This window comes from Candidatus Hydrogenedentota bacterium (genome assembly GCA_019695095.1).
GTDB lineage: Bacteria > Hydrogenedentota > Hydrogenedentia > Hydrogenedentales > SLHB01 > JAIBAQ01.
This window is the reverse complement of record JAIBAQ010000027.1, coordinates 1-45281: the sequence shown is the minus strand read 5'-3', so window position 1 is coordinate 45281 and position 45281 is coordinate 1. Positions and strand designations below refer to the sequence as shown.

32 protein-coding genes and 1 tRNA gene are annotated in these 45281 nt (G+C 56.7%); 12 read left to right on the top strand and 21 right to left on the bottom strand.

Annotation, left to right across the window (positions count from 1 at the left end; all coding sequences use genetic code 11):
- Positions 1-436: 436 nt before the first annotated feature.
- Both K1Y02_07000 and K1Y02_06995 read left to right on the top strand, forming a co-directional pair.
- Positions 437-1351, top strand: a complete 915-nt coding sequence (locus K1Y02_07000) for a hypothetical protein (GenBank protein ID MBX7256093.1) — start codon at positions 437-439, stop codon at positions 1349-1351.
- A 79-nt stretch (positions 1352-1430) separates the two neighbouring features.
- Positions 1431-2291, top strand: coding sequence for a prepilin-type N-terminal cleavage/methylation domain-containing protein (locus tag K1Y02_06995; protein ID MBX7256092.1), 861 nt, complete (start codon positions 1431-1433; stop codon positions 2289-2291).
- Between the two features lie 33 nt (positions 2292-2324).
- Here the strand turns inward: K1Y02_06995 and K1Y02_06990 are convergent, their stop codons facing one another.
- Complete coding sequence (locus tag K1Y02_06990) at positions 2325-3341, bottom strand: serine/threonine protein kinase (protein MBX7256091.1); 1017 nt, start codon at positions 3339-3341, stop codon at positions 2325-2327.
- Positions 3342-3565: 224 nt separating this feature from the next.
- On the opposite strand from K1Y02_06990, the gene K1Y02_06985 reads away from it, so the two are divergent.
- From K1Y02_06985 to K1Y02_06950, 8 genes are all read left to right on the top strand, one after another.
- A complete protein-coding gene (locus tag K1Y02_06985) occupies positions 3566-7321 on the top strand; it encodes a tetratricopeptide repeat protein (protein ID MBX7256090.1) in 3756 nt (1251 codons plus the stop codon).
- 10 nt (positions 7322-7331) lie between these two features.
- A complete protein-coding gene (locus K1Y02_06980; protein MBX7256089.1) occupies positions 7332-7766 on the top strand; it encodes a hypothetical protein in 435 nt (144 codons plus the stop codon).
- 209 nt (positions 7767-7975) lie between these two features.
- On the top strand, positions 7976-9124 hold the full coding sequence (locus K1Y02_06975; protein MBX7256088.1) for a PAS domain S-box protein: 1149 nt from the start codon (positions 7976-7978) through the stop codon (positions 9122-9124).
- Between the two features lie 68 nt (positions 9125-9192).
- Positions 9193-10542, top strand: a complete 1350-nt coding sequence (locus tag K1Y02_06970) for a sigma-54 dependent transcriptional regulator (GenBank protein ID MBX7256087.1) — start codon at positions 9193-9195, stop codon at positions 10540-10542.
- 27 nt (positions 10543-10569) lie between these two features.
- The gene (locus K1Y02_06965) at positions 10570-12885 is read left to right on the top strand and encodes a glycosyltransferase family 2 protein (protein MBX7256086.1); all 2316 of its coding nucleotides are present in this window, start codon (positions 10570-10572) and stop codon (positions 12883-12885) included.
- Positions 12885-13553, top strand: coding sequence for an isochorismatase family protein (locus K1Y02_06960; GenBank protein ID MBX7256085.1), 669 nt, complete (start codon positions 12885-12887; stop codon positions 13551-13553). The genes K1Y02_06965 and K1Y02_06960 overlap by 1 nt, the downstream gene beginning before the upstream one ends.
- A 38-nt stretch (positions 13554-13591) precedes the next feature.
- Positions 13592-14956, top strand: coding sequence for a pectate lyase (locus tag K1Y02_06955; GenBank protein ID MBX7256084.1), 1365 nt, complete (start codon positions 13592-13594; stop codon positions 14954-14956).
- A 341-nt stretch (positions 14957-15297) separates the two neighbouring features.
- Positions 15298-18207: a hypothetical protein gene (locus K1Y02_06950; protein ID MBX7256083.1), complete on the top strand. Its 2910-nt coding sequence runs from the start codon at positions 15298-15300 to the stop codon at positions 18205-18207.
- Positions 18208-18284: 77 nt separating this feature from the next.
- Here K1Y02_06950 and K1Y02_06945 read toward each other — a convergent pair whose 3' ends face one another.
- The 9 genes from K1Y02_06945 to K1Y02_06905 form a co-directional block, all read right to left on the bottom strand.
- On the bottom strand, positions 18285-19244 hold the full coding sequence (locus K1Y02_06945) for a TerC family protein (protein ID MBX7256082.1): 960 nt from the start codon (positions 19242-19244) through the stop codon (positions 18285-18287).
- A gap of 281 nt (positions 19245-19525) precedes the next feature.
- Complete coding sequence (locus tag K1Y02_06940) at positions 19526-20047, bottom strand: class IV adenylate cyclase (GenBank protein ID MBX7256081.1); 522 nt, start codon at positions 20045-20047, stop codon at positions 19526-19528.
- Between the two features lie 12 nt (positions 20048-20059).
- A complete protein-coding gene (gene rpe / locus K1Y02_06935) occupies positions 20060-20749 on the bottom strand; it encodes a ribulose-phosphate 3-epimerase (GenBank protein ID MBX7256080.1) in 690 nt (229 codons plus the stop codon).
- Between the two features lies 1 nt (position 20750).
- Positions 20751-21686, bottom strand: coding sequence for a ribokinase (rbsK, locus tag K1Y02_06930; GenBank protein MBX7256079.1), 936 nt, complete (start codon positions 21684-21686; stop codon positions 20751-20753).
- 22 nt (positions 21687-21708) lie between these two features.
- Positions 21709-22191: a four helix bundle protein gene (locus K1Y02_06925; protein MBX7256078.1), complete on the bottom strand. Its 483-nt coding sequence runs from the start codon at positions 22189-22191 to the stop codon at positions 21709-21711.
- Between the two features lie 177 nt (positions 22192-22368).
- On the bottom strand, positions 22369-23604 hold the full coding sequence (locus K1Y02_06920; protein MBX7256077.1) for a radical SAM protein: 1236 nt from the start codon (positions 23602-23604) through the stop codon (positions 22369-22371).
- 193 nt (positions 23605-23797) lie between these two features.
- A complete protein-coding gene (locus K1Y02_06915) occupies positions 23798-24550 on the bottom strand; it encodes an endonuclease III domain-containing protein (GenBank protein ID MBX7256076.1) in 753 nt (250 codons plus the stop codon).
- Positions 24469-25365, bottom strand: a complete 897-nt coding sequence (locus K1Y02_06910) for an SAM-dependent chlorinase/fluorinase (protein MBX7256075.1) — start codon at positions 25363-25365, stop codon at positions 24469-24471. The genes K1Y02_06915 and K1Y02_06910 overlap by 82 nt, the downstream gene beginning before the upstream one ends.
- A 353-nt stretch (positions 25366-25718) precedes the next feature.
- Positions 25719-27122, bottom strand: a complete 1404-nt coding sequence (locus K1Y02_06905) for a cytochrome B6 (GenBank protein MBX7256074.1) — start codon at positions 27120-27122, stop codon at positions 25719-25721.
- Between the two features lie 262 nt (positions 27123-27384).
- Between K1Y02_06905 and K1Y02_06900 the strand changes: the two genes are divergently transcribed.
- Positions 27385-27831 (top strand): transcriptional repressor, encoded by a 447-nt coding sequence (locus K1Y02_06900; GenBank protein ID MBX7256073.1) that lies wholly within the window; start codon positions 27385-27387, stop codon positions 27829-27831.
- A 298-nt stretch (positions 27832-28129) separates the two neighbouring features.
- Here K1Y02_06900 and acs read toward each other — a convergent pair whose 3' ends face one another.
- Complete coding sequence (acs, locus tag K1Y02_06895) at positions 28130-30172, bottom strand: acetate--CoA ligase (protein ID MBX7256072.1); 2043 nt, start codon at positions 30170-30172, stop codon at positions 28130-28132.
- Positions 30173-30331: 159 nt separating this feature from the next.
- Between acs and K1Y02_06890 the strand changes: the two genes are divergently transcribed.
- Positions 30332-30408, top strand: a tRNA-Met gene (locus K1Y02_06890).
- 839 nt (positions 30409-31247) lie between these two features.
- Here K1Y02_06890 and K1Y02_06885 read toward each other — a convergent pair.
- The 10 genes from K1Y02_06885 to K1Y02_06840 form a co-directional block, all read right to left on the bottom strand.
- Positions 31248-33428 carry a hypothetical protein gene (locus K1Y02_06885; GenBank protein ID MBX7256071.1) on the bottom strand — a complete coding sequence of 727 codons (2181 nt, stop codon included), beginning with the start codon at positions 33426-33428 and terminating at the stop codon, positions 31248-31250.
- A gap of 165 nt (positions 33429-33593) precedes the next feature.
- Positions 33594-35051 carry an alpha-L-fucosidase gene (locus K1Y02_06880; GenBank protein ID MBX7256070.1) on the bottom strand — a complete coding sequence of 486 codons (1458 nt, stop codon included), beginning with the start codon at positions 35049-35051 and terminating at the stop codon, positions 33594-33596.
- Between the two features lie 62 nt (positions 35052-35113).
- Entirely contained in the window at positions 35114-36403 is a 1290-nt protein-coding gene (locus tag K1Y02_06875; GenBank protein ID MBX7256069.1) for a right-handed parallel beta-helix repeat-containing protein, read from the bottom strand.
- A gap of 134 nt (positions 36404-36537) precedes the next feature.
- Positions 36538-37941: a glycosyl hydrolase gene (locus K1Y02_06870; protein ID MBX7256068.1), complete on the bottom strand. Its 1404-nt coding sequence runs from the start codon at positions 37939-37941 to the stop codon at positions 36538-36540.
- Positions 37942-37952: 11 nt separating this feature from the next.
- Positions 37953-39992 carry a hypothetical protein gene (locus K1Y02_06865; GenBank protein ID MBX7256067.1) on the bottom strand — a complete coding sequence of 680 codons (2040 nt, stop codon included), beginning with the start codon at positions 39990-39992 and terminating at the stop codon, positions 37953-37955.
- 322 nt (positions 39993-40314) lie between these two features.
- A complete protein-coding gene (locus tag K1Y02_06860; protein ID MBX7256066.1) occupies positions 40315-41706 on the bottom strand; it encodes an MFS transporter in 1392 nt (463 codons plus the stop codon).
- A 32-nt stretch (positions 41707-41738) separates the two neighbouring features.
- Entirely contained in the window at positions 41739-43070 is a 1332-nt protein-coding gene (locus K1Y02_06855; protein MBX7256065.1) for a DUF2070 family protein, read from the bottom strand.
- A 67-nt stretch (positions 43071-43137) separates the two neighbouring features.
- On the bottom strand, positions 43138-43362 hold the full coding sequence (locus tag K1Y02_06850) for a hypothetical protein (protein ID MBX7256064.1): 225 nt from the start codon (positions 43360-43362) through the stop codon (positions 43138-43140).
- Between the two features lie 85 nt (positions 43363-43447).
- A complete protein-coding gene (locus tag K1Y02_06845; GenBank protein ID MBX7256063.1) occupies positions 43448-44272 on the bottom strand; it encodes a DeoR/GlpR family DNA-binding transcription regulator in 825 nt (274 codons plus the stop codon).
- Between the two features lie 767 nt (positions 44273-45039).
- The coding region (locus K1Y02_06840) for a hypothetical protein (GenBank protein ID MBX7256062.1) at positions 45040-45281 on the bottom strand (242 nt) is incomplete at its 5' end.

The window sequence follows — 45281 nt, the reverse complement described above, 5'->3', positions numbered from 1 at the left end:
CCGGCGATTACGCCGGTTGCGTCGCTCGGACGGCTTGCGCGATAGCGCAAACGTCCGGAAAGACGAGTTCCCCCCCTTGCCCCGTCAAATTGCACGGGGACACCCCCCCAGACGACTGACGACCCAGGCAAGCGACCCTTGAATCGTCAAATTGCATGGACGGTGCACCCCCTCTCGGCGCAGTGCCTGGCACGGGACGCAGGCAAGATGCCTGCGACACAGCATTGTCGTAGCCGATGGCGGCCGCGCAACTTTTCCCGAACCCGGCTTGCATGACGGGCAGCCGCCCTCGGCTGTTGCTCGCCCCCCTTGAACCGTCATAATGGCAGGGGCGCCCCCCGTAAGTTGCGCGCAGGGTGTCACTCTACGTGTCGTAGTATTTGCATTCCTGTAAATACGGCTCTAGGATCGGGGGTCGTACACGGAGGGGACTGACTTGAAGATGGTGGTGAAGATTTTCGTGGGACTGTTGGTAGTGGTCCTGCTGGCAGTGGTGGTGGCGCTGGTCGTCGTGGAGACGAAGTATCACGCGTTGATTGCGTCGCCGGTGATCGCCGTGGAGTCGGTCGCGGACCCGAATGCGTCGATTCGGGTATCGGTGCGGCCACCAATGGCGTTGGAGTTGATCCGGCCGAGATTGGAGGCGCAGGGGGTGCCGCCTTGGGCGGTCGCGAAGGTGTTGCCGTATGAGGCAGGCATATTCCTGACGCCGCGATTCGAGACGGGGCAGTTTGGCGTGAGGATCTCTGTCAACGAACAACGGTTGGGACCGGTCATCGCCACGGCGCCGAGTCAGATAAACTTGCCGAGTCTGTACCCTTTTGTACAGTGGCAGTCGGATGTAATGACAAGTAATCAACGAGGCGAGTTATCTCTGGACGCAACCACGGAAGTGCCTGCGCTGGGGGCTCAAGCGGTACAGAAGTATTGGGGGCAAGTATTTGATCTGAAGCGCCCGGCGTTCGAGGGAGGGCACCTCCTGGAGGCGACTATCGACAACCGGGACGGGTCACTGTTTGCGTTGCTGGCCACCCTGGACGCGAACAAAGCGCCGCGCATTGGACTGCCCCTGGACGACTTGGCAAAAACGCTGTTACCCATTGCAACCATTCGAGTTAACGGAGATCTGGAGTCGGCGGATTCGCTCCGGATTTCGTTTGTTCTGGACTGTACGCCGGAGTCGGAGGACAAGCAAGTCTCGACCACGGATTTTCAATTGGGCATGGCGCTGGGTGCGGTAGCAAAGCAGCTCCAGGACAAGCAGGGGGTCATACTGAAGGGAACCCGCCGCATCGCTGGAGTGAGCATCGCGGGGGAATACACCCTGTCAGGAATTCAAAAACTGCTTTAACAAAATTTTAGCACCATTTGACAATAATTTATGGTATGCTCTCTTCGTGCCCGCTGGGTCGAAAGGGAGCATTCATCCAATGAGAAAGAGAAACGGCTTCACCCTCATCGAATTGTTGGTTGTCATTGCCATTATTGGAATACTTGCCGCCATCTTGTTACCTGCTTTGGCTCGCGCCCGGGAAGCCGCTCGCCGGGCAAGTTGTCAGAACAATCTCAAGCAAGCCGGTCTTGCGTTCAAGATGTACGCAGCCGAGTCGCGCGGAGAGAAGTTCCCCCAGGTCAGACACTTGACCGGTGACCTGTGCGATCAGCCCAGTTTTCACTTCTTCCCGCAGGGCAACTCGCTGTATCCCGAGTACGTGACGGATCCGAACATTTTTGTATGTCCTTCGGGATCGAATGATCGCAGCGAAATCGACCGAGGCTATTGGAGCGTTGGCGAAAACCCTGCAAATGGCTGGGCGCCGTGCCGGTTCGATTCGATATCGTACGTGTATGTTTCGTGGCTCGTAGACAATGATGTCTTAACGAGCGCAGGCGCCAATCCCAATGATATTGAACCGAGCAATGCACTCGACATTGTGTTTCTGACAACGTTGGCAAACACGTTTGTTGCCGTGAACGGCGGCGACTTCAGCATGCTTGACGATGACATCGATCTTGCCGGCCACAGCCGCGGCGACTTGACGGCCTACCGATTGAAGGAAGGTATCGAGCGCTTCTTGATCAGCGACATCAACAATCCTGCCGCGTCGAGCCGGGCGCAGAGCGAGATTGCGCTCATGTGGGACAGCCCGAGCACGGATGCGGCGGAGTTCAACCACGTTCCAGGCGGCGGCAATACGTTGTATCTGGATGGTCATGTCACCTTCGTGAAATTCCCCGGAGATTTCCCGATCACGACGACGATGGCCTACGTGAACGGCGAGTTGGCCTAACCCGAAATCTGCACCGGCTCAAACGTGCGCCGGTTACTGGGAATCGTCCGAAACGTGGTTTGTGCCGGCTGAACCGCGTCGGAACAGCCTGCGTATAGACTCGTAGAGCCGCGCCCACACACTTGGCTTCGGCAGGGGCGGAGCGTCCATCACCGGAACGGGAGTCGCCGCGTTCTGAAGAGGCTCGCCGGTGCTAACCTGATAGATGTACGCGAGGGCATGTCTGAATTCGCGCGCGTCCTGGAAGCGGTCGTCGGGCTTTTCCGCAAGCGCCTTCTTCACGAACGCGTTGCACTCCAACGGAAGATCCGAACGGAAATCGGTGATGCGCAGGTTGGTCTTTGGCAGCTCCCCGGCCAACATCTCGAAGAACATGACGCCCAACGAATAGATGTCGGCCCGCTTGTCCACTTCCGCGGCGCTGATGCGTTGTTCGGGCGCCATGTACTGCTGTTTGCCCAAGCTCACGCCGATCATGGTGAAGGCCGATTCGACATTGAGCAGCTTCGCCAATCCAAAGTCGAGCAGTTTCACCGAACCGTCCTGCAGGACCATCACGTTGTCGGGTGAAATGTCGCGGTGAATTGTGAATTGATGCGCATGCTCAAGCGCGTGGCACAACAGACTCAAGACCCGCACCACGGAGCCGAGACCCATCTTCCCACGCTTCTTCATCCATTTGAAGAGGCTGATGCCGTCGACATACTCCATGGTATAGAAGATCAGTGAGCCAAGCTGGCGCGCATCGTAGACCTTCACGATGCAAGGATGGTTGAGCTGACGCGCCGCGCGCACTTCGCGCACAAACCGGTTCACGGCGTGCGAATGCGTAACGTAGTGAGGAAGCAGAGACTTCAATGCGAGACGCTGTTGTGTCTCCCGGTCGTTGACCAGATAGACGATGCCCATGCCGCCACGCCCCAGGACTTCGATTACCTCATACCGATCGGCGATCACGTCGCCGGGATCGAACCCTGCGGTGACCTTACGGATATCGGGGCCGTCGGGCGAGAAGGCCCCTGCGCTATGATCGGTATCAGAACTGCCCATCTGCCCTCCTGCCTTGGCCGGACGGTATGCAAACCTCTTGATATCCTACCACAGAAGGAGGCAGGGAAAAACTTGCCGATTTGCGATTGTCAGAGCGGATCGGGCGTGATAGAATACCCAGGATAGGATTGCGATTCTGACTTCATACAAGATGTTGGGGCGTTGAGTTCACATCACCGAGACGAGCCGGTCAGTGAAAGAACCCCAGTAAGGCCGAAAAGCACGTGTCACCTGGAGCCATAGACGAGCCCGGTAAGGACAAGGAAGGGACCGACGCATCGGCCCCTGCGCCGAACCCTGATTCGGAAGCTTCGCAGACGCTGCTGGACCAATCGGAGTTGGACGCTGTAATGGCGCTCGTCGCTAAGCAGCGCGCCGAGGCCAAAGCAAAAAAGAAGGCGTTGGAGTCGCAGTTGGCAACTCCCCCACCGCCCCCTCCGCCGGTTCAAGTCGAGAAGGCCAATTTGGGGCCGGTGAAGCAAGCGGAGCTGGACAATGTCCTGGCTCAGCGCGATGAGCCGCCCAAGGAAGCTGCGGCGGAGATGCCCGCAAAGGTCGTAGCGCAGGAGACGCCGGTTAAACCTGCACAAGAGCCGGCCCCGCCGCCGCCACCCCAACCGGCAAAGCCTCAACCCACTGCAGTTACGCCCGCGCGTCCTGTAGGGCAGAATGAAATCGACGCGTTGATGCGCGGGGAAATCGATCGCTTGCTGGCGACAGTAACTCCCCCTGTGCAAGATGCCAAACCCGCAGACAACCAGCAGGATGCAATCGTCGATCAGGATGAAGTTGACCGCCTGCTTGCGGCAATGAGCGCTCCGGCACCGCCTAAGCAAGAACCTCCCGTGACGCCTCCTCCCGCGAAAGAGCCCGAAGCGCAATTGAGCACAACGCTGGATCAGGACGAGATCGATCGGATGCTCGCGTCCGCGAAGAACCTGGAGCGTCGTGATTCCGAAGTCGTCCAGAAGGCGCACGAACGGGCCGAAACAGCAGCTTCCCACGCTGCCGCACCGATGCCGACTGGGGGTACGCTTTCGCAGGAGGAAATTGACAACCTTCTGCACGCCGATGCAACGGATGTTCCGCTCGACAATTCCGATATGGATGCACCGATCGTGCCGTCGGGGGTGGAATCGCCCGTTTCGATGGATGCCGTAATCGGCCCAACGCAAGACGATGCTGTCCTTGCTCAAGAGGACGTAGATAGCCTCCTGTCTCAGATCGGCGCGACGTCGATGACCCAGCCAGACGAGGACGATGCGATCCTTGTGGATCCCGTGGATCGTGCAATTCGGGCCAATGCCATGGAAAGCGTGAGCCTGGAAAACCTGGCAGCGGCTGTTCCCAGCAAGGACACCGACGACAGCATCTTGTCGCAAGACCTCATTGACTCATTGCTTGCTCAGGCCAGCCAGACCGCACCCAAGCCGCCCGCTGAGCCGGTTTCAGCGTCCGCGCCTTCCGAGAAAGAGGTATCTGCGCTAGATGAAATTAGTATTCCGTCGTCAGAAGAACTGACGTCTCATCCTCCTGCAGGGGCAGGCGTTGTAGAGACGAGCGGCGCAGTTCATCTGAGCGATTCAGACATGGCAGACATGGGCTTTGCACCGGTGGCAACGCCATCGGAAGCCCCGTCTCGCAGAGCGGAAGACTCGGAGGAGAAGCCCAAAGAAACGGGAGTTGTGGCACGCCTCCGCATCACCCGTACGCCGTGGCCGCGCCCGGGCCTCAAAGAGTGGACGGCAATCGCCGCAGGGTTAGCGCTCGCCGTGGCTTCGTTCTTCTTTTTCTCATCGAAGATGGAACCCAGTGTGCCGGTTGCCGAGTCCACAGAGCAGCACGTCGAGACGCAGCAGCCCATACAAGAAGCGGAGGCGACCCCACAAGAGCCGACACAGGAGGTGACTCCTGAGGCTCATCCCGAAGAGTCTCAGACGCACGCCGAACTTCCGCCGGAACACACTACTCCCGTGGCCGAGACTCCGGAGACTCCCGAGACGCATGCGTCGGCTCCAAGCGCAGAGGATGCCAGATACCGCGAGATAGAGACTGCGTACCGTGAGCTACCTAAGAGTCCGAAGGAATCGGAAGTAGACAAGCTTCAGGAAGATATCGATACCTTCTTGGCATCGTCACCCAATTTCCCCAACGCTCCCGAAATGCTTCGGTGGAAAGCCGAACTCTACGAGCGCACCAACTTGCCGATGGCCGCGTTGGACGTGTACAAGCAGATTCTCGATCAGTACAGCGCGGCATCGGGACAAGACGCGACGCTCCTCGCCATGGGCAAGGTGTATATGTCGATTAAGCGTCCGGAACAGGCCGCTGGGGTATTGCAGGAATTGCAGGATAAGTATCCCGGATCCCCGCTTTTGCAGGATGCGCGCCTCCTTATGGGCGATTCACAGCTTGCCTTGGGGAAGAGAGATGAAGCGCGCCGCCTCTATACGCAAGTGGCGATGGGAGAACCCAATACCTACCAAGGCTCGGTGGCCTACGGGAAACTGGGCGACATGGAAGTGGAAGATGGACGGTTTGGCGAAGCGATCAAGCTGCTGGAAGCACGGCTGGAAGTCGCCACGTCCACCGAAGGACACGAGCATATCTACATGACGCTCGCGAATGCGTATAAGCATTCGGGCAGACTGCCGGAAGCAGAGAAGACGCTACGGGAACTGATTGACTTCTTTCCCGAGTCCGAGCTTGCGCCGAAAGCATACGTAGAGCTTAGCCGCGTACTGGATCAGGCGGGCAGGAGGCCCGAGGCGCTTCGTGTGGCGACGTATGCGAAAAACCGCTTTCCGGAGGACGGCGAACTTCTGCGCAACTACTCCGCGATGCAATCATTGGTCGGTGACGAGAAAGCCGCCGCGCAAGGTTTGGTTGAAGGAATCCGTTCGGGAGATCGGACCCCCGGGATACTGCTGTCGGCTGCGAAGAGCCTGGGAAAGATCGGCGATTTCGAGGAAGCAAGGTTCAACCTGGATCAACTCATGTCGCTTTATCCGACATCGCCGGAAGCGTTCGACGGGCAGATCTTACTTGCTCAATTGCTTTACAAGAATGGAGACGCAATCAAGGCGCTGGAAAACCTTGATGAGATGGAACAGTTGTACGCCCGGAAGCCGCAGCGGTTGCCGATTTATACTGCGCGGGGCGGTATATACAAAGACTTGGGGCTTGCGGAGAAAGCCGCTGGGGACTTCGAGAAAGCAGCGGAGCTTACGACGGAGTCGTCGGTTTTGGCGGAATGCGCCGAAGCCCTTTTTGAAGCGGGTATCTATGGCAGCGGCTTTGCTGCGGCCAGCCGGGTAGATCCGGAGAAGTTGCCCGACCAAGACGCTTACAACTTTCTTGTGAGCTACGGCAAAGCACTCTTCAACGGAAGGACCGATACTGCCGTGGCGAAACTCGAGGATGCAGCGAACAACTATCCCGATCTACGCACCAAAGAAGGCGATCAGGCATTGCTTCGCGCATACATGGAGACGGGCAAAGAAGCAGCGGCTCGGGTTTTGGTCGCCAACATCGAATCTCGGTCGCGCAGAGACTTGACGAAATTGGCCGATCTTCAGGAAGCGGCGCTCATGTTGGGTGAGCATTTCTTTCAACGGGGCGATTACCGCGCAGCGGCAGACACGTATGAACTGGCCGCGGATCCGCGTGTGCCGGATAGTGCCGACGACGTTGCATGGGCGAAGTATCAACGAGCCAACGCACTGTTGTTAGCAGACAACCCCAAGCAAAGCCTGGCGCTGTTCAAGGAAGTGGGCGCGTCGGAATCGCGCTGGAGTGAAGACGCCAAGCTGAAGGCGCAGTTCATTGAATTGGCACTCAAGCTGCGCTTGCCGATCTCGTTGGCAAGCGCCGCGCATGCGTTACCTGAACCGACACCTCCCCGCGCTGAGACACAGGCCGGCCAAACGTCACAAGCGCCTCCGAACACACAGGAGCCGGCCACTGAAACGGGTGGTTAAGGACGCGACCGTGGGACCCGACATCTATAGCCGCATCAAGGATTGTCTTGAACGTCAAATTGCCGCGTATGAACTTATGCTGAACGAGTATCCAAGCTCGGATGAAGCCGATCTGGATTCCGATTTGGAGGGCATTCTTGCGCGGCAAACGGAATGGACTGCGTTGTCCCAGGATCTTCAACGTGAAATGAAAGTCCTATTTGAGGAATGGCAGCGCAACAGCACCGCGAGCGCTGAACAGCACTCTGCGATTGATGCGCTCAGTTCGCGAGTTGAAGAGATCGCAGCACAACTCATTTCGCGTAACGACGCCGCCGTGGCGCGCATTGATCAACGTTTGAAGGAGGTCGGCGAAGAGTTGGGCCGGGTGCGCCAGAACCGAATCACAATGGGCCGGTATCGCCCAGGCAAGGACGAGCCCGGTTTTATGGACAAACAGATCTAGTCTGTAATTTGCCAAGGCGCAACAGAGGATTGAAGCTCATTGCTTGCGCGCATGACATGGAGAAAGGCCATGAGAGCTTTTTGCAGACACGTTTTGTTGGCGGGTAACCGCTGTATGGTTTCCTGCGCAGTCCGCAGACGTACGAGTTGTGACCTATGCGTTTGTGTGTTCGCGGGAAATGCAGGGTAGGACCGAGTCACAAATTCAACATGCCCAATGCCGAAATGGACATAAAGGCGCTGGCGGAGGCCTTCGAGCTCTTCACGCGTACGACGCAGTCGATGGAAGAATCGTATCGTCTGCTCGAAGCGCGGATGCAGGAATTGGATCGTGAACTGGCGGTCAAGAATCGCGAACTGGCATTTACCAGCGATTACCTTCATTCGATTCTTGAAGGGATGTCCGATGGCGTGATTGCGGTGAACACGGACGGAATTGTCACGACGTTTAATCAGGCCGCCACACGCGTACTTGGATACCGCGCCGATGAAACCATTGGATTGGCTTTTTCCGATGTATTTGGACGTGAATTTCCTGCCCCGCCGGGGCGAAATGCCATGGAATGGCGTACGAAAAGCGGTGAGCCGGTGTTGGTCAGTGAATGCGATTCTCCGCTGTCGGATCGTGACGGCAAGCGAATCGGCAGCGTAAAGGTATTTCAGGATCTCACCGAAATCGAAGCGCTGCGTACGCGCGTGCGGCAAAAGGACCGGCTGGCCGCGCTGGGCGAGATGGCGGCAACGGTTGCGCACGAAATCCGCAACCCGCTGGGAGGCATTCGGGGATTTGCCGCTTTGCTGGCGCGGGACATCGAAGAGGACGATCCGCGCGCGCGGCTCGTGGACCGGATTCAGGTCGGCGCGAAGGAGTTGGAGCGAGTGGTCAACGAGTTGCTTGAATACACTCGCCCCATTCAGCTTCAGTTGCAGACCGTATCGTGCAAGGAGGCCGTAGAGGCTTCCCTGTCGTACTTGACCATTGACTCGTCGATGATCACGGTCAGAAACGAGGTAAGTCCGGACCTGAGAGTGATGGCCGATGCACATCGCTTACGGCAAACCCTAATGAATATCCTGCTCAATGCCGCTCAAAGCATCGAATCCCGTGGCGAAATCCGCGTATGGGCGGAAAAGGACTCTGGGCTTGTACGGTTAGCCGTTTCCGACACGGGATGCGGCATGTCGGCCGACCAACTGGAAAAGGTCTTTTCGCCGTTCTTTACGACGAAGGAAAAAGGAACCGGACTTGGCCTTGCGATAGCTTCGAAGATTGTAGAGAGTCATGGAGGCGCCATTCGCGTCGAAAGCGAACCTGGCAATGGATCGACGTTCTACATCGCTTTGCCAAGTACGGAGTAGAAACGCCAACTGAGCATGAGAGCCTTTTACAGATTCCCGGACGCTTTCAGGAAGGATTAGTTGTACAGATGGCAAAAGCACAGATACTCGTCATCGACGACGAAACGCTGATGCGCGAGTATGTTCAAGAAGCACTTCAGCGCGCAGGACATTCCGTTCGTTCGGTATCGAATGGCAAAGACGGAATAGAAGCGTTTCGCAAGCACGGTTTTGACGTCATCCTAACCGACCTCAAGATGGCGCCAGTGGATGGACTGGAAGTACTCAAGACCATCCGCGACGAGAGCCCGGTAACGCCTGTCATCATGATGACGGCCTATGCCACCGTGGAAACCGCCGTGGCGGCATTGAAAGCGGGTGCGTTCGACTACATTCTAAAGCCGTTTACCCCCGACGAACTCGAAATGGCGGTCATCCGTGCCATTGAACGCGAGCGCATGGCTCAAGAGAACAAGTATCTGCGTTCGGAATTAAACCAGCACTACGACTTTGCCGCCATGGTGGGCGAAAGCCCGGCCATGCGTGCCGTGTACGAACAAATTAAGAAGGTGGCGGACAGCCGCGCGACGATTCTCATTCGCGGCGAAAGCGGCACAGGGAAAGAACTGGTCGCGCGCGCGATTCACCATTCGGGTATTCGGCGCGAGAAGCCGTTCATCAAGGTAAACTGCGCCGCACTGTCGGCCGGTTTGCTGGAGAGCGAGTTGTTTGGCCACGAGAAGGGAGCCTTCACCGGCGCACACGAGCGCAAGATCGGCCGGTTCCAACTGGCGGATACGGGTACGTTGTTGCTCGACGAGATTACGGAGATAAGCATCGAGTTGCAGCCGAAACTTCTGCGCGCCCTGCAGGAACGTGAATTCGAGCGCGTGGGTGGAACCGTGCCGATTCAGGTCGACACCCGGATTATCTGCACTTCAAATCGCAACCTGGAAGAGGCCGTCGATAAAGGACAGCTTCGGGAAGACTTGTTCTACCGTCTAAACGTCATTCCAATCGTCTTGCCGCCGTTGCGCGAGCGAAAGGACGATATACCGGCGCTCATGGATTTCTTCCTCAAGAGATTTGCACAAGAGAACGCGCGTCGTATCACGGGATATTCTGATGAAGCTCGGACGCTCTTCATGGAATACGATTGGCCGGGGAATGTGCGCGAGTTGCAGAACACGATTGAGCGAGCGGTGGTGTTGTCGACGGAGCCCTTGCTCAAGCCGGAGCATTTCAGCTTGAACCACGCGAGGTTCGGCGCAAATGATACGCGCAGTGCATTGACGGTGGGTGCGACGGTCGCGGACATGGAGCGACAGCTCATCTTCAAAACTCTGGAGCAGTGTGGTCAGAACCGCACGCACGCGGCAAAGATACTGGGGATCAGCGTACGTACACTTCGAAATAAACTTAAGGAATATGCAGAGTAGCCTCGCGGGGATAGAACAGGAATTGTCTTGAGTAGACTTGTCGTTCATGAAGATCACATCGAACCTGTTCGAGGTCTAGTCTTTGCGCGGTCGTCCAAAGGCCATGCGCTAAAGGCTTCGGACCTCGAACGCTGGTTGCGTCTCAACCGCATGGTCTTCAAGACCTCCAAGGTCGACATCCTCATGAATGACCTGGACCTGCCGCTGCTCCGTACCCTGATTGAAACTGGTACTGAGTTGGACACGCGCGTGTCTTTGCGCACCGACTGTTCGTCTCCCGCTCCGCGCGCAGCGGATTTGCAGACCCTGGGCTTGCTGGACGTGTGCTTGTGTCCAGGCAAGGCAGGCGCAGACGTGACTGGATGGCTTGCGGCATGCAAGGAAGCCGGTATTCTCGCGCGCGTCCAGATTCCCTTGTCGTTGCTTGTTGGAACCGTGCCCGCGTGGATCGAGGAAGGTCTCACGTCCGAATGCGTCAGTTCCGTGAATATCGCCGCCTGGGATCCGTTTTCGGGCGTAGCAGTCCCTGACACTCAAGCGGGAGGTTCGGCCCTCCAGAAGATGAACGAGCTCGCGCGCGAATTATCGGGACGAGAATTGGAAGTGAATTTACTTCACGTGCCTTTCTGCTATATCGACGAGGCGAATCGACCGTTGGGAGTTGGTACGCGTCAATTCTATCTGGAACATACGCATTACCAGCGAGATGCCTACGAACTTGCCCGAAAACTCTACACGTGCGGCCCAATCCGCATCCGCCAGATTATCTTGACGCTCCTGGGGATTCACACGTCGACGGACAACCCAATCGATCGTATCTTGCTGCCGTGGATCTGGAGTACGCCGTGGGTGCGCGCACGCGCATGGGCGGCACATAAGATTCTACGTCACGTTGGCTGGCGCAAATGGGAGTCCGAGGGTGATGATATTAGAAGCATTCCCGAGGCAGCACCGGCGTCAACGATCGAAGCATGTGCGGGTTGCAGGTTACGCGCGATTTGCGATGGCATGGTGGAGTCGCTTGCGGGACTAGCGCCCAGACCGGCGAACGGCGAGCCCATCACCGACCCATTCCATTACTCGACAAAGAGGCCGATGTTTTTCGATGCGCCTGATAGCGCACGGCTGGCAGAGAACACCCGATGGGCAGAGTTGGCGGAATGCGCCAATGCGACGATTCGAAACAGGCCTCCCGATCGCGAAATCGATTCATTCTCGTACTCGGTTGAAGGAAACTGGAGTTTCGCCGCGCCGGGCAGTCTGCGCTGGTACTCGTTTGCGCGCTCAGAAAAGCTTTCGACGCCGATCGCGCGGCTGGATCCGCCGTTCACCTTGTCGGTGACAGTTGGTGGTGGAATTGCGGAGTATGTAGGCTTCGCATTGGGACGCGCGAGCCGCATCATGTGCCCGATGACGGCGTATACGCACCGCATCGTACTGCACGTCGAGGCGAGTGGACACTACGTGTTGCTTCGCGACGGACGCCCGGTTCGCCCGGTAGAGTTCTCGGGCAACTTCTATGTGCCCACCCAACTGGGCGCGGCGCTAGAGCCACGTATTTGCGTGCGCAACATCGACGGCACCATTGCCACGCAGGCCGTACAACTCTGGCAAGGCCGGTCTGAGTCGCAGACGGACTCTTCGAGGAAGTCGGTGTCGATCGTAACCGTATGCACGCGGTATGCGCGGCGGCTGCAAGCGTGTTTGCTGAGCGTAGCTCATCAGCGAGAAATAGACCTTTCGCAGGTGGAAGTGCTTGTTGCTCATGTCCCTGGACTGGACGCGACAGGTGACGTGATAGACAGTGTAAGGGCAGCCTATTCCGACCTGGATATTGTCACCCTGACGTTCTCAGAGTCGCTCGGCAATGCCAAAGGCCTGATGCTTAACGAGGCCTTCGACAAGGCCCGCGGCGAATGGGTCATGGTGCTGGACGCGGATGTGATACTTCCCCCGACGATGCTTTCGCGAATCGTCGCTCTATCCGCAGACTGCAAATTCGTTGTGCCGGATGGACGCAAAATGTTGGATCGTGCTACTACCGCGCGCCTGCTGTTGGGTGAGGTTGCCCCATGGGAGACCTGGGAAGAACTGCTCTCCGGGCCGGGAGAGTACCGGCGACGAGAAGTCGATGGAGTACCCATCGGCTATTGTCAATGTGTGCGACGCGAATGCCTTGAGAAGGTGCGCTACGAAGAAGCGAATCACTTTGAAGGGGCTGACTGGCGTTTTGGGAAGGACATGCGCGACATCTTTGGCGAAGAGACGCGCTTGAGCGGTATGCCCGTTCTTCATTTGGACCACGGAAGTAGCAACTGGTACGGAGCTACGAGACATTACTAATGGATATTGAATTGCTGTTTCGCGACTGTGCACTCATTAGCGTGGATATACAAGAAGGCGACAGGCCTGAACCCATCACGGACGAGGCGCTGCCACTCGACTGGCGCAAGATGGGTTTTACCGCGGACGATGTGAACGCGGCCAACGCGTTCGGATGGGACGTATGCTTGGCTAACGCCGTACGAGTCGTGGAGTCGTGCAGGGCCGCGAACGTTCCCCGTGTGTTTCTACACTGGGGGTATCAGTTCAAGGACGGCATGGATCTGGACCCCGTTGTGCGCGCGACCATGATCCGAAACCACGGGACTGACAGCGCCAACTGGTCGGGATACATTGGAGACAAAGGATCGCAGCCTGCGGGTTGCCTGGGTATTCAGCCTGGCGAATATGTCCTTGCGAAGACGGCTCAAGACGCGTTTATCTCTTCGAACATCGGCTTCGTGTTGGCCAATTTGGGTGCGCGGACGCTACTATTCATTGGCGGTCACACGGAAGCGTGCTTGGGCAAGACGGCTACCTCGGCAAAACGGCTTGGGTATCGAACTGTCTGCATCGAAGACGCGACCAGCAACGCGCGTGAATCGACGCGTCTACGGGGAATCGCGGAAAGTCAATTCGACGCCGTGATGAAGACGGATGAGTTTGTGACGAAGATACGGCAGCGGTAGACTGCTTGGCGGCTGTCCAACCAAATAGAGCGACACTGATGCTTCAACACGGGTTATCGCAGTCTGTTTCTTGCGTGCTATATGCCATTGCGCTTGTCACGTGCGGACTACTCGTGGCAGATGCGCAAACGACAACCCTGCCTGCATTTCCCGGAGCGGAAGGCGCGGGATCGACAACTCCAGGCGGGCGCGGCGGCACCGTTCTCTCTGTAACGAACCTTGATGACGCAGGTCCTGGAAGTCTGCGCGCGGCGTGCGAAGCAAAAGGCCCGCGAATCGTCGTGTTTCGCACGGGGGGCCTGATCGAACTCAAATCCCCGCTTAGAATCGAAGAGCCTTTCATCACGATCGCGGGGCAGTCCGCGCCAGGAGGCGGCATCTGCTTCAAAGGTTACGGTTGTGTGATTGCGACGCACGACGTTGTGATACGGCACGTGCGATTTCGACCTGGCGACATTTCAGGGAAAGAACAAGACGCACTGGGGATCGTGAATTCACGCAACGTTGTCATCGATCACTGTTCAGCGAGCTGGGGCACGGACGAGACGTTGAGCGTAACGGGAGATTCGCGCGACGTTACCGTTCAATGGTGTGTGATTTCGGAAAGCCTGAATCATTCGATCCATCACAAGGGGGCACACGGATATGGCTCCTTGTTAAGGGCACATGATGGCACGTTCACGTTTCACCACAATCTGTACGCACATCACAACAGCAGAAATCCGCGCCCAGGGGGGTATCCGGATAAGCCGGGACTGTTGCTGGATTTTCGGAACAACGCCATCTATGACTGGGGTGGTAAGGCGGGCTACAACGCAGACGACGTGATGCGCATGAATTACGTCGCCAACTATCTGAAACCCGGAGTCTCCACCAAAGACAACGAACGGAGCGTTGCGTTCTCAATCGGGGGCACGGGCACAAAGATCTATGCATCGAAAAATGTCATTGAGGGATATCCGACAGTCACCGGCTACAACCTGTATCTTCTTCGTTTCCCGGAGAATATCGAGAGGCAGGCGCTTCGCGAGATGATGCTGTCTACGCCATTCGACACACCCACAATCCGTGAAGAAACGGCGGAGGCCGCGTACAAGCGTATTGTGACGGAAGCGGGCGCGACCCTTCCCGTTCGCGATGGCGTCGATGCTCGCGTGCTGGAAGATGTGCGCTTGGGGCGCGGCACGATAATCGATTCGCAGACAGCCGTTGGCGCATGGCCGGAGTATGAGCGCGGTTCGCAGCAAACCGACACCGAAGAAGATGGGATTCCCGACGTTTGGGAACAGGACCATGGGCTGGACAGCAAAAATCCCAATGACGCTCAGAAAGATACGGACAAGGACGGCTACACGAACATTGAGGAATTTCTGAACAATTCCGACCCGGCCTCTGGAAACTGACCTCATAAAGTGTGCCATAGTCCGCAATTTAATCGGCGCGATTGAGCGCCGACGCAAATTGCTCACGTGCAAGACTTTGAGTCTTTGCCAAGAGGATTTCTCGCAAACACACTGGTTACGAGAGGGATTCAAATATGTTCGTGAGAAATCCGAGATAGCCCCCCCTATTCCCCACTCCTTCATGGCGATTCCTGGCTCGAAAAGTCTTGCCTTCCGGGCGCACTTACTGTACTTTAGCTTCCGGTCAACTCTTGGCGTGACGGCGTCGAGGGAGTCTCTGCAAGGCACCCATTTGGGGTAAATGCGTGGGGAGTAGTGTCCCTGTGCAGGAGGACTTTAGCGTGTCCTGGCTAAACCGTGTCTACTTGTGCCTTTTCGTGTCCACTTCAGTAATGAGCGCATCTGCGCTTGCGCAGAACGGCTTCGTCAACTTCGAGACATCGCAAGTTCATCCCATCGACCTCAGCCCGGATCGCACCACATTGGCGGTATGCAACACGGCGGATGCGCGAATTGAGTTGTTCGATGTAAGCACTGGAACGCCCAATTCGATTGGGTCCGTTTCTGTCGGCGTGGATCCGGTAACGGTCCGGTTCCGGTCCAATTCGGAGGCTTGGGTTGTCAATCATATCTCCGATAGCGTGAGTATTGTCGATATCACGGCGAAGCACGTGACGAAGACGCTGCAAACCAAAGACGAACCTTGCGATGTTGTGTTTGCGGGTTCGCCGGAAATGGCGTTCGTATCCTGCTCGCAAGTGAACACCATTCAGCGTTTCGATCCCGCGAATCTCGCGACTCCGCCCACGGACATCGCCATTCAGGCAGAGGACCCGCGAGCTCTTGCCGTTAGTCCCGACAAGACTAAGGTCTATGCGGCGATATTTGAGTCGGGCAATGGATCGACGATTATCGCGGGAGGCGCGGCAGGCATAGGCACATTGGGGTTTCCACGCAACGACGCGCTCGATGATGTTACAAATCCCTACGCGGGCGTGAACCCTCCGCCGAACGACCCCAACGATACCAAGCTTCCCGACGGTCAGGTTTGGTTCCCTCCCAAGGCTGCCAACGGCACTCCCCCGCGTGTGGGTCTCATTGTGAAAAAGGACGCAGGCGGAGTCTGGCGCGATGACAATGGCGAGGATTGGAGTCCTTGGGTTAGCGGTGCGAGCGCAACGCTTTCGGGGCGCTATACCGGATGGGATTTGGTGGACCGGGATGTAGCCATCATTTCCAATCTAAATGCTGTGTCGCCCAGTGTTGCGTACGCGGATCGATTGATGAACCTCTGCATGGCAATTGCCGTGAACCCTGCATCCGGAGAAATCACTGTGGTGGGCACGGACGCGACAAACGAAATTCGTTTTGAGCCCGTCATCGGTGGGCGATTCTTGCGCGTCGAAATCGGGATTGTGGATGCTTCGAATGCCACGAACATCAGCGTAGTTGACTTGAATCACGCCCACCTCGCCGCCGCACAACCCGGTGGTGTGGACCCGTATGAGACGTCCACGGTGCCGCAGTCTGAACGGAACAAATCGATTGGCGATCCGCGTGGAATCGTTTGGAATGATGCAGGCACGCGCGGATACATCTCAGGCATGGGCTCCAACAACGTCGTCGTTGTTCAGTCGGATGGCGAACGCGTAGTCGCAGGCCAAACCATTGAAGTTCGCGAAGGCCCCACTGGGCTGGCGTTGGATGATGTCAACGGGCGCTTGTATGTTCTGAACAAGTTTGACGCTTCGGTTTCTGTCGTTTCGACTGCTAGCGACACCGAGGTCGCGAACGTTCCCTTCTATGATCCGACGCCGCCACCGATCAAGATTGGACGCAAGCACCTCTACGACACGCACAAAAACTCTGGGCTGGGGCACACGGCGTGCGGGTCGTGCCACATCGATGGGCGTATGGATCGCCTCGCGTGGGATCTTGGCGATCCAAGCGGCGCCGTGAAGGTGTTGAATGGTGACGCGCCTGGACAACACAACCTAGGCGCAGGCATTCCGGGGCTAACCGGCGGATTCAACAATTTCCATCCGATGAAGGGTCCAATGACCACGCAGACTCTGCAGGACATCATCGGGAAGGAACCGCTGCATTGGCGAGGAGACCGAGACGGTTTGGAGCAGTTCAATCCGGCGTTTATGGGACTTCAGGGGGACGATGTAATGTTGTCGCCCGTTGAAATGCAGCAGTTCGAAGACTTCCTCGCTTCGATCCATTTCCCACCGAATCCTTACCGCAATTTTGATAACTCGCTTCCGACGAATCTTCCCTTGCCCGGGGAATTCGCCTCGGGCACCAAGGATCTGCCCTTGGGCACTCAGTTGCCCAATGGCAATGCCGTCAACGGGCTGGCAATTTATCGTAATCAGGGCAGCCCAGCAGACAGTCCGTTCACGTGTATCGTGTGTCACACCTTGCCCATTGGGGATGGCACGGACACCGTTTTGCAGGCAGGGGTTTTCCAGCCGATTCCGCCGGGGCCGATGGGACAACACCACGTGGCACTGGTTTCAGTGGATGGATCGACCAATAAGGCGATCAAGATTCCCCAGCTGCGCAATCAATTCGACAAGGCGGGATTTCAGCTCAATTCGGGAGCGCCCAGTCTGTCGGGGTTTGGGGTACTGCATGATGGCAGCATCGATACGTTGGCTCGATTCTTCTCCGAGCCGGCTTTCCCCAACGTGAACACTGACCAGAAAGTGGCCGATCTTGTGGCACTGGTTCGCAGCTTCTCAGGAGGATTCAGTTTTGTCACTCCGTTGCCGGGCGAGCCACCAGGAGGCATGAGCAAAGACGCGCCCGCGTCCGTTGGTAAGCAGACCACCCTGGACAGTGCCGCGAAGGATTTGTCAGAACTGACTGCGATGCTCGCGCTTGCCGACGCGGGTCAGGTAGATGTCATTGGCAAAGGTGTTGTCGCGGGAATTCCGCGCGGCTGGGTCTATGTTGGAAGCGGGATGTGGCAATCGGATGTTGCGGCAGAAGGCGCGATATCCACGGCAACGCTGTTAGCATTGGCTGCACCTGGCACAGAGATAACGTTCTCCGTAGTTCCTGACGGCACGGGAATCCGTGCAGGCATTGATCGGAATGCCAATGGACTCCGAGACGTTGACGAGTTGGGCCCAGGACCCGGTGTCCCTGCCGCGACCTATTGGGGCCTCGTACTGTTGGGGCTTGCCATGATGCTGGTGATGGCATTATCCATGAGGAAGCTGGCACCGCGCGCGGCCTAAGCAACATACACAGAACCTGACTATCGAGGGCGCCGTAGATGCGGCGCCCTCTTGCTTTTGACGCTGCAAGTTGCTTGTCAGGTCTGAGGTTTCTGGGCAGGCTTGACAGTCAGCGAGAGCACCATCGTGATCACTAGTATCGAAACGGTTACCGAAAGCGACCACAAGACGGGGATCTTATAGATATCCATCAGCAACATCTTCGCTCCTACAAACACGAGGACAATGGCCAAACCGTAGGACAGTAAATGGAATCGCTCGTGCATTCCCGCGAGGAGAAAGTACATTGCGCGAAGGCCGAGAATGGCGAAAACGTTTGAGGTGAGCACGATGAAGGGGTCCGTTGTGATAGCGAATATCGCGGGAATGGAGTCGACGGCGAAGATGATATCGACAATTCCGACGAGCATGACCACAACCAAAAGGGGCGTGGCAACTTTGACACCGTCTACGATGGTGAAGAAGTTGTCGCCGACGTAGTTGGAGGAGATGCGGATATGCTTGCGTATCCATTTCAAGGCGATGTTTGACTCAATATCCGGCTCCTGTCCGGCGGCCCACCACATCTTGATGCCGGTAATGACGAGAAACGCGCCGAACACGTAGAGCAGCCAGTGAAACTGCGAAACCAGCCATGTCCCCGTGAAGATGAAGATGGCGCGCAAAATGAGAGCGCCGAGGATACCGATCATCAGGACGCGTTTCTGCGATTCCGCGCAGATCGCGAAGTAATTGAAGATCATGAGAAAGACGAAGATATTGTCGACAGCCAAGGCCTTTTCGATAAGGTAACCTGTCACAAACTCGGTTGCTTTTATGTTAGCGATGGGTTCTCCCCGGGTGCCGCCCAGATACCACCACAACCAACCGACGAATACGAATGAGACCGCCACCCAAATCGCGGACCAAATGGCGGCTTCCTTCATGCTCACTTTGTGGGCGCCTTGCTTGTGCATGGCAAAGAAGTCGAGCGCGAGCGCAATAAGGATGAATGCGGAAAAGAGTAACCACATAGTCGAAGTGCCGACGGTCACCATGAGAGGACCTTTCTGTCTGGGTGCAGCGTGGCGAACGCGAGCAACGTTTACTCAAGTTCACCTTTGCTGGTCTCGCTGCCGCGCGGGTGCGCGGCCTGCGGCGCCGGGCCCGGTTCATCCTCGCCAGGTGAACCCGAGTCCGTGCTGACGACGCCGTAACAATACGGGCGACAAGAAACGCCCGCGAGCTACTCCCCATCAGAGGCAGCGGATTTTAGACAGGTAGCGCGGGATCAGTCAAGTCGCCTCGTGGCTCGATGCGTCCGTGGAACAGGCAAGATTTATCGGAGAGACAAAGCAGTCTGGACTTGAAGGAGGTCGATGTACGAACTCGGAAGCAAGTCCGACTCACGAATGCCGAATTGTTCGCTCAACCAAGCGACTTTCTGGCTGCCATCGGCATCATCGAACTCGTCGGAGAGAACGGCTTCAAATTCGATGAAGTTTCCGAGGTACTCGACAGAATCGAGATGAATACGAACGTTCTTCCAAAGCCAGAGCTTGCGCGTCTTCACCACTACGCCAACCACACCAAAGGCTTCCGCGAGAAGTTCTTTGAGTCCCTGCTGCGCGGGAGTGATGAGGTAGTCGCAGGCTTTCGCGTGGAGGTCGTCCGGTCTGCGGTAGAACACGAGGTGATCGGCGTCGGGCGAGCATTCCCTGAGTTTAAGACGGCCCTTGTCTACGCCGAAATAGGTATCGACCTGATGGAGTTCGCCTTGGGGTTCGGCGTGGATAGACTCACAGACACGGAGCGCTTGTGCTTGGCTCCCGCAGCGGGCCTTCAACTCGATGTTTCTCATAGTTGGCTATACCTACACTTGCTGACGACGGAGATCGACTGCAGACCGAAATTCAGGGAGACTCTTCTCCAGACTTCCATTGCCTTTGAAGATGCTGGAAGAACCCAGCACAAACACGCGCGCGCCGAGATTTGCGAGTATGGCGGCGTTTTGAATATCAATGTTGCCGTCGACCTCGATGTCGACCTTAAGCTTCCGGTATTCAATGTTCTCGCGAAGAATCTTGACGCGCTCGTAGGCCCCATTGATGATGCGCTGTCCGGCAAACCCCGGGTCTACGGTCATGACGAGCACACGGTCGGCTTTGTCGAGCAGGAATTCCAGCTTGGTCAGAGGCGTGGCGGGATTGATCGCAATGCACGGAGATGCGCCAGCCGCGCGAATTTGATCGAGCACGCGATGCGCATGGATACATGCTTCAACATGAATACTTACAATCGTACACCCGGCATCGACAAACCGGTTCACGTAGCGTTCCGGATGCTGGATCATGAGATGGCCGTGGAATGGCAACTTGGTTGCGCGCCGAACGGCTCGCACGAAGTCTTCGCCCAAGGTGATATTGGGGACGAACGAGCCGTCCATGATGTCGAAGTGCAGTTCGTCGCAGCCGCCGGCCTCCAACGCTTTGATGTCATCTTCCAAGCGAAGGAAGTTGGCGCACATAAGGGACGGGGCATATTTCAGTTCGTTGGGTTTCAAGCTAAGACGTCCTTTCGCGAAGAAATGCTTCGACAGCGGCCAAGGTCGGCATGGAAGGTTGCGCACCGGGCGTAAGTGTTGCCAACGCGCCGGCCGCGTTGGCAAAGCGAATAGCATCCCTACGGTGCATCTTCCGCCAAGCCACGGCCAGCGCGGCAGTGAACGCATCGCCGGCGGCAACCGTGTCAATGGCGTTGACCTCGAAGGCCGGCACGTGAAACCACTCGTCGATGGACATGTACAGGGCGCCCTTCGCGCCCAGCTTCAGGACGACCTCTCTCGCCCCGGTCTCAATAAGCCGGCCCGCGCACTTGCGAGCCTCCTCCAATGTGTTTGCTTTCAAACCCGTGATGGCCTCGGCCTCGGTTTCATTGGGTGAGACTATATCGGCCAGTTCCAGGATTTGTTGAGGCACCTTCTGGGCGGGGCCCGCATCGAGCACGGACAATACACTTGCTTTCCTGGCGGCCTTCAGGGTCGCCTCCACAGTTTCCATGCGGGACTCCAACTGCATGACGACAGCATCGAGCTTTGTAAACAGACCTGCCATTGCTTCGATGTCCGCAGGAAGCAACCCGAAATTGGCCGCAGGCACGACGACAATCACGTTCTCGCCTTCTTCGGCAACAAAGATGATGGCGGTACCCGTGGGATCGGTGTCATGGGTCTTGAGGTACGTCAGATCGATGCCTTCTGCACTTAAGGAATTGCGCTGCAATTCGCCGAAAGAATCGGCTCCGACGCATCCGCCAAGCCACGTTTTCGCACCGAGCCGTGCCGCAGTGACGGCCTGATTCGCGCCTTTGCCGCCGGGGATAGTCTCGAAGGATCTCCCAATGACGGTTTCGCCGGGTTTGGGACACCGTGTCACGCGTGTGACGAGATCGATGTTCACCCCCCCCACTACAAGTACAGATGGCGATCCTGTATTGCTCATGACGCCCATTTCCCCCATTGAATCAGATGGCGTGTTCGCTGTCTTCAGGCAGGGATCCGTGGTAAATGACTTCAACCTCTTCTTCCTCTTGTCCCAGAGGAATCTCGGAGGCTTGGGCATTTTCGATCATGTCTTTGAGGTGCGACACGATTCGCGTAAGAATCTGCTTTCCCCCCATGATTTGTTCGGGCACGCACCCGCCCGCCGCTACGAGCACATCCAGAGACGCAGCGCATTCCAATGCATACCCGTGTGCCATTTCGTAGCACTTGATGGATTCGGCAATGGTTTTGCGGCCGAGTCCTTCCGCGATGGTTGGCGGGATAGCTTGGCTCGAGCGCAGTATGCGGTACCACGCATCAGGAATTCCCGCGCCGAGACTATTACCCAGCCCTGAGACCCAGCGGACGAATCCTAGAGCAGCCTGATAAGCGGGAAGGGATTCGTGTTCGAAACTGACCGTTTCGATTTCAAACGTGCGTGACTTACGTGTTGTATCCAGCATTGGACTTTCTAACCTGATGTCCTCGCAAGTACTTCCTGCGCTTCAGAACAGTCTGCTTTCCGCAGCATTCAGTGTCCGGGCGTCGCCTGGCTTAGCGCGCAGGCTTGCGAGGCATCTCTTCTCGACTACCTAAAATACTTCTATTGAACGCTCAACACAATCGTTGCTCACCACCGCCTACTTGGTCACCAAAGTCTCGGATTCACGGCCCTGACCAGAATTCGAGCCCGTTCCGTCATCTTCCGCAGCCGATGGAGGCGGAACGGGAAGCGGCGTCACGTGAGACTCGGTTACTTTACCGGTGTATTCGATTTCGCAGCAACCTCGGCAAACGGCAAATCCACCCGTTTTGCGGCGGAGCCGGAAATCGCGAATCGCGGGATTGTTATTAATCTCTTTCAACGAGTTCGTGCGCACATTTCCGACTTTGAGAATCCAGCACGGGTACACGCCACCTTTTGAACCGATCGTAAGAGACGACCAGATTGCGCGGCAGCCGAACTCTCGTAGATTGTAGCCCTGATCATAGTGGTTGAGCACTTCGTTGTACGGCATACGCGGCATGCGAACTTCAATTCCGGCCCTTTCGGCCTCGCGGAGAGTCGCGCGCAGTACCGTGTCGAGCCGTTTGCGGTCAATCACCGGTTGCTGGAAATCGCCGCGCCCAATAGTCGACGGATCCACATATCCCAGGTTGGGGATGTCGTGGATTCTCGTTTCTGTAAGCAGATTGAGGATTCCCGCGCCCAGATCCTTCACAATCTTCGGCATCTCCGGAAGGCAGTCGAGATTTGCCTCCTGGATAACCGTGTTAATGTGAATCTTCGGGCAGGTCTTCCGCATCTCGTCCCGGTACCGTGACAGGGCGCGCACCCCGGTCGTGCTTCGGTCGAAAGCGCCTTTCTGAGCACGAATGGAATCGTGAATATCGCGTGTGCCATCCAGGGAAATGCCCGCGAAGAAGAATCCACGTCCGCCTAAACGGCGCGCAGCCAGTTCCACGCAACGCTTCGCTCGCTCTTCGGTGAGCATCGTCGCATTGGAAATGAAATGGACGCGCCGCTTGGAGCACGCGTGCTCGAAGATTTGCATGAAATCTTTGCGAACAAACACTTCGCCGCCCGTAAACGTGATGATGCTGAAGCGGCTCGTTTGATCGATGACGTTGAGCCACTCTTCGGTCGTCAACTCGCCGTCGGCCTGGACCTTGGTGGGGACATTCTCCAGCCAGTCGATGTACTGGCACATCTTGCAGCGGAGATTACAGCGCCGCGTAACTTCCATGTAGTAATGAAGCGGAGGAAGCGACCTGCCTTCCCGGAAAAGCCGGAACGGTATCTCCGTATACAGACGAGTGAGTCCCTGATAGAGGCGGGTTATCGTCCCTCTCTTGATGGGGTCATCAGACGTCATGTGAACTCCTTGGTATGTCCGTGTATCACCAAGTTTTTGCGGCGATGCAGACTCAAAAAGGCCCCGACCGTCGCGTAGGGGCAACAATCCGCGATGAAGTGGTATTTCCCCCGGCAAACGGGAGACTTCACATAGGCGAAGCGTTGCGCTTATCTTACTCGAATTGGAGGTCAAGACCCAAACACGTCAAGACTTAGCGATGGGGATGGACCAGGATAGGCTGGCCAGGCTTCAAGGTTGGAGACAATGGACAGTTTTCGCATTTCGGGTTCCGGCGGCAGAAGTCTTTGCCCGTAAATACGATGAGGCCGTGGTATTCGCCATAGACGTGAACATCCGCCCGGACGTTCTGATGAAAGACCCGCTGTAAATCGTGGTAATCGCCCTTGGCGGGCACCAACCCGTGACGGCTAAGGATACGTCGGGTATAGGCATCGACGACGAAAATGGGTTTGTTGCACGCGTACAGGAGAATGTCGTCGGCGGTTTCGGGACCGATACCGTCGACCGCCAGCAGTTCCTTGCGCAGAACCTCGAGAGGCTGCTTGGCCATGCGCGCCATGCTGCCTTTGTATTGCTCGATGAGATAGCGGCAGAAGCTGCGAAGCCGGATTGTCTTTACGCGGAAGTACCCGGAGGGCCGCAGGGCCTCGTGCAAGAGATCGTCAGAGCTCTCCAGAATTGCCTTGGGATTCAGCAAACGCTCGCGCTTCAAGTTCACGATAGCGCGCTCGACGTTGGTCCAGGCGGTATTCTGCGTGAGCACCGCCCCCACGGCAATCTCAAACGGACTATCCCCCGGCCACCAATGCGTCGGACCGTAGTGTTCCGAGAGCCGGCGGTAGATGTCGGCAAGTTCCTTTTTCACGGAGCTTTCTTGATGGCGACGGGAGCTTTCGCGCCTTGCTTGATAGTATCGGCCAAGCTTCCTTTGTTGATTGCGCATTCGATGAAGCCGGAACTTTGGACGACTACCAAGCGTTCTCCTTCTGGGACCATTGCGTAGGTCTTCGCGAGGGGGGCGGTATAGGTCGCATCTCCAATGGTGACTTCAAGTTTGTCGTCTTCTTTGATGCCGAGATTCTCGAAGTCGACCGATGTGATTGTAGTCACAAGATTGCCGTAGGGATCGGCCCGCATGACAGAACCGTGGGCTGTGTCTCCTTCCACGCGGCTGTGCTCCAATTCGAGTTTGGTTATCGATTCTAGTTTTTCGCCGACATCGACAAGCGGTATTCCTTTTGCGAGGGAGGCGGAGACTGGGCCGAAGATGTCGCGACCATGAAAGACCGTGGAGGTGACTCCGGAGCGCCATAATGCGGTGTTGGTGCATTCACGAACGCTTTTCACACCGAACTTCTCGGCAACTAGCGTGAGGATGCCATTATCGGGCCCGACGAAGAAATAGCCGGCATTGGTTTCTACCGCAATAGCCTTGCGCTCCGTTCCCACGCCGGGGTCCACGATGCAGCAGAAGACCGTTCCCTTGGGGTATTCGCCCGCCGCTTCAGCGAGTAGATAGGCGCCGGTGGTTATGTCGAACGGAGGTATGCCATTGGTGATCTCATCGACTTTAGCCTCTGGAAACTTGGAGTAGACCGCCCCTTTGATGATGCCAACATAGACCGAGTCGGTACCGTAGTCTGTCAACAGAATCACGTGCCCGGAAGGACGTAAAACGTCCTCAGCATACGCCGGCATTGCGGCAATACCGAGCAGAGCTAAACACAAAACGGCGGCAGAGCGTGTGCTTGTGTACATGGCTTGCAGTGTCTCCAAGAGGTTGTCGGGAAGGAGCATACCCGGTGCCGTTGTGCGATGCAAAGTGTGCAACTTGGGAAATGACAATGGGTGTCTAGGGGGTGTGAAAACTGAGAACCGCTCCGTGAGCAATCCAAAAGCCTGGTATGCAGAGGACTTTATTCTTCGCTCACGGAGCGGTTACTTTTGGGATGGCACGCACCTGCTCAGTAGGTCTAAGCAAAGCCGACACGCAACCCCTTCGTATTTATTAAACCCCTGAGCGGGCCTAAGGTTCCATTCCTGCGAATCAAGAGAGCGCCGGAGCCTCCCAAGGGAAGACTCCGGCGCGGTCGCGATGGAGGGGATTCAGGCTAGAGTGTCAGCATGAATGCGACAATGTCGGCTTTCTCTTGCTCGCTGAGCCGCAAACCCAGGACAAGATTGAAGAATTCCATGGTGTCTGCCAGCGTGAGCAAGCGATCATCGTGTAAGTAGGGCGGTGAATCTTTGATGCCGCGTAAGGTGAAGGTCTTGATAGCTCCGTCCGCGCTTGCCAAACGCCCGTTGAGCATTTGCTCCTTGTAGAAGCGCTCAGTCTGAAGGTTGTGCATCTGGCCGTCTGTGTAGTAAGGCGCGGGATGGCATTCGGAGCATTTCGCCTTGCCAAAGAAGAGCTTTTCGCCGCGCTTCTCCGCGGCCGTCGCTTTTGAGGGGTCGAGTCTGCCGAACACATCAAGCTTGGGCGCGGGCGGAAAATCGAGTATGGACTCGAATTCGGCCATGAAGTGCACCTGACTACCACGCTCCAGGATGTTCACGCCCTTCTTGGTTGCAGTCACGGGGTCGCCGTCGAAATAAGCGGCGCGCTGCTCAAATTCGGTGAAATCTTCGATAGAGCGCAAGGCGCGCTGGGAGCCGAAGAGGCGCGAAGTCGCTACGCCACGGAGCGATGGGGTATCAATGCGGTGACGGAATTCCTGAGGGCGAATGTCACCGACCAAGTGTGTCGCGGCATTGGTATGGCCGTTGACATGACAGTCGAAGCAGGTAACACCGCGGCTAGGCTTCAAGGAGCGGCGATCATCCGTCAGATTGAATTGTTGTTGCGTGAACGGAGTGACCAGCAGTCGCAAGCCTTCCAACTGTTTTGGGTTCAGAATCCCGTCGAACAGTTCGAAGTAGTTCATTCCCGTGACTACTTTGCCTTGGGAAACGTCGCCGAGGTCGGGACGCGTCACGAGGTAGATCGCTGGAGGATATTCAGGAAGGAACTGTGTGGGGAGATCGAAGTCAAGGTCGAAGCGTGTGAGATCGCGGCCTTCCTGTTTGTTAATCTCATCGATATGGTGCTGAGGAAACACCATGCCACCCTCGGCGTGATTCGGATGCGACAGGGGAAGCAGACCTGCGGGGAAGAGCCCCTTCTCCTTGATCGTCTCGGGCTTCATCTTCGCCAGTTGGTTCCAGGTGACGCCAGCAGGCAGTTTGACGCGCACGCCTTCTTGAACGGGTTTGCCACGCGACATTTTTGCGGTGGCGCTGGGGCGATCGCTCAGGTCGTATCTCGATTCCAGAAACTCTTTGTGAGCTTTCTCGATCTCCGGTTTCTTCTCCGACATGCGTTTCACGACGGAGTCGAAGGGTTCATGAATCACCACCGGTGAATAGCTGGTCGGCTTCTTGGCGTCCTGCGCGTTGGCACACAACGCAGGACTTGAGGCCACTACAGCCCCGAAAACGACGCTTCCGAGCAGGCGCCATTTCTTGGTTTGCATAGACCATTCCTCCCTCAGTCTTATGGATTGCCCTGCAACACGAGATAAGAATTGTTCTTATCTATGAAATACCCTACAATAAGAATTACCCCTTGTCAAGAAGAATTCCGCCTCAAGAACGGCTGTCGCTTTCGGACACAAATAGGGTATAGTTAGGATGTAGGCAGGCTGGTCCGGTCGCGCTGAGAACTCTCAACGCCCAAGGGGGACCGTGAAACCTGTTCATTCGAGAAGCACGTAATTTGCGATTTGCAGGGTGACTATGAGAAACGAGACGATCGATTCCAAACAGATGATGACGCGCTTCATGGAAGCGTGCAGAGACGCGGGCGTCAGGGTGACTCCGCAGCGGATTGAGATCTTTCGAGAGTTGATGGGCCTCGATACGCATCCCGACACCGAGACGGTTCACCGTCGCGTGCGCAAGAAGATGCCGAGCATTTCACTCGATACCGTGTATCGGACACTGGGCCTGTTAGAAGAAAAGAAGTTGATATCGCGTGTGGGATCGCTGCCTGGGCCCGCCCGTTATGAGGCAAATCCAGATCCTCACCACCACTTCGTGTGCACCTCGTGCGGCAGTGTTGCGGATGTCTCCTCCGAGGCGGTCGGCAAGCTTCACGTGACAGACAAAGTACTGCCGGGGTGCTCGGTGAAGTCCATTCACGTGGAGATACGCGGACTCTGCTCGCGTTGCGCGCACAAGTAGGCTGGCGCGTAAAAGGGTCCACCTTTACCTCTATCCGCGACCGAAAAACGAAAAGGGAAGACATCCCTACTAGAGGAAGCCTTCCCATCGTAGTTGAAGTATTAGCCTCTACCCCGGATTTCTCACGAACACACTTGAACCTCTCTCGTAACCGGTGTGTTTGCGAGACCTGCGACGAAAAACAAAGCTGTTCTCCGAAAACAGAGTGTGTTCTTGTGAAATCCTCATGGCATGACCTCAAAGTCTTGCACGCGAGCAATTTGCGTCGGCGCTCAATCGCGCCGGTGCAAATTGCGGACTACCCTTCCTGATCTTCTCGCAGCTTCGCCAATACGCTGAAATCCTCCAGGGTGGTGGTATCGCCGCTTGTGTCGCGGCCCGCAGCCACATCGCGCAGCAGACGACGCATGATCTTGCCCGATCGCGTCTTGGGCAGCGCATCCGTAAAACGAATCTGGTCGGGCTTGGCAATCGCGCCGATTTCCTTCGCCACGTGTTCCCGGAGTGTATCTTTGTCGCGTTCCGTTGGAGTTGTACCGACGGGCACCGACACGAACGCGCAGACACCCTGCCCTTTGATCTCGTGCGGGTAACCCACAACGGCCGCTTCCGCGACCATAGGATGCGACACGAGGGCCGATTCGATTTCCATCGTACCTAGACGGTGTCCCGAAACGTTGATCACGTCATCAATGCGACCGATGATCATGTAGTAGCCGTTTTCGTCAACGTAGGCGCCGTCACCCGTGAAGTACCAACCTTGTTTGGCGAACTTCGACCAATAGACATCCTTGAAGCGGTCATCCGCATGGTAAAGCGTGCGCAGCATGGCGGGCCACGGTCCTGTCAGCACCAGAAGGCCGCTGTGCGAATGGTCAACTTCGTTGCCTTCTTCGTCGACTATCATCGGCTTTACGCCGAAGAACGGGCGTCCCGCTGAGCCAGGCTTTGCACTCATGGCGCCGGGGAGTGTTGTGATCATGATGCTACCGGTTTCGGTTTGCCACCACGTATCGACAATCGGACAGCGCTCGTTGCCGATGTACTTGTGATACCACATCCAGGCTTCGGGGTTAATTGGTTCACCCACGGTGCCAAGTAAACGCAGACTGCTCAAGTCGTGTTTCGCGGGCCAACCTTCACCCCAGCGCGAAAACGCGCGAATGGCGGTAGGCGCGGTATAGAACACGGTGACTTGGTAGCGCTCGATGATTTGCCAGAACCGGTCAGGTGTCGGATAGTTGGGCGCACCTTCGTACATGACGGTCGTCGCGCCGTTGGTGAGGATGCCGTAGATCACATAGCTGTGACCGGTAACCCACCCGATGTCCGCACTGCACCAGAACGTATCCTCTTCACGAAGATCGAATACGTACTTTGAAGAGAGATACGTTCCGACCATGTATCCGCCCGTGGTGTGCAGAATGCCTTTTGGTTTTCCTGTCGAACCGGACGTGTACAGAATGTACAGCGGATGTTCCGCATCCAGTTCTTCCGGCGGGCACACATCCGAAGGCATGAGCATGATCTCGTGCCAGAAGATGTCGCGACCGTGGACCATCTGAACCGGTGTGTGCGTGCGTTCAACGACGATGACGCGCGCGACCGTCGGACACTTCAGAAGCGCTTCGTCGACGGCCTTCTTGAGTTCGACGACTTGTCCGCGGCGATATCCGCCATCGGACGTGATCACGACGCTCGCGCCGGCGTCATTGATGCGGTCCACCAACGCGCTCGCGCTGAATCCGGCGAAGATGATTGAATGGACTGCGCCGATTCGCGCACAGGCCAGCATCGCGATCGCCAACTCCGGAATCATGGGCAGATAAATGGCGACGCGGTCGCCGGGTTTCACGCCGAGACCGCGCAATGCGTTGGCGAACTTGCAGACCTGACGGTGCAACTCGCGGTACGTAAGAATTGTCCGCTGCCCGTAGGGTTCGCCTTCCCAGATGATCGCGGCCTTGTTCTTGCGCCACGTCTTCAAATGCACGTCGAGGCAGTTGTAGGACACGTTCGTTTTGCCACCTTCAAACCACTTGTAGAAGGGGGCATTGTCGTCGTTTAGTACACGCTTCCACTTCTTGAACCAATGAAGTTCGGACGCGGCCTTTCCCCAGAATGCTTCGGGATCTTCGATGGATTCGCGGTACATCCGCTCATATTCTTCGGACGAGCGGACTTTGGCTTTCTTGGAGAATTCGGTGCTGGGCTCGAAATGACGATTCTCCACCAGGACATGATCAATGGCAACACTCACGGCTGTATTACCTCCCACAGCATGGATACTCCCCGCCCAGACGCGGGGATTCCGACCACCTTGCAGACAGACCGGCGACATTCTTTCATTTGCGCCGTGCCGTGTCAATTTTGTTTTACGCGTCTATCTCTGGGAGCAATCCATCGCATGCAGAGATCAGCGAATTGTGGTGGTTCAAGAAATGTGCGCTCGAAGTTTGACTTAGCCGTTTTCGATTGCTATACTAGCTCTTCAATCTGACGCGGGGTGGAGCAGTCTGGTAGCTCGTTGGGCTCATAACCCAAAGGTCGTAGGTTCGAATCCTACCCCCGCTACCATTACAAGTCGAGGACTTACGCTAGCGTAAGTCCTTTTTTTATGCCCGAAATGGCCGGTATGATACTTAATGTGATACTTGTGAATCGCATCCGCCCTTCCTGCCGCCGAAAGAGAGAGTTCGCCACACAATCTGGGCTCCGACAAGAAGGAATGAGTGTCACGGCCTCTCTCTGAAAACGATTTGCGTGTATTAAGCCTGCTACTACGTCGGTGGCAAGCAGCGGTCTCTAGGGCTATCCATATGCGATACGGCGAACTCGGCTACTTTTGCTAACGTCCTATCGCGGATGTGCACGTTGAGAGGAGAACATGGGTACACGTCGCGGAAAATGCCGCTCACGAGCCAGAAATCCTCACAGACCTGCCCGGAGTACTTCGTGCAATGCTCGGCCTCGGGAATGTCTGACTACCATTTCGCTGCCCATCCCTTAGCCAATGCCTCGGGCATAGAGCGATGGCAGGGCCCGCGCCATTCGATTGGCTTAGTGCCCCAGATGTGGAGGTTGCAGCAATCGTAGAGGCAGTGATCCTTGAAACAGGGATCTTTTTACGTCATGAGGCCGCCCGCGATGAGGTACTTGCGGTACACCGGTATGAAGGCCGTGGGTTCGGCATCCTGCCACACCCACCCATTGGCCCGGACTTCCTCTTCAAGCGCGCGGAGTTGATCCTGGAGCATGGCGATGCTCGCCTCCCCCCATTGCCGGTCAGCGGTCTGCACGAACTTAGAGAGAACAGGCAACAACTGCGTCGGTCCGTCCAGGCCGCGCTACGTGATGATAAGTTCTGCCTGTGTTAGCCGGAATCGCGTAAACGGCACTCGAAGCGCCGACCAACTCTAGTACCTGCAATTGATGACTTCGTGGATATCTGAGACGATGAGTTCCACTCGGTTGCCACGCTGTTTGATCTGTGACGTTCGATTCAGAGCCCTCGCCCTCTTCAAACCATCGCGAAGTTCGATGCCGGCCCGGAACATGGGCGTATCCTCGATAAGGCCGGGCAGAACGTAGGGCCGTTCCTTGACCGGCGTCGTTTGAGGCGTCGCGTTGTAGGCAATGAGATGGATGCGCAGCGTCCGCGTCTCCAGATCATCCGTCACAACCGCCTCCACGTTGGCTGGAGCCTCGATCCGGACGCGTGGAGCGGGATTCAGGAACCGCACGGCATTTGCCCACAACTTTCTGGTCTCGACGATATGATGTTCTCCGGCAGTCGCAAAATCGGGTGAGCCCGCAAAGGTGAGTACCACACCCTTGCCGACGGAATTCACGAGAACGGCAGGGCCAACAACCTTTCGCGCGCTGAGCGGCCAGTCAGCGTTGTAGCCCTCGGGCTTCGCGAGTGAAACGCGATGGGAATCGAGCAAATCGCCAACAGAGGTCGCGGTGGTTGGCTCGTACAGAGTGGCCGGGCCACAGACCAGAAAGGGCCAGTCAGGAGGAAGTCCGGCGGTCAGCTCCGGCGGCGCCTCAGTCCCGTTCGCGAACCGCATCCAGTTGTCCGAGGTTTCGAGCCGACCTTCTACCTTCGCCCCGATCAACTCCTCCAGCGTCGAGGCTGCCAGTGGCCTGCCCATGCGATCGAACTGTCCGCTCTGGCCCGTGACGATTAGATTGCCCCCCTCCTGCACATAGCGCCTGAACAGGTTTACTTCGGGTTCCGTGAGGATTCCGGCGTTTGGCAGACATACAACCGGGAATTGCTTCAAGCCTTCGAGGGTCAGATTCTGATCGAACAGAAAACCGAATCCGAGATGTTCGTATACGCACGCCTTGTGCGCGCCTTGGACGCTCTGGAACCACGTCGCGGGTTTGTCACGTCCGATCCAGTCACGGGACCGTGCACTGAAGTAAATGCCGACCTCACGGAGGGGCGCGTAACCGAATTCGTTCCGTTTAGACTGCGCTTCGCCGAGTAGCGCACCGATACGGTCATAGGCCACCGGGTCGAGCGAGCCGTCGTAGGCCGTCTTGTCAATCATCGTGACGAACGCGCCATGCGCAAGCAGCGTGAACAACTCCCAGCGCATGTCATTTAGCGGGCGGGTGGTTTGGTCGTGATACATGCGCACGCCGCGCTGCACGGCGACTTGGAACGGCCTGCCGGGAGTGGCCGCGCGATACCATTCGGCGTTGAAGCTGGCCGACAGAGCGCCGAAGGCCCAGAGTCCCGCTTCGCCAGTCACGAAATCGCCATTGCCTGCATGCACCACGGGAGTCTGGCCCACTTCCCACGAAAAGGGCGGGTTGCCGTGGTAATTGAAGTCGACCGTCACGCGCGGGTTGAGGCGGCGGATGTGTTCGGTCAGCATCTTCTCAAACCGATCGCTCGTCGCATATCGGAACTGCAGCATCCGATCCCAGTCGTCATCACCCCAGTTTATCTCCTTAGGCATAGGACGCCCGTAGTCGGCCTGAAAACGCTTCTGGCAATACTCACACCAGCAACCGTGCGGCGGACCGAAACCCTGATCCACCATATCGAGGTGGAAGCCGGCGATGCCGTAGCTCATGATTTCGGCCAACAGGTCCTTGACGACATTCGCGTAGGGCGAGTTGAAACAGACAAGATGGTCAATGGGTTTGCCATCCGCCTGACGCATTTTCCATTCGGGATGCTGACGCAGTTCGTGGGCGGGATACTGAAGCTGACAGTAGGCGATAATGGGCAACTGATGTTTGCGGGCCTCGTCAACCGCCTCGCGCAACACATCGCGTTCGCCGAGCCCAACCGGCTTTGTAACCAGTCCGGAACTATGAAACGTGAAATCGCTGTCCCTAACCCACAGCACAAGGTAATCGGCGTGCGCCGCCACGCTGTGACGAACGATTTCCGCGCCATTGAAGTTGCGGGCATAATCCGGCGCATGCTCGCCGCCTGCGAACTGCGCACCGGTTGGGCCGACCTCCAAGCCAACCAATGCGCGGCTGAACCACGGCGGATCGTCGGCAGCGAGCGTCGGGACGGCCAGGCCCCATCCGACGAGCATGGCGAGCCACAGGGCGAGGGCACTCATGGGTGATTCTGGCTTGACTTTCATTCGTTTCAGTGCCTTTTTGCCACCATGTTGCAGCTTGTTGTGTATCGCTCCGCATCTGACTTGCCCAACAAGCAGTACGGTTAACGACTATCGTTTATCAGGTATACGGTATCCCCCTTCTGGAGGGACTCCGCAATCCTCTCAGTCCACCTTGAAGACCCACGCGTGTAAGCAAGGAGGATTCGCCGACAGGGATTCGGGAATTGCGATGGTTACAGCGTTACCTTCTCGACTCCAGGAGACGGTCTCTGGGCCGCCCAAAACCGAAATTCTCGCGCCGGAAGCCAGCGGGAAATCAGCGATCCTGATTTCCCGTGGAATAACGTGTTCGTCCTTATCGGGTAGATAGATAACGAATCTCTTCCCATCCGCTTTCTGTGTGAAGCGAAGTTTTCCATCTACGTAAGGGGGAAGCGAGCGTGTGCTGTAAATGGCTTCATTGTTCACCTTCATCCAGTCGCCAACTTCCCTGAGCATCACATATATCGGGTCGTCCCAAGTTCCGGTAGGGCTGGGGGGAATGTTCAGCAGCAGGTTGCCTCCTTTGGCCACAATATCAACCAACTTGTGAATTACTTCGAAGCCGCTCACGTATTCTGCATTGAACATATAGCTCCAGCTATTGCAGCTGGTGATGCAGGATTCCCAGGGAAAGTCGAGTGCCTTTTCAGGGACTGTGTTTTCTGGCGTGATATAGTTCTCGTGCGCGCCTCCAACAAACCGGTCAACAACAATTAGCGATGGCTGAATGGCTCTTGCTTTCGCCACCAGTTCATCCATGCCCAGGTCCTGATTCACCTGGCGGGCCTTGACGAATCCGTTGTCGCTGGTCACGCACTTTTTGTAGTACGCCTCCAATTCCTCGCGGCTTCGTTTTTGTACGTCCTGCGGATCGAGCCAGAGGATATCGACAGGTCCGTACTTGCTGAGGATCTCAAGTATCTGCCGGTGGGTGAACTGCACAAAACGATCCCAGCGTTCAGGGTAATCCGCCGGATTGTAATTCACGTTCTGGTCATATGGAGGAAACCTCCTCCACCAATAATCATTGCTGTGCCAGTCGGCTTTCGAGAAGTACGCTCCAATCCAAAAACCTTCTTTCCGGAAGCTGTTAAAAATTTCCCTTGTCACGTCTGCTTTGGGATTAACCGAGAATGGGCATGACGTGCCGGTTATCTTGTAATCGGTCTCCGCAGTGTCATACATGCAGAACCCGTCGTGATGTTTGGTCGTGAAGACGACATAGCGCATGCCCGCTTCTTTGGCTGCCTTCGCCCACCGCTCCGGATCGAACTGAAGCGGATTGAAGGTCTTCGGAAGGTTTTCGTAGTCCTTCAAGTACGCGAAATAGTCCTCTAAATTCCGGTCATTGAACCGGAAGGGCCAGTCACCCGGGCAAATGGTCCAAGATGCTTCCGTGCCCCATTGCGAATAGGGTCCCCAATGCATGAAGAGTCCAAACTTCAGGTCCTGCCATTTTTTAATCTTTTCAGCGACAACTGTGTCCTTGACCGGAACATAGTTCTTTTCCTGGCCCAATACGGACAAAGTCAGGCAGCTCAGGGCGATTGTGAGTTGGATTAGCGTACTCCTCATCATGAGCCTCAAGAATCAATCTCCGTCAGGTTCTCGGTCAATGGATGCCTCTCGATAACTGGCCGCTATCGTCGACGGCGCTCGTCGAGCAACGGCTTGACCGCTTTGATGCGATTGTCGTCAAGCGTGACGTCTCCCGCCTTTTCGCCGATGCGGATGCCCGCGTCCTTCGGGTCATCGCACTCGATGGTATTCCCACGAATGACGGTGCCGTTTGTCGTGCCTTCGATATTCAGACCGACCTGGCGATTGTTGCGTACTATGTTCTCCGTGAACGTGATATTGTGCGCCGCCATCGGTTCTGTTTCGTCGCGCCAGAGGACGCCCCCCTGCGCGTTGTTCGAGATGATGTTCCGGTGGATGATGTTGTCTGTGTCTTTGTGGCCGATGGAAATGCCCGTTGCGCCGTTGTTACAGAACTCATTGTCTTCGACCACCGCGTCGCGTACGCGCCAACAGAAGAAGAAGCCGTCCGCCCCGTTGTGCCGAGACCTGCAACCGCGCACGACCGCCCGCTGCGAACCGCTTCCGGGATGAATACCGCCACCGGTACAACGCTCAACGACGCAGTTCAAAACCTGCACATCGTTGGACTGCTGGAAGCTGATGCCGTCTCCGCTATAACCACGGACAGTGCAGCCCTCCATCACGCCGCCATGTCCCTGATAGAAGAAGATTCCCGCTCCCCGGCACCCGTCTATGCGGCCATTCTTTACATGGTTGCCGTCAACGGTGAGATTCTCGATTCGAAAGTCCTCCACGTGGTAAGCGCTGATGACAGGGAAAATAGTCGCTGCGTAGGCATCGTCGGCTATCATGCAGTCCGCATTGAGCGGACGGCTCAAGGTTAGATAGTTGTCCTTCTTGTTCAGAATCGTCGCACATATCGTATGAAAGCCGTTGACGCGCTTTGTGGCGACGTGAATGCCATAGCCGACCTCGAAACCGTCAGGATTCTGAACCGTTACTGCATACTCGCCGAAATCGCCGTCAGCCGACAGTAGGCTGCGCACCTCGTCACACTTCTTCAGCACGGTCTTATCGCCGGCTCCCCGCAGGGTAACTCCCGTACGCATATGTAACGAGTCGCGCATCCAATACTCGCCGGGGCCGACTTCGACAGTCCCCCCGCCGAGCTGGCCCACATAGTCTACCGCAGCCTGAATTGCACGATTGTCGTCACCGACGATGTCTGCCGCGCGAAGTCCCACCGTAATGCGTATCGAGGGATGCGCAAGCAGGTCGTTTTCCGGATGACTGCGTCTGGCGGACTCGTTGCCTGGCGGAACCTCCGCCTGAACAGTCAACACATAAACCGCCGCGATGACCAGACCCAATTTTGTTCTCAACGCCATTTACTCCCCATCTGTTGCTCCTCGGAGTCTTCGGTTTGCAGGTCCGGGTCAACTACCGATACGGGGCCGAGTACCGGTTCTGCCGGAACGCGCACGTCAGCGTTTATTCTGGTATTCCCGAGTTCGGAGTCCGCCTATCGATCTTCGACATTCCACATATACGTCGCCACCGACGACGGCGGGAGTTCTGCTTTGAATGACTTTCCGTTGCAGACTACTGCAAAGGCCTGCGACGTAGTGGCCGAGTTTGCAGCAACCAACACCACGCGGCCATCTGGATTCACAAATGCCACGTTACTGAATGTACGAATATCAGGCAGCGAGGATTCCACGCGGACCGCGTCGCGGTGGATGTACTTCATGAACTGGCCTTGCATGTAGTAGTCGAAGTTGTACCGGACCGACCCATCGTCCAGGAGTTCTATGCACGTGGGGCTGGCCCGGTGCGGACCTCGGTTGGGTTTCTGGTGTTCATCAAGCATGATTACCCAAGCGTTATACGAACGAGACCAGTGGCGCAGTATCTGAGTCAGGCGTATTGCGCCGTTGGCTCGGAAGACGGAGCCCTCGGTGAAATAAATGTGCTTATCCGGAAATTCGGACTTGAAGGCCGATTGAGCCTCCACTTTTCCCTCGTAGTGGTGAAATGCGGTGCCATCCACATATTGCGCCGCCAGCGGATCGGACAGAATGGCGCGCGGAAAATCGAGACGGTTCCAATTGTGGTCCCAGCACCAGATCAACGTCTTCACGTTGTTCTGTCTGAAGAGAGGGCCAAGATGGTCACGGATGAAGTCCCGCTCTTCCTCGCCAGTCCACAGCGTGGTGGGATAGCCCTTGTGGGACATGCGAGGCTCGTTCTGCAGCGTGATCGCGTACATGGGAATACCCTCGGCCTCGTAGGCCTGGATGAACTTGAGCAGGTATTTGGCAAACGCCGGGTAACACTCTGGCTTAACACTGCCGGTCTCCAACTTGCCTGACGTCTTCATCCACGCAGGAGGACTCCACGGGGAACCGAAAAGCAGCAGGTTGGGGTTCTTCCGCTGAGCAATCTTTATGGCGGGGAGAATGTAGGCGCGGTCTTTCTCAATGGAGAACTTCGTGAGCTCCGGATCGGTCTCTCCTTCCGGCAGATCGTTGTAGGTGTAGTAGGGTTCGCCGACAAAGTCAGACGTGCCGATACATACCCGCATGAGGTTCATTCCGATGCCGGTTTCCGGGCTCATCAGTTTCTCGATGACTTCTTCGCGCTTCTCGGGGGGGAGCTTCGAGAGATTCTCACAGGTTGCGTGATCGAATGAGGCGCCAAGTCCAAGTATGGACTGGCCCTTTTTCGACACGTCCACCTTTATAACCGGATCCTTGGTCCTTCGAGCCTTGCCCAATTGCAGTGGGCTTTCTGAACTCAGGCTCTTAGAACCGTCCTGGCTGGACATCACAACTTGGACAGTATCAGCGGCGGACGCGGAGAAACAGAAGAGCAGCGCAGCCGTAATCGTTACTGCAGTCCATTTACACGAACTATTTTGCTTCATGGCTTTCTCCTTTATTTCAAGGACTGCAGCAACTCGACCAGCTGCTGAAAGTCCGCGTCATTTCGCGCAGGATCAAATTGCAGCGCATCCTCAGCCGCAACGAGGCGTTGTCGCTTCGCCTCTAATGAGGAGCGTAGGCTGGCGTCCGGCGACACAACATAAATGGCTGCACGGCTCGCTTTCTCACGGATCTCTACCGCGGAGCCCTTGCGGGACCAATTCGTGTCATACAGCCCGTCGGCGTCCAGGCGAAAGACGTCCTTCACTTCACCGAAGTACGTCGGCAACTGGAAGCGCCATTTGGCACTCCGCGGTTCGCCGAATTTGAATACTTTTTCGTCCCGGTCGGGAACGTAGTCCAAGTCCAGAGCGAACAGAAGCGCCGCGCGGGGCCCGCAGACCGATGCAAGGTCCCAGTCTGGTTTCTTGCCACGGGTCAGCCGTTCAAACTGGTACGCATCTCCTTCAAGAAGGAATTCATCAATCATCCTCAATTCACGCCCTATGCGGCCTACTTCGTCGAGGGTGTCGCGCCACATCGTCAAGGTCTTTAAGCTCAAGTTGAACCAGTAGAGGGATGTGATCCGCGTAGAGATGGCGTGGTAGGCCTGCATTCGAATCTCGTCCGGGGTCGGAGAGGTCCGCTTTCGTCCGCCGTACTGTTCCCAGCCTTCGTGCGGCCCCTGGGACCATATGGCGCACGGCATGGGCCGGTTCAATTCACGAAGGGACCGGCACATATCTCCAATTGTCTCCAGGGGTGCGCCCCAACCTATCCTCACATCTTTGCCCCATCGTTCGTACTTGCGCCACGCGTCGGCCGAGGGCGCCGTAACCCGGTAGGCATCATAGTGCGGAAAGTCGCTGAGTCCCGCGTAGTCCCGCCATATTCGCTCTTCGCTGTGCGTTACTGTCGTTGCCAGTCGGGTCGTCGTGTATGGGTGCAATTCGGTCCAGACTTCTTGTGGCAGAACGGGACGGCCGCCGCCGTATTGGGGCTCGCCCAGGAATTCGACCCCATGAATCTTAGGGAGCATCGCGTCTGTGTCATAGATCTCAAGGGGTTTAATCGCTCCGAAATACTTCAATGGATATCGCTCGTAAAGAGGAGTATCGCTGTACCCCGGTGTGACCAGAAGATGGGCCGTATTGACATAGAGTCGCTTGAGGGCCTTAAGGAAGACCTCGTGCGTTACCGGGTTGCCATTGCCATTTACCCAACCGCCGGAGATGTCAAACCGTTCTGGCTTGATTCGTAGATACGCCCAGACGGAAAGAGTCTCGCCTCCCGCGCGTGCCAGTTCAACCTCTATCGCTGCGTAAGTGAGAGGAAGTGGACCCGTCCTGACCATAAAGCCGCCCCGGTCACCGGGCGGAATCGTCGTGTGACCGTTGAAATTCTCAGGAGACAGGCTAGCCTGTGCAAGCAGCACGCGGGGCGATTTCGGGTCTGGAGGCAACCACAAACGGCATGATCGTATATCCAGTGCCGTATCCGAAGCGTTGGCGACGTGGACTATCATCTGGTCGGGCTGAATACTTGAATCCGGCCCGAGAAAAGTTACGGCGGACAGCCAACAGCCCGGTTTATCGAGCGCCAACTCCTTGGCGAGCCACGGACTATTTTCCGGCCCGAATTCAAGAGGCACGCGACCTCCGGGCCCGAACCGGGCCGTTCTGCTATTGAATGTCCAAACCGTTAACGCTCCCGGTGGCAACGCGGTCTCTTCATTTGGCCTGGCTGAAGGCGTGTCGTGCCAGGACCAGGCACGGGCATCAAGCAGTTCCGCTGGAGCCTTGCCGTCAAACAATACCCTGGAGTCTTTGTCAATGACGAGTGTCTTGGCGTCAGTCGTCCCCGCGTTGCGCAGGAACAATTGCACTCGCGCACCGACCGCAGGCTCGGGATCCCTGGCGTACCGCATAGAATCCGCCATAACGTGCGGCGTGAGGGAAATACCTGCGATATCGAGATGCTGATTGTCCGCTACAGCCGAGGAAAGAATGGCAAACCCCGATACAAGAACTGTCTTAAATACGTTTGAAATCATGGCTCTGCGTTTTCCTTCATATTTAGCGTCACGGCGAGTTGCCGGCACAGCCGTGACGTCGTACCCCATTCCGTGCCCTCCTGGTTCACTTCGCTTTGAGACCATCCTACGGGCCCTCAGAAATGGGGACCATGTCCGCGCCGGTGTTTGGTCCGCTGCACGAACGTTTTGCCCGGCCTCGAAGGCAATGCCTCCTGAACCAAGTATGACCGCGGTCGCGCCAATCCCTCGTAGCAGTTCTCTTCTTTCCATATGTGCGTTTCTCTCGGGTGTCTTTCACCAGCCTCGTGGACCTTGCCGCAGAACCATCTACACACTAGCACTAACCCTTCGAGTCCGTAACCGGAAACTTCCATGCTGTCGCGATGGCCAAGAGGCCAAAGAGTCCACCCATCGGCCCCACGAGGTAAATGCCCTCAGGGCGGTCGACGGCATTTCCAAAGCGATCGAGCAGGAAGGTGGCAAGCACAATGCTCACGGCAATCCCCGCTTTCCACGTGATGTTGTTGAACGCAAAGTACACCGCGTCGTTTCGCGCTCCGGTGCGCCGCTCCTCGGCATCGACAATCGCGCCGATAAGCGGAAAGATAACGACGTAAAGCAGTCCGTTGCCGACGCCGGAACACGCGAAAAGGACCTGCGCCCAGCGCAGCTTGACTAGGGGATCGGCATCGGCATGGCCTATCGGATACATGAACGGCAGCGAGACTGTCACTATACCAAGGGCAGAGAAAAGGACCCCGCGGGTCGAGAACCATCGGGACAGCAGCGGAGCAGCCGCGGATGCGGCTAGCGAAGTAATCATGAACGGTACCATCACCTCGGCCATCGTCCCCTCGTCCCCGCGTAATGCGGTTTCGATCCAATGGGGCAGAACGCGCTGCGGGGCCAGAAAACCAATATTGAACAGCGCAAAGACAAGCAGGTAGTTGAGAAAGATGCGATTGCGAAGTGCGCCGCGCACGACAGGCCAGCCCAGCGCGGTTGGCGGCGGTCCAGAGCGTAGTGGCTCACGCACACTCCACACGAGCCCCTGAAAGCCAAGTACAGAAACCACGGCGAGAATCGCCGCAACGCACTGGTAGCCTACCGCGGAAAAGCCGCCCTGCGCGGTGTGGCGTGCCGAGTCCAAAGCGGCGATGCCCTCGCCCGCAAGGGCAATAGCCGCGAGCACACCGATGGTCGTACCGGCGCCGATCCAGGCGCCCAGCCGTGTGCGAGCGCGCGGTGTTGCCGCAACTTCGGGTACAAGCGCCATCATCGGCACGGCGCAGAGCGTAAGCGCGGTCCAGTGCAATTGAAGCAGTACCGCTACATGGATGAAGTTTGCCGCGGAAGGATGATTGTCTGGCGGCATCCAGAACAGGATGCTGGTCGCGACGAGCGGTAAGGAACCCCAAAAAATAAACGGGCGGCGCCGGCCAAGAATACCGACGTAGCGCCGTCCCTCCCGGCAGCCATCTGACCAGGCGCCGACAAAAATATCGCTGAGCGCGTCCAGCGCGCGGCCTGCGAAGAATGCTACCCCGATGAGACTTAGCCCGAGATAGGCTGTACGCCCCGTACCATCCGGAGGGTGCAGGAAGTAGGGCCCATACTGATTGATGTATTCCATGGACAACTGAACGGCCACGGCCGCAAACATGAAGGCCAGGCCGGTCTTCCACGGAACAACATCCGACGCACTGTCCTCTGTATTTTCCGTGCTGTTCAACACATTGAAAACCTAATCGGCGGACCAAGAAGTCATTTGTGCGTTCCACACAATCGTTGTAGCTCGACAGGTGTCACCAGCGAATCAACTCCTAACAAGGTGCGCGCCGCGGACAACACCACGCGTTCGTTGTCTGAACCTGCGGACAGCAATTCCTGAATGCCTGCACGATTGAAAATTTCTTGAGCGACGACATAGCCGATCTCGTCGTTGGCCATCGCGACCACGAAGGGATACTTCGCCGGCATCATGCTTGTTAGCTTCGAGACGACTTCCGGGTGGGGTTCCCCGGGCACTGTGAGGAACTGCGCCGCACCGATCTCGATCAGGCACATTTCGTTGTGCTGCACGCCATCGGCGGCGTCCACCGGCAAAAGCCCAAGCGCATGCGCCTTCAGTACCTCGCCGGAGGTCACGGGGAAAGCAGTCGGCACACGACGGTACGTCAGGCGAGGCCGGACGCACCATTCAAGTGCGCCGGCTGCACGAAGTACGGCGCTGGTGGCCACTCCGGCGACGGCGCGCAGTGCCGGCTCCATGGCATCAGGTTCGTTTACCCCTTGTGGAATTGGCTCGACCCCACCTAGGGCGCGCTGGAACACGAGCGTTTCTCCGCCGAGTTCGCGCGTAATGTCGTCGTACACATACGCAAAGAAGTCGGCCGAAACCAGGGTTGATTGGTCCCCGAGCACATCGGGATGATTCCCGAGGTTCACCACATTGGCGATAGCCTTATCCGATGCGTCATCGACAACACGCATCAGCAGCACATCGGTGTCCATGACACCGGGGTTATGCCAATTGCGCGCGAACGAGGGAATCTCGACTCCATCGAACGGAAGCTTGGCTGTACCGAACCCTATTTTGACGGGTACAAGTTGATCGGCCGCCTTGTCAATTGTCTTTGCGATGGTCTCGCCGACACGGTCAACGTACGCTTGGTCAACGGCCCCCGGAGGTCCAAACATGCCCAGGATACAGGGGCAGCTGTGCGTGTGCGTTGTACAGATCACTACATTCTGCGGCGACACGGATGTCTGCAATGAACGCACACGCTCGACCCAGAGATAGAAGTATGCGATTAGATCCACGACGACCAAAGCCACACGCGTATAGCCGTCATCGATAACCATTGCCTTAACCTGGAGCCTATCATTGACCCTAGTCGAAAGCCGGTCACTCCAATAGCCGTCCAAATACACTGGGCCTTCGGGGGTGATATCCGCGGTAGCCACGCCGGCGCGCATCCCGGCAGGAACATCTGCCCTCGAACCCGGCATGAGTAGTTCCGCCCGAAGTTTCCTGCTCGCAGCGCGGGCAGCCTCACGCATGTCAAGCGCTCGGCTTTCCCATGCTTCTTCCATAATCGTTCTCCTCAGAGCATTCGATAGGTACTACGTGGAGTGCTTCATCCGTACTTCGTGTTCTAGCTCAGGTTTGGTCAGTGGCCATATATTCCTCGATGGCATCCTGAACGACCTCGACAGGCCCATCTCCGGGCACGCGAAAGAAATCCACGCATGCCCCTTCCATGTTGTAGACCTCGACGCGCGTACGGCCTTTCCACGCGAGGACCAACTTGCGCGGCTTGTCGAATCGCACGTAGCAGGCACCATCAAGTTCTTCCAGCAGCTTCGTATATGGATGTTCGGGCATTAATCACACTCCTTGAGATTACACAGGACCCATCCGATGCCCTTTCGAATTCGGAAGGATGCAAGGCGGCACAATAGCGCACGCTTTACTTGTCCGCTGCTCTTGCTATCCGCGCTCGACTCGAAAGCGCACCGGGTTCTACCGTGATGATCCGAAGCCCTTCGCTCTCAAGTTGTTTCAGCGCGAAGACCGTCGACGGGTGTCTGTCCGTGATTAGCGTGTGAATTCGGTCCAATCCACAGACACGGCACATGGACATGGAGCCAATCTTGCTATGATCCGCCATGATAATCACGCGTTCGGCTCTCTCGATCATGGCAAGCTGGTTTTCAACGACGAACTCGTTCGTGTTATGGATGCCGCTGGAGCAAATGCCCCCTACGGACATGAAGGCCCAGTCGGCGTGGTACCGAGCGAATGACGCGGTCGCCTGAGGACCGATAAGCACACCGGACTGCGGGTAGATATAACCGCCTGTAAGAAATAATTCAGGTCCCGGGTCGCTGCTCCACCGCTCATCTATCGCCACGGCCAACCGTATGGAATTTGTAATTACTCGAAGTGGAAATTGTGGAAGATGGTCGGCCAAGTAAAAGGTCGTAGTCCCGCCATCAATCATGACAATGTCATTTGGCTTCAAGAGCGAGGCCGTTTCCTTCGCTATCGCGGACTTCTCTTTCGAGTACTGATCTTCACGGCACCAAAAGGGCACCATGTCGCCAGTGGAGATCCTTGCCGTACCTATTCCGCCGTGGGTGCGGACTGCCAAATGCTGGCGCGCCAAGTCATTGAAATCGCGTCGCACAGTGGCAGGACTGGTCTTGAGCAGCAGGACCGCTGTTTCCACAGACATCGCATCGTGCTCGGTCAAATATGCCAGGATATGCCTATGACGCTCGTGTCGAAGCATGGAAACTTCCCTGCGTTTGAATTTGAATGACCGACACTGATTGAAGTCTATATATAAAGCCATAACGTGTCAATATCAATCACCAAAGTGATTAAAATCGCTCAACACGTAGACAGGTGTGGACAGACCGTTGGGAGGTAAAGACCCCCTCGAGGCACAGCAGGCATGAGTCCATGACTCTTCTACGGGGGCCAACGACAGACTGGGCAATACTCAGTTTGAAACCTGCAAATTGGCGACCTTGGTGAAAGTGATTAACATAGGCATGTCGTGAGGGGCGAGTGTGTCTCGCTCGGTTGTTGCAAGTTATGTATTTTGCAAGTACTTGTGCTGGAACGGGTTAAGATCATCACAGACCGAAGGTCGCAGGTATGAATCCTACCCCCCTACCATTTAAGTTTAGACGGCGCGCAGAGTTGTGCGTGCCGCTTATGATTTCTTTGCGTTACTTCCCACTTGGTGTACCGTGAACGTTAGCGTGTGCTTTTCTGTGTCCAATTAATCACACGCCTGGACGCGTCGACCTGTACACCTCATTCCACTTGTTATCAGCAACTCACTGCCACTTCTTACTGGTTCACGAGCCGGTGATTGATCCGCTTCAAAGAGTCTAGCAATGGCGCTTGAGTTCTCCACCGTTATTCGCTTGCATCTTTTGTTGTACGATTCTCACAGCCAAAAGGCTCCACGGTATCCGGCTGGCCGACGTCAGTTCCCGCAGACAGTCTGGTAAGTCCTATTTTGAATGTTGGCCCATTCTATACGGTCTATCGTGCGATACTTTTCTCCCGCCTTTCGCATGCGCGCGTAGTCCTTAAGAATGTGATGCCTGACGCCATCAGAGTGAGTACCAGCATCATTGCCGTCCACGGTTTCATTGGTACGCCGGGCAGATCACCGCTCTGCGCCACGACAAACACGCTAAACGACGGCGTTGTCACCGTGACTGTGTTCGCCGTTGTGTTGATTGTTCCTTCCAGCGTCGTCACGTCGCCGGAAGTCTCGTCGA

Excerpts from the sequence above, each read along its gene's own strand:
- K1Y02_06995 (MBX7256092.1), top strand. The coding sequence starts at position 1,431 with ATGAGAAAGAGAAACGGCTTCACCCTCATCGAATTGTTGGTTGTCATT.
- K1Y02_06990 (MBX7256091.1), bottom strand. The coding sequence starts at position 3,341 with ATGGGCAGTTCTGATACCGATCATAGCGCAGGGGCCTTCTCGCCCGAC.
- K1Y02_06975 (MBX7256088.1), top strand. The coding sequence starts at position 7,976 with ATGCCCAATGCCGAAATGGACATAAAGGCGCTGGCGGAGGCCTTCGAG.
- K1Y02_06970 (MBX7256087.1), top strand. The coding sequence starts at position 9,193 with ATGGCAAAAGCACAGATACTCGTCATCGACGACGAAACGCTGATGCGC.
- K1Y02_06960 (MBX7256085.1), top strand. The coding sequence starts at position 12,885 with ATGGATATTGAATTGCTGTTTCGCGACTGTGCACTCATTAGCGTGGAT.
- K1Y02_06955 (MBX7256084.1), top strand. The coding sequence starts at position 13,592 with ATGCTTCAACACGGGTTATCGCAGTCTGTTTCTTGCGTGCTATATGCC.
- K1Y02_06945 (MBX7256082.1), bottom strand. The coding sequence starts at position 19,244 with ATGGTGACCGTCGGCACTTCGACTATGTGGTTACTCTTTTCCGCATTC.
- K1Y02_06940 (MBX7256081.1), bottom strand. The coding sequence starts at position 20,047 with ATGAGAAACATCGAGTTGAAGGCCCGCTGCGGGAGCCAAGCACAAGCG.
- rbsK (MBX7256079.1), bottom strand. The coding sequence starts at position 21,686 with ATGAGCAATACAGGATCGCCATCTGTACTTGTAGTGGGGGGGGTGAAC.
- K1Y02_06925 (MBX7256078.1), bottom strand. The coding sequence starts at position 22,191 with ATGCTGGATACAACACGTAAGTCACGCACGTTTGAAATCGAAACGGTC.
- K1Y02_06920 (MBX7256077.1), bottom strand. The coding sequence starts at position 23,604 with ATGACGTCTGATGACCCCATCAAGAGAGGGACGATAACCCGCCTCTAT.
- K1Y02_06915 (MBX7256076.1), bottom strand. The coding sequence starts at position 24,550 with ATGCGCAATCAACAAAGGAAGCTTGGCCGATACTATCAAGCAAGGCGC.
- K1Y02_06910 (MBX7256075.1), bottom strand. The coding sequence starts at position 25,365 with ATGTACACAAGCACACGCTCTGCCGCCGTTTTGTGTTTAGCTCTGCTC.
- K1Y02_06905 (MBX7256074.1), bottom strand. The coding sequence starts at position 27,122 with ATGCAAACCAAGAAATGGCGCCTGCTCGGAAGCGTCGTTTTCGGGGCT.
- K1Y02_06900 (MBX7256073.1), top strand. The coding sequence starts at position 27,385 with ATGAGAAACGAGACGATCGATTCCAAACAGATGATGACGCGCTTCATG.
- acs (MBX7256072.1), bottom strand. The coding sequence starts at position 30,172 with ATGTCGCCGGTCTGTCTGCAAGGTGGTCGGAATCCCCGCGTCTGGGCG.
- K1Y02_06885 (MBX7256071.1), bottom strand. The coding sequence starts at position 33,428 with ATGAGTGCCCTCGCCCTGTGGCTCGCCATGCTCGTCGGATGGGGCCTG.
- K1Y02_06880 (MBX7256070.1), bottom strand. The coding sequence starts at position 35,051 with ATGATGAGGAGTACGCTAATCCAACTCACAATCGCCCTGAGCTGCCTG.
- K1Y02_06875 (MBX7256069.1), bottom strand. The coding sequence starts at position 36,403 with ATGGCGTTGAGAACAAAATTGGGTCTGGTCATCGCGGCGGTTTATGTG.
- K1Y02_06870 (MBX7256068.1), bottom strand. The coding sequence starts at position 37,941 with ATGAAGCAAAATAGTTCGTGTAAATGGACTGCAGTAACGATTACGGCT.
- K1Y02_06865 (MBX7256067.1), bottom strand. The coding sequence starts at position 39,992 with ATGATTTCAAACGTATTTAAGACAGTTCTTGTATCGGGGTTTGCCATT.
- K1Y02_06855 (MBX7256065.1), bottom strand. The coding sequence starts at position 43,070 with ATGGAAGAAGCATGGGAAAGCCGAGCGCTTGACATGCGTGAGGCTGCC.
- K1Y02_06850 (MBX7256064.1), bottom strand. The coding sequence starts at position 43,362 with ATGCCCGAACATCCATATACGAAGCTGCTGGAAGAACTTGATGGTGCC.
- K1Y02_06845 (MBX7256063.1), bottom strand. The coding sequence starts at position 44,272 with ATGCTTCGACACGAGCGTCATAGGCATATCCTGGCATATTTGACCGAG.